The following is a 56,585-nucleotide window of genomic DNA, read 5'->3' on the forward strand; positions in this document are numbered from 1 at the left end:
GCCGGTCGCGCGTGCCGGGCGATTGCAGCGACACGCCGACGATCCCCCAGTCACCGCCCGAAGCCGCCATGGCTTGTTCGACATAGATGGCGCCATGCGCGCGAAAGAACGCGCCCAGGCCCAGATGAACGATGCCCGCGGGTTCGGCGGACGGGGTATAGTGCAACCTAGCGGCCAAGCCAGCCTCCATCGACGTTGAGGATCGCGCCGTTGACGTAATCGGACGCGGGCGCGGCCAGGAACACGGCGGTCTGGGCGATATCCTCGGGGCGACCCCACCGGCCTGCGGGGATGCGCTCCAGGATGGCGCGGCTGCGGTCGGGATCGGCGCGCAGTGCCTGCGTGTTGTTCGTCTCGATATAGCCCGGCGCGATGGCGTTGACGTTCAGCCCGCGCCCGGCCCATTCGTTGGCCATCAGCTTGGTCAGCCCCGCCACGCCATGTTTCGACGCGGTATAGGACGGCACCCGGATGCCGCCCTGAAAGGACAGCAGCGACGCGATGTTGATGATCTTGCCCCTTCCCCGTGGCAGGGCGGCGCGCGCAAAGGCCTGGCAGGTAAAGAACAGCGCCTTGGCGTTCACGTCCATCACCGCGTCCCAATCGGCCTCGGTGAAATCGACCGCATCGTCGCGGCGGATGATGCCCGCATTGTTCACCAGGATGTCGATCGGCTGGTCCGCGAACACGTCGCGCGCGGCCATCGGATCGGCGAAATCCAGGGTCAGCGAGCGCCCCGCCTTGTCAGACACCTGGCCCATCATCGCCACCGTCTCGGCGCAGTCGCGCCGGCCACTGGCGATCACGTCCGCCCCGGCCTGCGCCAAGGCCACGGCGATGGCTTGGCCGATGCCGGTATTCGCGCCGGTGACCAGGGCTGTGCGTCCCTCAAGGGAAAAGGGGGTCACCGCAGGTCCTCCGGCTGGATGAAGTCCATGTCGGTGTAATCGACATTGTCCCCCGCCATCGCCCAGATGAAGGTGTATTCGCCAATGCCCGCGCCGGAATGGATCGACCAGGTCGGCGACAGCACCGCCTGTTCGTTGGCCACGAACAGGTGGCGCGTCTCTTGCGGTTCGCCCATCAGGTGCAGGACCCGCGATTCCGGCGCCATGCCGTGATAGAGGTATGCCTCCATCCGGCGGTCATGGACGTGGGCGGGAATGGTGTTCCAGACCGACCCTTCCTGCAGCGAGGTATAGCCCAGCACCAGCTGGCAGCTTTCCATGACCAGCGGGTGGATGAACTGCTTGATGACGCGCTTGTTCGAGGTCGCGGTCGCGCCCATCTCGACCTTCTTGGCCTGATCGACGGTGATCAGCCGATGCGGCAGCGCGCGATGGGCAGGCGCCGAGGTGATGTAGAACCGCCCCCCGCCCGAAAACGTCACCGCCCCCGCACCCATGCCCAGATACAGCACGTCGCCATTGGCCATGTCCCAGCCCTGCCCCGCGGCCTCTACCCGGCCCGGCCCGCCGATATTGACGATGCCCATCTCGCGGCGGTCCAGAAAGCTGGGCGTGCGGGTCTCGTCGATGGCGTCCAGGGTCAGGGGCGCCCCGTCCGGGACCGCGCCGCCAACCACGAAGCGGTCGTAATGCGTATAGGTCAGGCGGACCTGACCGGCGGCGAACAGACCCTCGACCAGGAAATGCTGCCGCAGCTGGGCGGTGTCCATGCCGCGGGCGTGGTCCGGGTGGATCGCGTGGCGGGTTTCGACATGGGTCATCAGGGGTCCTTTCACAGAAAATCGTCGCGGCGGGGGGTGAAGCTGTCGATCAGCACACCCTCCTCCAGGCACAGGCAGCCGTGTTCGGCGCCCGAGGGGATGATGAAGGCGTCGCCGGGCCCGACCTCGGACGACTGGCCGTCGACGGTGAAGCGGTAGCGGCCCGACTTGACATAGGTCGACTGCACATGCGGATGGCTGTGCAGCGCGCCCCGGTCGCCCGCCGCAAAGGCAAAGCGGACGACCATCAGGTCCGGCGCATGGGCCAGGACGGTGCGGACGGGATCGGTCATTGCGACACCTTCATCAGCGGAACACGGAGGGCAGCCACAGCGACAGCGCCGGGACATAGGTGACCAGCATCAGCGTGGCGAAGGCCGCGCCGTAGAACGGCCAGATCGTGCGCATCGCCTGCCAGATGCTGATGCGGCCTACCGCGCAGCCCACGAACAGCACCGCGCCGACGGGCGGCGTGCACAGGCCGATCCCCAGGTTCAGGATCATGATGACCCCGAAATGCACCGGATCGACGCCGAAGGCGGTCGCGACCGGCAGAAAGATCGGCGTTGTGATGACGATCAGCGGCGACATGTCCATGAACGTCCCCAGGATCAGAAGGACGATGTTGATCATCAACAGGATCACGATGGGGTTGCTGGACACGCTCTGCAGGATCTCGACCAGCTGTGTCGGCACGCGCAGATAGGCCAGCAGCCAGCCGAAGCAGGCCGCGCAGCCGATCACCAGCAGCACCATGGCGGTGGTGCGCACAGCACCCTTGGTCGCCTCGACGAATTCGGACCAGGGCAGGCTGCGATAGACCAGGGCCGTCACCAGCAGCGCATAGACCACCGCCACGTTCGAGGATTCGGACGCCGTGAACCAGCCCGACCGCACGCCCCCGAAGATGATCGCGATCAGGATCAGGCCGGGCATGGCGGACACGAACAGCGCGCCCAGCATCCGCAGGCCCGGGAACGGCTCGGTCGGATAGCCCTTCCGGCGCGCGACCCACCAGGCGGTGACCATCAGCGATACCGCCAGCAGCAGGCCTGGAATGATGCCGGCGGTGAACAGGTCTGCGATGGACAGACGGCCCCCGGCGGCGATGGAGTAGATGATCATGTTGTGGCTGGGCGGGATCATCAGCGCGATGATGGAACTGACGACCGTGATGTTGACGGCATAGTCGACGTCGTATCCGCGCGCCTTCATCTGGGGGACCATCAGGCCGCCCACCGCGCTGGCGTCGGCCGCGGCCGACCCGGACACGCCGCCGAACATCAGCGAGGCCATGATGTTGACCTGGCCCAGCCCGCCGCGCATGTGCCCGACCATCGCACCGGCCAGCGCCACCAGGCGCCGGGCGATGTCGCCCCGCACCATCAGGTCGCCCGCGAAGATGAAGAACGGGATGGCGATCAGCGCAAAGACCGAGATGCCGCTGTTCAGGCGCTGGAACACCACCACCGGCGGCAGTCCCATATAGAGGACGGTCAGAAAGCTGGCCACGCCCAGGCAGAAGGCCACCGGCGTGCCGATCATCAGCAGCGTCACGAAGCTGCCGAACAGGATCCACAATTCCATGATCTCAGGTCCTTTCGCGGGGGCGCGCAGCCTTGCCGTCCAGAAGGTCATCGGCGCGCACCGCACCCGGCGCGCCGTCGACGACGCCGTCAGCGGCATCGTCCATGTCACCAAAGCGCATCGTCTTCAGCCCGGCCGCGCGGCGCAGGATGCGTTCGACCGAAAACAGCATCAGCAGGATGCCGCCCCCGATCAGCGGCGCGAAATCCCACAGGCGCGAAATGCCGATGCCCGGCACCACGCCGCTGGCCGCGCGCGCCGCCAGCTGCCAGCCGAACCACGCCATACCGAAACCGAAGGCCGTCACGACCACGTCGGACAGGCTGTGGAACCACGGCCGCCAGCTTTCCGGCACGACCATCAGGCCCACGTCGAACGACAGGTGATAGCCTTCCTTGACCCCCACGGCGGCGCCCAGGAAGATGAACCAGCCCATCAGCATGACGGCGGCCGGTTCGGCCCAGAACAGGCTGGACCCCATCACGTAACGGAAGAACACCTGCGCAAAGACAAAGGCGGTCATCAGGACCAGCCCGATCCCCGCCAGCCACAAGGCCGCCTGCGCGACCGCACCGGTCAGCGTGGCAAATCTGATCATCCCCTCGCGCATCGCGCATCCCCCGGAAAAGAAAAGGCCGCCCGCGAGGTCCGCGGGCGGCGTGATGTCACTGGGTCGCGCGGATGCGTTCGACCAGGTCCTTGTTCTCGGGGGTGGTCACGTACTTGTCGTAGACGGGCACCATCGCCTCGATGAACGGGGTCTTGTCGATCTCGGTGATGACCTCGGCACCGGCGGCGGTCACCTTGTCCAGCGATTCCTGTTCCTGCGCCGCCCACAGCTCGCGCTGCAGGGTCGAGGAATTCTGCGCCGCCTCGCGCAGGATCGCCTGATCCTCGGGGGTCAGCTTGTCCCAGCTGGTCTTGGACATCGCGACCAGTTCGGGAACGATCAGGTGCTCGTCCAGGGTGAAGTACTTGGCAACCTCGGCATGGCCCGAGCTGTCATAGCTGGGAAAGTTGTTCTCGGCCCCGTCGATCACGCCGGTCTGGATGCTGGAATAGACCTCTCCATAGGGCATCGGCGTGGCGTTGGCGCCAAGCGCGTCCATCATGTCGACGAACACGTCGTTCTGCATGACGCGGAACTTCATCCCCTCGAGGTCGGCGATCGACTGGATCGGCCGCTGCGAGTTGTAGAAGCTGCGCGCCCCGCCATCATACCAGGCCAGCGCCACCAGATCGCGCTCCTCGAACGCGGCGGCGATCTCCTCGCCGATGGGACCGTCCAGGACCGCGTGGCTGTGTTCGACGGACGTGAACAGATAGGGCAGCGACATGATCTGGGTGACCGGCACGATGTCGTTGAACGACCCGAAGCTGGCGCGGACCATGTCGATGACGCCGAACTGGGTCTGCTCGATCGTGTCCTTTTCCTCGCCCAGCTGGGACGACGGGAACACCTCGATGCAGATGCGGCCGTCGGTCTTCTCGCGGACCTCCTCGGCCATGGCCTTGACGCCCTCGACCGTCGGATAGCCGTCGGGATGGGTGTCGGACGACCGCAGCGTGATCTCGCAGGCGGTGGCGAAGCTGGCCGAGGCCAGCAGGCCCGCCAGGGTTGTCATCAGCAGTTTCATGTTATCCTCCCAGATACAGATGCTCAAAGCTTGTAGGCCCGCTTGGCCAGGCCATAGGTCAGGTCGCGCGCCACCTCGGGGGCCTCGTCCTCCTCCAGACGTCCCGATGCGACCAGGTCGGCCAGCCAGGCGCAATCGACCCTGCGCGCCACGTCGTGACGGGCCGGGATCGAACAGAAGGCGCGCGTGTCGTCGTTGAACCCCACGGTGTTGTAGAACCCCGCCGTTTCCGTGGTCATCTCGCGAAAGCGGCGCATCCCTTCGGGGCTGTCGTGGAACCACCAGGCCGGACCCAGCCGCAGGCAGGGCCAGACCCCGGCCATCGGTGCCAGTTCGCGGGCATAGGCGGTCTCGTCCAGCGTGAACAGGATCACCGTCAGGCGCGGGTCCATGCCCACCGCATTCAGCAGCGGCCGCAGCGCGGTCACGTAGTCGGTGCGGCCAGGGATGTCGAAGCCCTTGTCGCGGCCGAACATCGCCAGCACGTCGTCGGAATGGTTGCGGCGCGACCCGGGGTGGATCTGCAGGACCAGCCCGTCGTCAAGGCTCATGCGCGCCATCTCGGTCAGCATGTGGCCGCGGAACGCGTCGGCCTCCTCTGCGGTGCAGGTGCCGCGCAGGGCCTTGGCGAACAGCGCAGCGGCCTGGTCGCGGGGCAGATCCTCGGTCCGGGCCGACGCGTGGCCATGGTCGCTGGACGTCGCGCCATGGTCGATGAAGAACGCCCGACGCGCCCGATGCGCGTCCAGGTATCCATCCCAGGTCGCGGTGTCGAACCCGGTCTGCTGGCCCATCAGCGCGACATTGTCGACGAACCCGGCCATCTCGGGGTCGATCACGCCGTCCGGACGATAGGCGGTGATGACCCTGCCCCCCCAGTCGCTGTCGCGGATCATCCGGTGCCAGCGCAGATCGTCGGTCGCGGCCTCGGTCGTGGCGATCGCCTCGATGTTGAAACGGTCGAACAGCGCGCGGGGCCGGAATTCGGGCCGGGCCAGGCAATCGGCGATGTGATCGTAATACCAGTCAGCCGTGTCTTCGGACAGGCGGCGGTCGATGCCGAAGACGTGCTGGAAGCTGTGGTCCAGCCACAGGCGCGACGGCGTGCCGCGAAACAGCGGATAATGCCGCGCGAACAGCCGCCAGATGGTCCGGCCATCCGTTTCGGTCGGCCCGCCATCAGCGCGGGGCACCCCGAGGTCGGTCAGCGCCACCCCCTGCGAACACAGCATGCGGAACACGTAATGATCGGGCGTCACGAACAGCTGCGCGGGGTCGGGGAATGCCTCGTTTTCCGCAAACCAGCGCGGATCGGTATGGCCGTGCGGGCTGACGATCGGCAGGTCGCGCACCTGTTCGTACAGCGCGCGGGCCAGATCGCGGGCGCGGCCATGGGTCGGGAACAGGCGGTCGTCGTGCAGCAGTGTCATGTGATCCCCCTCCGACTCACTTGCCATTCCGCTAGTCGTCTAATATGCTAGTTTACAGGTTCGGTCAACGCGGGGATGATCATGTCGGTTCAGGAACTGGACAGCTTGCCACCGCTGCAGGATCTGCGCCCCCGCACCGTCACCGACCAGATCTTCGAGCATCTCTATGCACGGGTCGTCGGGCTGGACCTGCCCCCCGGCGCGAAGCTGTCCGAGGCCGAGGTCGCGGCCCGGATGGGCGTATCGCGCCAACCGGTTCGCGACGCCTTCTATCGGTTGTCGCAGCTGGGCTTCATCCAGATCCGCCCACAGCGGGCGACCACCGTCACCCCGATCTCGACCGAGGCGGTGATGCAGGCCTATTTCATCCGCAGCGCGCTGGAACAGGCGACCATGCGGGTCGCGGCGCTGACGTTGCAGCCGTCGGACTGGGATGGCCTGGAACGCCTGATCGATCTGCAGGAGGCCGCCAGCCGGGAGGACCGGCGCAGCGATTTCCATGCCTTGGACGACCAGTTCCACCGCGACATCTGCGCGGCGGCGGGCAAGGAATTCGTCTGGAACCTGGTGCGCGACAACAAGGGCCACATGGACCGCGCGCGTTTTCTGTCGCTGTCCTACGGCGCCTCGACCGCGTTCATCGAGCATCGGGAAATCCTGGCCGCCCTGCGCGCCCGCGATCCCGAGGCCGCCGCAGGCGCCCTGCGCGACCATCTGAGCCATATCGAACACATCCTGGAACGGCTGCGCATCGACCAGCCGGGCATCCTGGCCTAGCCGGCCGGGACCACCAGCACCGCCCGGAAATCGTTGACGTTGGTCAGCGTCGGCCCCGTGCAGATCAGGCTGTCCGTCGCGTCGAACAGGCTGTAGCTGTCATGCCCCGCCAAGGCCGCGCGCATGTCCAGGCCCAGCTCCGCGACCCGCTGCGGCAGATCGGGGCCGATGATGGCGCCTGCCGCGTCCTCGGTCCCATCGATGCCGTCGGTGTCCGCGGCAAGCGCGTGGATGCCCGGCTGCCCGCGCAGCGCCACGGCCAGGGACAGAAGAAACTCGGTGTTGCGCCCGCCGCGGCCGGGATCGCCCAGACCGATGGTCACGGTAGTCTCTCCGCCCGACAGCAGGACCGCGGGGGCCGTGGCGGGGGTGCCATGGGCGGCGGTGGCGCGGGCGATGCCGGCCATGGCGATGCCCAGCTGCGCGGCCTCTCCCTCCAGCGCGTCGCCCAAGAGGACGGGCGTCACCCCGGCCCGTTCCGCCACGCGGGCGGCCGCCAGCAACGACATCTGCGGCGTGGCGATCAGGCGGTAATCGGCGTCGAAGGCCGCGGCGGGCTGCGGCGGCGCCATCAGCAGATCACGCGCCGCCTGCGGCAGGTCGGGGCCTAGCCGGTCGACCAGCCAGGACAGGTCCTGTCCGGCGGTGGGGTCCGGCACCGTCGGACCGGACGCGATGGCCGCCGGATCGTCGCCCGGAACGTCGGAAATCGCCAGCGTCACCAGCCGTGCGGGCGCGGCCGCCTGCGCCAGCCGCCCGCCCTTGATCGCCGACAGGCGCCGGCGAACGCGGTTCATGTCCTCGATCGTCAGGCCCGACCGCAGCAGCAGGCGGTTGACCACGATCTTGTCTTCAAGCGTCAGCGGCGCGCGGGGTGCCGCCATCAGCGCCGACCCCCCGCCCGAGATCAGCGCCAGCACCAGGTCGTCCGGTCCCGCCGCCTTGGCCGCAGCCAGGATTCGTTCGGCGGCATCCTGCGACGCCGCGTCAGGCACCGGGTGGGACGCCTGGCACACGGTGATGCGCCGCGTCGGAACCTGGTGCCCATGCCGCGTGACCACAATGCCGGACAGGTCGACATCGGGCCAGGCGGCCTCCAGCGCGGCGGCCATGGCGGCGGCGGACTTGCCCGCGCCCACCACGATGCAGCGACCCTGCGGCTTGGGCGGCAGATGATCGGCTAGCACCTGCGCGGGATCGGCGGCGGCCACCGCCGCATCGAACATGTCGCGCAACAGCGCCCGTGCCTGGTCCTGGTTCATTCCGCCTCCGTCGGTGATCGCGTCGCCCGGGGGCGCGCCTGTGGCGCCATCATAGGGATGGTGCCGCGGTTTGCCAGCACCGCCGCCGCTGGCCCTTGCCCCGCCGATCTGCTAGGGCGCCCCGGATTGCGGTCCCGCGCCGCCCCAACCCGCCCGAGGCCCCGGTGACCCAGCATGTTCTGCGCAGCGTCCTTCGAGACGGCACCGGCGATCTGCACGCCACGCTGGACGCGCAGGTGGGCGCGCTGAACAGCCCGGCGGCCTATCTGGCCTATCTGCGCGGCAGCCACGCGTTTCGCAGCGCCATCGATCCGCTGCTGGAGGCCGGCTCGGCCCGGATCGGCTGGCGGCCGGTGATGCTGTCGGATGCGACGGCGCGCGATCTGGCGGACCTTGGCGCAGGGCGCCGGTCCCCGGTAACCCCGCCTGCCCTGCCCGACGCCGCGGCCGTCGCGGGCGCGCTGTATGTGGTCGAAGGATCGTCCATCGGTGCGACGCTGATCGCGCGCAGGGCGGCGGCCATGGGATACACCGCGGGCCACGGCGCATCGCACCTGGCGCTGCAGACGGGCGATCCGCGCCGGTGGCGGCGGTTTCTGGACTGGCTTCATGCCGCGGATCCGGACCCCGCGCGGGCGGTCAAGGCCGCACGGGCGGTGTTCCAGACCGCCATGACTGCATTTACGCAACGGTAAACGAAAAGCAATTGGACGGCTGACATGGTCCGCCTTAGAAATCCGTAATGTCCACAGCCCTGCCCAACCCTGCCGATGCCCGTGATCTGACTGCCTGCGACCGCGAACCGATCCATGTTCCCGGATCGATCCAGGCGCATGGCCACCTTCTGATCGTCGACCCGGGCGATGGCCGGATCGTCGGCGCCGCGGGACGTGCCGACGGCCTGACGCGCGACCTGATCGGCCAGACCCTGTCGCAGGCGCTTGACGGCGTGCTGCGCAATGCAATCGACGATCTGCCCGATATCGGTCCCGTTCCCCTGGCACCCGTGATGATCGAGGGGGCATCCTGGGACCTGCTGGCCTATCGCAGCGACGCGCATGTGGTGATCGAGATGCTGCCCGCGCTGGATCAACCGCCGCTGGATGCACGTTTCCTGGGCCGGATGCAGGCGCTGGACGCGGTGCTGGAACGGGCGTCGTCCCTGCCCGACCTGATGCGGAACGCGGCGGGCGTGTTCCGCCAGCTGACCGGCCACGCGCGGGTGATGATCTATCGCTTCATCGACGACGAGGCCGGGGCCGTGGTGGGCGAAAGCCGTGCCGAGGGCATGGGCACGTTCATGAACCACCATTTCCCGGCATCCGACATTCCCCGCCAGGCGCGCGCCCTCTACGTGCGCAACCGCGTGCGGGTCATTGCCGACGTGCATGCCCCGGTCCAGCCGATCACCGGCAGCGTTCCGGGGATCGAGGCCATCGACCTCAGCGATTCGATGCTGCGCAGCGTCTCTCCGGTGCACCTGCATTATCTGCGCAACATGGGGGTGGGTGCATCGGCGTCGATGTCGATCATCAAGGACGGGGCGCTGTGGGGTCTTGTCGCCTGCCACCACCCCGAACCGCGCGACCTGTCGCTGGCCACGCGCCTGGCCTGCCAGTCCCTGGCCGACAGCCTGGCCCGCCAGATTCGCCTGCGCGAGGAGACGGTGCTGTACCGTGAACGCATCCGGCTGCGCGCGCACGAGGATACCGTGCTGGCCCGTCTTGGTCCTGACGACCAGCTGGACCAGTTCTTCGCGCAATCCGCGGGACCGTTGGCCGAGCTGGTGGGCGCCGACGGCTTTGCCGCCGTTCAGGGCAGCGAACTGTTCTCGTCGGGCAGCTGCCCCGATCCGGCGGCGCTGCGCCATCTGGCCGACCATGTTCGCCAGTCGGCGGCGATCACCCCCTTTGTCAGTTCCGACTTGGAACGCGTGATCCCTGCGGCGGCGGCCTATCGCGACATTGCCAGCGGCATGCTGTCGGTCACCATGTCGACCGAGGTGCCGACGATCCTGATGTGGTTCCGCGCCGAAAAGCTGCAGGTCGTGACCTGGGCCGGCAACCCGCACAAGGACGTCCCCACGGTCCCCGGCGCCACGCTGGAGCCACGCGCATCCTTTGCGGCCTGGTCCGACGAGGTGCGCGGCAAGTCGCGCCCCTGGACCGCCGCCGAGGTCGAGGCCGCCAGCCGCCTGGTTCGCCTGATGCTGGAGGCGCGCAGCTCGCGGCGCATCCGCCGGCTGAACGCCGAGCTGTCCATCACGCTGCGCGAGAACGAGAGCCTGATCCAGCAAAAGGAATTCCTGCTGCGCGAGGTCAACCACCGCGTCCAGAACAGCCTGGCCCTGGTGGCATCCTTCCTGCGCATGCAGGGCCGCGGCGCCGACCCCCTGGTCCGCACCCAGCTGGACGAGGCGCAAAGCCGACTGTCGGCGGTCAGCCTGGTCCATCGCCGCCTTTATCAGGACGACAGCGCCCAGATCGTGGATCTGGCGATCTATCTGGACGATCTGCTGCGTGACATGAAATCGTCGCTGGACCCAGCATGGGCCGACGCGATCCAGACCGAATTCGCGCCCATCCTGGTATCGGCGGATCGTGCGGTCAGCATCGGCCTGCTGACCAACGAGATCGTCGCGAATGCGATCAAGTATGCCTATGATGGCCAGCCCGGCCCGGTATCGGTCGTGCTGTCGCAGACGCGCAACGGGATGCTGTTGTCCGTGACCGACAACGGCGTGGGGTCGGACGGGTCCATCAAGGGCACCGGCTTTGGCATGCGGATGGTCGCGTCGCTGGTCGAGCAGCTGGGCGGCAAGTTGCAGTCGGACACGAATGCGCCCGGTCTGCGGGTGGTGATCACCGCTCCCCTGGACTGACGCCCCATTGCGCGGCGAAGGCGGGCGAGGCCACGAAGCTGCCGGGTTCGGGCGACACGGGGGGCGGATCGCACACGCCCTCCTCCAGGTATTTCAGCGCGGCGACGAAGCCCGCCGATGAGAACGGCTTGGCGATGACGCCATGCGCGCCGTCGAAATCGTCGGGGATCTTCTTCGGGTTGGCCGTGACAAAGACCACGATGGTGTCGGGCCACTGCTTCTGGATGGCGCTGTTGACCTGCAGGCCGGTGCTGCCGCGTGCCAGCTGCATGTCGACCAGCGCGACGTCCGGGGCCTTGTCCGTGGGCAGGGCCATCACGTCCTGCAGCGAGGACGCCACGGCCAGCACCTGATGGCCGGCATCCTCGATCATCATCTCGATGTCCATCGCGATGATGAACTCATCCTCGACCACGAGGATCGACAGCGGCGCCTTGGGGCGGTTCATGGTATTTCCTTGTCGATGACGACGCTGACCTGAATCGACCTCTGATCGGTCCTGGACCAGGCCACGCGCGTTCGTGTCTGTGCGGCAAGCCGAGAGATGATCTGTTCGTTCACCCCGGACGGCGAATAGACCGGATCGGCCTCGTCGTCCCCGAGGCCCGGAGGTCCGAAGCCGATGGACAGCTCGACCCGCGCGGGCGTCGTCCGCGACGAGATGTCGAAGACCTGGCCCTCCGCAACGTTTTCGGGGCGGATCATGTGCGCCAGGATCTCGTTCACGATCAGCCCGATCGCCGCCGCCTGCCCCGCGGGCACCTCGGCCCGGCCCAGATCGGCGCGGATGCGGATGTCGCAATCGGCGCGGCTTTGCGTCAGGTCGGACGCAAGGTTGACGGCATAGGACCCGATGTCGAACCGCGTCACGTCTTCGGACTGGTACAGGTGGCGATGCACCGTGGCCAAGGCATCGATCCGGGTCATCATCGCACGCAGCATGTCGGCCGTGTCGCTGTCCGCCGCCTCGCGCAGCTGCAGGCGCAGGATCGACCCGATCATGGTCATGTTGTTCTTCACGCGGTGATCGACCTCGTGCAGCAGCAGGCGCTGTGCATCCAGCGAATCGCGCAGTTCGGCGACGCGGCGGGTCACCTCGGCCTCGACCCGCGATTTCTCGCGCGCCATGCGGGACTGCACGTCGATCCGGTCGGTGACGTCCAGCTGCGAGGCAAAGAAGAACCGGATACGGCCCGCATCGTCGCGCACCGGGCTGAGATACAGCGCGTTCCAGAACGACGTCCCGTCCTTGCGATAGTTTAGGATATCGACCGAGATGTCGGTCCCGCTCTCGACCGCCTCGCGCAGGCGGCGGATCGTGTCCTGGTCCGTCTGCGACCCCTGCAGGAACCGGCAGTTGCGGCCCATCAGCTCGTCGCGGTCGTACCCGGTCAGACGCTGGAACGCGTCGTTGGCAAAGACGATGGGATTGTCGGGCAGGCTGGGGTTGGTGATGATCATCGGCATGCGCGTCGCGCGCACCGCGGCCGCGAAGGGATCGCCGCGTCCGTGTTCATGATGCAGCGCCTCGGTCAGGTGCCAGTCGTCCCGTTCGTCCACGTCGCGTCCCTTGTAAGCCTGCACCAGACCCTGTCGTCTGCTTCAAGGCACTGCCGCCTTGAATGGTTCCGGAATATCGGAAAAGGATCGCGGTGACAGGCCCTCAAAGGTGACATGATGACCACGACGACAGATCTTCCTGACCTGAGAGAGCGCCTGCGGACCATGGCCCGCGGCCCCGGCCGGACCATGATCGCCTTGGCGGGCCCTCCGGGCGCGGGCAAGAGCCATGTCACCGATGCGCTTCTGGCCGATCTGCCGGGGGCGGCGCTGCTGCCGATGGACGGGTATCACCTGGACGACCGGCTGCTGTCGGCACGCGGCGATCTGCCGCGCAAAGGGGCGCCCTGGACGTTCGATCTGGACGGCTTTGCGGTCATGCTGGACCGGCTTGCCGCCGATGACGGCCGCGACGTGCTGGTCCCCGTCTTCGACCGCGACCTGGAGATCAGCCGCGCCGCCGCGCGTGAGATTCCCGCCAGCGCCCGGCTGATCCTGGTCGAGGGGAACTATCTGCTGCTGGACCGGCCCGGCTGGCGCGACCTGGGGCGTCATTTCGCGCTGACCGTGATGCTGGACGTGCCGCAGGCGGTGCTGCGGGCCCGCCTGACGGCCCGCTGGCGCGATCTGCCCCCCGATCAGGCCCGCGCCAAGCTGGAGGCCAACGACCTGCCCAACATGGAACTGGTGCTGACCGCCAGCCGTGCGCCCGACCTGATCCTGCCGAACGGCTAGGCCGCGCGCCTGCGCCGCGCGACCTCATAGGCGATGGCACCGATGACCGTAGCCACGATGATGATCAGCGCCAACGCGTTCACCGCGGGCGTCAGACCGGTGCGGACCTTGGTCGCGATGAACACGGTCAGGGGCGTCTCGAACCCGCGCACGAACAGCGTGGTGTTGTAGTTCTCGATCGATTGCAGCACCGCGAGGCCGGCCGACGCAATCAGCGCGGGACGCAGGAACGGCAGCGTCACGCGGCGGAACACCATCACGCGGCTGGCGCCGAGACCCAGGGCCGCCTCCTCCTGCGTGCGGTCGAACCGCTGCAGGCGGGCCATGACCATCAGCATGACATAGCAGATGATGAAGGTGGACTGCGCCAGCACGATCAGGAACACCCCGCCGCCCACGCCCATCTGCCGCCACAGGATCAGGGTCGAGATTCCGATCACCACCCCCGGCGTCAGCAGGGGAGACACCATCACCGCATAGGCAAAGCTGCGCGCCCGCGCATGCAGCGATGTCAGGACCAGCGCCGCCGCCGTGCCCACCGGCACCACGATCACCACCACGCAGAACGCGACCAGCACGGATGTCCACAGCGACTGCCACATGGCGGCGTCCGCCCACATGGCGGCGAACCATTCCGTCGTGGTCCCCTGCCACGGGATCACCGTGGGAAAGCGGCTTTCATTGAAGCTGGCCGCGCCCATGATGATCAGCGGTGCGAACAGATAGGCCGCGAAGACCATCAGATACAGCCAGAACATGGCGCCGAAGATGCGTTCCGCCCTCATTTCGCGACATCCGTCAGGTTGACGCGGAACAGCCGCAAGGTGATCAGGACGACCGCCAGGCACAGCACCAGCAGCACCAGCGCATAGGCCGCGCCGCGGTTCCAGTCGCCGCCCTCGAAGAACCAGTTGTAGATGATCTCGGTGAACCATCGGCTGCCGGGCGATCCCAGCAGCGCGGGCGCGACATAGCTGCCGGCGGCCAGCATGAAGGTGAACACGAAACCCGTCGCGATCCCGGCCTTGGCATGGGGGATCACCACGCGGGTATGGATGCGCCAGGGCGACGCGCCCAGGTCGCGGGCGGCCTCGATCTGGGCTTTGTCCAGCGATTCGATGGCGTTGTAGATCGGCAGCAGCATGAACAGGATATAGGCATAGACCATCGCCGCCAGCACGCCGCCGTCGCCCTGCCAGCGGATCGGTGCGTCGATCAGGCCGATATTCGTCAGCACCGCGTTCAGCGGCCCGCGATAGGCCAGGATGATGAACCAGGCCAGCGTCCGCAGCACCTCGTTGATGAAGAAGGGGATAATGATCAGCATCATCGCGATGGCCAACTGCCCCGTCGTAGCCCGCTGCGCCATCCAGAAGGCGATGGGATAACAGACGGCAAACGTCACCGCCGCCACCAGGCCGCTGGCCCAGATCGTCTTGAAGAAGATCGCGCGGTGCGTGGGCTCTCCGGCAAGATACAGGATGTTCGACAGCGTATAGGTGTCGTCCGGCCCCCCAAGCGCCGCGGGCGGCAGGTTCGGCCGCAGGGCATAGTCGATCATCATCAGGTTCGGGGCCAGGACCATCACGGCCAGCCAGAACAGGACCAGGATCAGGAAGATCGTCGAAAGCCCCGGCCCGAAACGGTTTTTCAGATCACCCATCGCCCAGCACCACCGCATGTCCCGCGTCGAACCCGAACCCCGCCCGGCTGCCTGGAACCGGCGCATCGGCCAGCCGCGTCGAGGGCACCGATGCCGTTAGCGCCGTCCCGCCGTCGAACCGGCCGTGGACCAGCGCAAAGGAGCCTTCGAAATCGACACGCTCTATCTGCGCCTGCAGGGGGTTTTGGCCGATACCGGGCACCAGCGCCTCGGGGCGGACATAGATCGTGCCCTGCACGCCCGGCGCGGCACCCTGTCCCGCGCGACCGGTCAGCGGCCCCAGGTCGGTCTCGATCCGGGCGGTGCCGGCCTGCACGTCGGTGATGCGGCCGGGAATGGCGTTCGTCTCGCCCACGAAGCGGGCCACGAAGGGCGTGGCGGGGTTGTCGTACAGCTCTCGCGGCGTGGCGACCTGTTGCAAGAGACCCGCCGACATCACGGCGACGCGGTCGGACATGGCCAGCGCCTCGGACTGGTCGTGGGTGATATAGATGAAGGTGACGCCCGTGCGCTTCTGCAGGGCGCGCAGTTCGGCCCGCATGTGCTGGCGCAGCTTCAGGTCCAGGGCGGAAAGCGGTTCGTCCAGCAGCAGGACGCCCGGTTCCACGGCCAGGGCGCGGGCGATGGCCACGCGCTGACGCTGGCCGCCGGACAGTTCGCCCGGCATGCGGTCGCCGTATCCCTCCAGCGCGATCAGGCGCAGCAGGTCGTCGGCCTTGGCCCGGCGTTCGGCGCGGCCGACCCCGCGGGCCTCCAGGCCGAAGGCGATGTTGTCGCGCACCGACATCAGCGGGAACAGGGCCAGCGACTGAAAGATCATCGCGGTCGGGCGCTGGTTGGGGCCCAGCCCCTTCATGTCCCGGTCGCCGATCAGCACGCGCCCCTCGGTCGGCTGTATGAAGCCCGCGATCATGCGCAGGATCGTGGTCTTGCCGCAGCCCGACGGCCCCAGGATGGAGAAGAACTCTCCGGCCTCGACCTTGAAGCTGACATCGCTGACGGCGCGGGTGGTGCCAAAAGTCATGCCGATGCCGGCAAGTTCGACCGAATGGGACATTGTGTCTCCTGCAGGAATTGGGGGGCAGCGAAAACCGCCCCCGGTTGGGTTCAGGCCGACAGGAAGCGGTCCTGATACTCGTTGCGCTTGGTGATGTACCAGCTTTCCTGGATCGGCCACCACCACAGCTTCTCCAGCGCGTCGCCCGGATAGGCGGCGGCGAAGAAGGCCTTGGCCTCGTCCGAGGTCAGCTGATCGGAGCCCACCGCGGTCGAGTTGATCTTGGTCGCGTTGGTGTACATCGCGCCGGCCTCGGGCGTCAGGAACCAGTTGATGAAGGCATAGGCACCGTCCAGGTTCGCCGCCCCCGTCGGGATCGACAGACCCTCCATCCAGGCCAGCGCGCCTTCCTTGGGCGCGATGAAGCCCACGGGCAGACCTTCGGACGCCAGGGCGGCCGCGGTCGAATCCCAGGTCTGGCCCACGGTGGCGCCGTTGACGCGGAACGCGCCCTGAGCCTCGTTCTCGTTGGTCCAGAACTGGATGATGTTGCCCTTGCGCGCGATGGCCTCGGCCAGGATCACGTCGAAGATCTCGATCTGCGCATCGGGATCGGTGAACGCATCCAGCAGCGGCCGCGGCAGCTTGCCCTCGGCCTCCAGCCACAGCCCCAGGCCGATCAGCGAGGAATGCCCGCGCACGGTCGCCTGCGCGCCGTCCTTCCACAGGTCGCCATAGGACGCGGTGCCGTATTCCAGCGGGTTCTGTTCGGTATCGAAGGCGATCGCCTCGGTGCCCCAGTCGGTCGGCACCTGATACCGCTTGCCGTCCACGACCGCGCCCAGGTTGACCGAGTTCTCCCAGGCACTGGGCAGGACCTTGGCGACCTCGATGCGCGATTCGTCCAGCGGCTGGATCAGGCCGAACTCGACATAGTTCGGGACGCGGTCGACGGTCGGCCAGATCAGGTCGAACCCGGCGCCGTTGTTGGCACGCAGCTGGTTCAGCAGTTCGTCGTTGGTGCCATAGGGCGTGAAATTCGGGGTGATGCCCGTGGCCTCCTGAAAGGCGCCCAGGATCTCGTCGTTCAGATAGCCGGCCCAGGCAAAGATGTTCACCTGCCCCCCACCCTGCGCCATGGCGCCGCGCGCCAGATAGGGAGAGGCCAGCGCCACGCCAGCCGTGGCCGCAGCCCCGCGCAAAAGGCCGCGTCGGTCGATCCGTGTCATAGAAAGATCCTCCATGTCATTGTCACTCAGCCGTTTCCCGTTATCGGGCATGCGTGTCGATAAAATGACACGACGCCAAGGGCTTTGGCTTGGCCCGCAGCCTAGACCGGGGCCGCGCCAAGGCAAAGTGTCTTCTTGGTCAGCCCGTCGCGGCATGGAAAAAGGGCCGCCCCGGACGGGACGGCCCTCGCGGCGCAGCCGGCGCCGCGATCAGCGGGCGGTTTCGCGCACCAGCTGGCCCTGCGGGTCCAGTTCCAGGGTGACGGTCTCCCCGTCGGGATTGGTCGCGTCCAGCAGGACGCGCGGCCCTTCCTGGCGCATCAGGCCGAACGCGCTGTAGCCCGCCTGCGTCAGGCGCTGGTTCGCCGCGACGGTGTCGAACTGCGGCGCGGGGGGCATGTCGCCGCGCGGACCATCACCCCGGGGGCCTTCGGCGCGCGGACCGTCGCCGCGGGGACCATCGCCGTGGGGGCCGTCACCCCGCGGGCCGTGTCCGCGCGGGCCGCGATCGTGGTCACGCCCGCCGCGGCGGTCGTCGTCGCGGCCGAACCGTAGGACGGCCCCCGCCTCGTCAAAGGCCGCGCGCATGTCCTGGCCGCCGGTATCCTCGCCCTTGACCTCGAAGCGGCCGTATTCGGCCTTGATCTCCTCGATCATGCCGAACTGGGCCATGACCTCGTTGCCGCGCACGGCCTGCGGCAGGATCGCGTCGATGATCGGCTGCGGCAGGGCGGTGTCGTCGGTCTCGATCTCGATCAGGCTGTTGTCGGGGGCGAACTTGACCTCGACCTCGGCGCCGTTCTCCTGCCAGCCCTTGACCTCCAGGTGGCGCGGGGTCTGCTTGATCTCCTCGAAGCGGGCGAACAGCGCCATCGCGGGCGTGCCGCGCACGGCACCGGGCAATGCGGCATCGATCAGCGGCGCGGGCAGGCTGCCGTCGTCGGCCTCGACCTTGATCAGGTTGCCGGCCATGTCGAACTCGGCCTCGATCTGGGTGCCGTCCGGCAGATAGCCCTCGTATTCGCGCTGGCCGTCGCGCTTGGTCTCGAAGCTGATGCGGTCCAGGTCCAGCCCCTGCAGCATGGAGGGCAGCTCGACGCCGGGGGTCTGGGCGATGGCGGGAACGGTCCCGGCCATGACGGCGATCAGGGCGGCAGTGGATGCAAGATGCTTGCGGGTCATGTGACACTCCTTTGGGTCGATGTCGGCCGGCGGGTCCGGCCTTCTGCGAATCGGTTCTAGCCCAACGCACCCGAACGGATCGCCAATGCGCCGTTTGGTTTCCATTTCCCCCGGACAGGGCATAGTGGCCCCATGACACGTGCCCCGAATCCTCTGATCCTGGTCTTGGCCCTGATGGCGCCGTTGGCGGCCCTGCCCCAGCCTGCGCCCCCGGCCGCCCCCCCGCCGGACCCCTGGGCCACCAGCTTTCAGCCGCAACCGTTCCACCGCATGGCCGAGGCGGTCACCGCGCGCTATGACGGCCGCCTGGTCGCGGCCGAGACGCGCCCGCCCCGCCCCGCCGAACGCGCCGCAGGGGTCGAGCTGGTCTATGAATTCCGCCTGCTGACCACGCAGCGCAACATCCTCAATATCCGCGTAGACGCCCGCACCGGGCGTTTTTTGGAAGTGGCCGGACGCGGCCAGCTGGAGGCGCGCCGCGCGCCCCGCACCCAAGACTGAAGGACCTGACATGCGCGCCCTGATCGTCGAGGACGACCCCCTGCTGGCCGACCAGCTGTCCCAGGCCATGATCCAGGCCGGCTTCGTGACCGACATCGCCCCCGACGGCACCCAGGGAGAGTTCCTGGGCGCCACCGAAAGCTATGACGTGGCCGTTCTGGACCTGGGCCTGCCCGGCCTGCCCGGCATCGAGGTCCTGACCCGCTGGCGCGACCAGGGCATCGCCATGCCGGTCCTGATCCTGACCGCACGCGGCGACTGGACCGACAAGGTGGCGGGCTTTCGCGCGGGCGCCGACGATTACGCCGTCAAGCCCTTCCGCCTGGAGGAGGTCGTGCTGCGCGCCCAGACCCTGATCCGCCGTGCCGCGGGTCATGCGCGCCCGCAGATCGCGGCCGGGCGGCTGCAGCTGGACGGCCAGCTGGGCGTGATCACGCTGGACGGGATGGCGCTGCGGCTGACGGCGTTTGAACAACGCATCATGACCTATCTGATCACCCATCAGGACCGCGTCATCAGCCGGACCGAACTGTCCGAACATCTTTACGAGGCCGAGACGGACCGCGACTTCAAGTCGATCGAGGTCGTCATCGGCCGCCTGCGCAAGAAGGTCGGCAACGGGATCATCGAGACCCGTCGCGGCGAGGGCTATGTCCTGAGGTCGGCGTGACGCGGTCGATCCGCAGCCGGCTGCTGCTGCTGGCGGCAGTCTGGCTGACGGCGGCGCTGCTGGGGGCGTTCCTGGTGATCGCGCAGCTGCTGGAGGATTTCGTCACCGACCGGTTCGACGCCGAGACGCTGGCCATCGCCGACAGCCTGATCGGCCAGCTGGAGGTCGACGACGACCGGGTCGAACTGGACGACACGCCGCTGGACGTGCGCTTCACCCTGCCGCTGTCGGGCTGGTACTGGCAGGTCATGGCGGGGGATGCGACGGTGGCGCGATCTCCGTCGCTGCTGGACGGGCAGCTGACCGGGCCCGCGGGCGATCTGACCGGCGCGACGGGCCGCGACGCCGATGCGGCGGGCCTGCGCGTCCTGCGCCGAGAGCTGACCATTCCCGACAGCGACGCCCTGATCGCGGTCACCGTGACCGCCCCCCTGGCCGAGATCGAGGGAAGCCTGGCGCAGATCGTGCGCCCGCTGGCGGTCGCGCTGGTGGTGCTGGGGCTGGGCCTGGCCGCCGCCAGCGTGATCCAGGTGACGCTCGGCCTGCGCAGCCTGGACCGCCTGCGGGCCGACCTGGCCCGCGTGCGCGCGGGCGACAGCGACCGGCTGGCCCGCCCCGACGTGTCCGAACTGCGTCCCCTGGCGTCAGAGATCAACGCCGCGCTGGACCAGAACGCGGCCCTTCTGACCCGCTCGCGCCAGCATCTGGGGAACCTGGCCCATTCGCTGAAGACGCCGCTGGCGGCCCTGTCGAACGAGCTGCCGCCCGATCATCAGGGCCAGGCCCTGATCACGCGGATGGATCGCCTGATCGGCTGGCACCTGCGCCGCGCGCGACAGGCCGGGCCGCGCCTGCTGGGGCAACGGACCCCAGTTGCGCCGGTCGTCGACGACATCCTGCTGGTGCTGCGCTGGCCCCTGGCCGACCGCGGCATGACCGCCGATGTCGATTGCCCCCCGGACGCGGCCTTTCCCGGCGAACGCCAGGACCTGGAGGAGATGATCGGCAACCTGTCCGAGAATGCCGCCAAATGGGGGCGCACGCGCCTGCGGATCACCGTGCGCACCCCGCCGGACCGCCTGGTCCTGCGGATCGAGGATGACGGTCCCGGCCTGCCGCCCGACCAGGCGCCCCTTGCCCTGATGCGCGGCGCGCGGCTGGACGAACTGGGCGCCCCCGGCGCGGGACTGGGCCTGGCCATCGTGGCCGATCTGGCGGCGCTGCATGGCGGCGAATTGCGGCTGGAACGGTCCGATCTGGGCGGTCTGGCCGCCGTCCTGGACCTGCCTGCCTGAAATTTCCGCAAAGCTTTGCGGCCCATATTTTACCATTTGATAAAAAAATGGACCTGTGTCAGCCTGATTTCACCAACAGGTGAGCCAGGAGACGAAAATGTCCCAAGCGAGATTAAGCCCCGGCGTGGTGCCGGGACGACTGACCCCCGACCAGCTGGCGGCGAACTTCGTCGATGTCGCCCCGCCGCTGGACCGCCACGAGGCGCATGTGGCCGCTGACCGGTGCTATTTCTGCCATGACGCGCCCTGCATCACGGCCTGTCCGACCAGCATCGATATCCCGCTGTTCATCCGCCAGATCGCGACCGACACGCCGGACGCGGCGGCGATGACGATCTTTCACGCCAACATCCTGGGCGGCATGTGCGCCCGTGTCTGTCCCACGGAACAGCTGTGCGAGGGCGCCTGCGTGCGCATGGAGGCCGAGGGCAAGCCGGTCGAGATTGGTGCGCTGCAGCGTTACGCGACCGATGGGCTGATGGCCCAAGGCACGCACCCTTTCAGGCGCGCCGCCCCCACGGGCAAGCGCGTGGCCGTGGTCGGCGCGGGCCCCGCGGGCCTGGCCTGCGCGCACCGCCTGGCCGCCAAGGGCCATGACGTGGTGATCTTCGAGGCGCGGCCCAAGCCGGGGGGCCTGAACGAATACGGCATCGCCAGCTACAAGGCCGTGGACGGTTTCGCGCAGGCCGAGGTGGATTGGCTGATGGGCATCGGCGGGATCGAGCTGCGCCACGATCAGGCGATCGGCCGCGACATCACCATGGCCTCGCTGCAGTCCGAATACGATGCGGTGTTCCTGGGCATGGGCTTGGGCGGCGTGAACGCGCTGCGCGCAGACGGCGACGACCGCACGCATGTGCTGGACGCCGTCAGCTTCATCCGCGACCTGCGCCAGGCCAGCGATCTGGGCACCCTGCCCGTCGGCCGCGACGTGGTGGTGATCGGCGGCGGCATGACCGCCGTGGATGCTGCCGTACAGGCCCGTCTGCTGGGCGCCGAGAACGTCAGCATCGTCTATCGCCGCGGTCAGGACCGCATGGGCGCCAGCCGCCATGAACAGGACCACGCGACCGCCAGCGGCGTGCGGATCATCTGCAACGCGGCGCCCCTGGCGGTCCATGGCAACGGCGCAGTGACCGAGGTCGAGTTCGCCTATACCCAGGACGGCCCCGACGGGCTGCACGTGAGCGAGGACCGGTTCCGCCTGCGGGCCGACCAGGTGTTCCGCGCCATCGGCCAGCGCCTGGACGGCGCGCCCGAGGGGCTGGAGCTGGCCGGGGGCAAGATCCTGGTGACCGGGCCGGGCCGCACGACGCTGGACGGGGTCTGGGCCGGGGGCGATTGCGCATCCGGCGGCGACGACCTGACCGTGACCGCGGTGGCCGAAGGCCGCGACGCGGCAGAAGACATCGACGCCCGGCTGACCGGACGTCCCGTCGAAATCCCCGGCTGAGGACGAACCCATGGCAGACCTGCGCAGCAATTTCATCGGGATCAAGTCCCCGAACCCCTTCTGGCTGGCCTCGGCCCCGCCGACCGACAAGGAATACAACGTCCGCCGCGCCTTTCAGGCCGGTTGGGGCGGCGTGGTGTGGAAGACGCTTGGGTCCGAAGGCCCGCCCGTCGTCAACGTGAACGGCCCGCGATACGGCGTGATCCATGGCGCCGACCGCCGCGTCCTGGGCATCAACAACATCGAGCTGATCACCGACCGACCCCTTGAGGTGAACCTGCGCGAGATCAAGTCGGTCAAGCGCGACTATCCCGACCGGGCGCTGATCATCAGCCTGATGGTGCCCTGCGACGAGGACAGCTGGCGCGACATCCTGGCCAAGATCGAGGATACCGGGGCCGACGGGGTCGAGCTGAACTTCGGCTGCCCGCACGGCATGGCCGAGCGCGGCATGGGATCGGCCGTGGGCCAGGTGCCGGAATACATCGAGATGGTGACCCGGTGGGTCAAGCAATATTCCCGCATGCCCTGCATCGTGAAGCTGACGCCCAACATCACCGATGTCACCAAGCCCGCCGAGGCCGCCAGGCGCGGCGGCGCCGATGCGGTCAGTCTGATCAACACGATCAACTCGATCACCTCGGTCGATCTGGACCTGTTCGCGCCCCAGCCCACCATTGACGGCAAAGGCAGCCATGGCGGCTATTGCGGCCCGGCGGTCAAGCCCATCGCGCTGAACATGGTCGCCGAGATCGCGCGCAACCCGGCAACCGCAGGCCTGCCCATCAGCGGCATCGGCGGCGTCACCACCTGGCGCGACGCGGCCGAGTTCATGGCGCTTGGCGCGGGCAATGTGCAGGTCTGCACGGCGGCGATGACCTATGGCTTCAAGGTGGTCCAGGAGATGATCACCGGCCTGCACGATTATCTGGACAGCCATGAGATGGGCCTGTCCGACCTGATCGGCCGCGCGGTGCCCAACGTGCGCGACTGGCAGCAGCTGAACCTGAACTATGTCACCAAGGCGGTGATCGATCAGGATGCCTGCATCAGCTGCGGCCGCTGCTATGCAGCCTGCGAGGATACCAGCCACCAGGCCATTGCCATGAAGCTGGGCCGCGTGTTCGAGGTGATTGAGGAGGAATGCGTCGCCTGCAACCTGTGTGTCGATGTCTGCCCGGTTGAGGACTGCATCACCATGCGTGAGCTGGAGATCGGCGAGATCGACAAGCGCACCGGCATTCCGCGCGGCGAATACGCGAACTGGACCAGCCATCCGAACAACCCCATGGCACGCGCCGCCGAGTGATCCGATGCGGCTGGGGGGTCTTGCGCCCCCCGGACCATCCGCAGCCTATTCGGCTAACGAAAAAGCCCTACGGCGATGGCCGCGGGGCTTTGTCATGCGGGACGATCAGAGACCGTAGATGCGACCGAACTTCTGTTCCAGATAGTCCAGAAGCGGGTCGGGTCCGATGGGCTGGCCCGCGGCGGTCTCGATCACCTCAGTCGGGGTCATCAACCCGCCATGGCGCTGAACGTTCTCGCGCAGCCATTCGGTGGCGGGGGTCGCGTCGCCCTGGGCCAGGGACGCGTCCAGATCGGGCACCGCGCCGCGCAGGGCCTGGTTCAGGCAGCCTGCATAGACGTTGCCCAGGGCATAGGTCGGGAAATAGCCGAAAAGGCCCACCGACCAATGGACGTCCTGCAGCACGCCGTTCGCGGGACGATCGACCGCGACGCCGAAATCCTTGAGGAAGCGCGCGTTCCACGCCGCCTCCAGGTCCTGCGTATCCAGCCGCCCCGAGATCAGGTCACGCTCCAGATCAAAGCGCAGCATGACGTGCAGGTTGTACTGCACCTCGTCCGATTCGGTGCGGATATAGCCGGGCGTCACGCGGTTGACCGTCGCGTAGAAGGCGTCGGGATCGGTGATGTTCAACCCGTCGAAGGCCTCGGACATGCGTTCGAACAGCCATCCGGTGAAGGCGCGACCGCGGCCCAGCTGGTTCTCATAGATGCGGCTCTGGCTTTCGTGGACGCCCATGGACACGCCGCGCCCCAGGGGGGTGAAGGCGTAATCGGGGTCTATACCCAGCTCATAGCTGGAATGGCCGACCTCGTGGATGGTGGAGTAGAGACAGTTGAACGGATCCGTCTCGACCACCCGGGTGGTGATGCGGCTGTCCTGCCAGCGCCCAGAGCTGAAGGGATGCACGGCCAGATCCATCCGCCCCCGCGTCCAGTCGTAACCGAAGGCCGTGGCGCAGGCGCGGGCCAGGCGCAGCTGGGTCTCCTGCGGGAAATGGCCCTTCAGCGCCTGCGGTTGATCGGCACCTAGGACGTCGTCGCGCAGCGCGACCAGGCGCGGGCGCATCGCGTCGAACAGCGTCGCCAGACGCGCCCCGCTCATGCCGGGTTCGTAATCCTCCAGCAGGGCGTCATAAAGATCGCCGCCATCGGCCAGGCAGGCGGCCTCCTCGCGCTTCAGCATCAGGACCTGATCCAGGGTCGGCAGGAAATCCGCGGGCGCGTCCTTGGCGCGGGCCTCGGCCCAGATGCCCTGGGCCAGCGAGGTCAGACGCGCCAACTCGGAGGCCAGCCGCGCGGGAATGCGGCTGCTGCGGGCATAGTCCCGCGCGATCAGGGCGACGGCGCGGCGGTCGGCGGGGCTTTGCGGATCGGCCGCGTCCAGCCATTCGCCGATGCGCGGATCGGTGCGGCGGTCATGCAGCACCTCCTCCATCGCGCCCATCTCCTCGGCGCGTTGTTCGGCGGCGCCGCGGGGCATCACGGTCTCCTGGTCCCAGCCCAACCGTTCGGCGACGGAGGACAGGGCTTCGGTCTGGCGCTGGAAGGCCAGCAGGTCGGTCAGCGCGGTCATCGGATCGCCCCCCGGATCGAGGTTTCAAAGGGATAGCGCGCATGGTGGCGCGCCCGCAGGATCATCGCGAACAGCACGACGGCGCCGAACTGGTGCGTCAGGGCCAGGTGCAGGGGCGATGCGTGCATCACGTTCAGGATGCCCAGCCCGATCTGCGCGGCCATCGCCACGATCATGACGCTGAAGGCGCCGCGCGTCACCGGATGGGGCGAGCGGCGCGCCCGCAGCCACACGACGACGGCGAAGATCGCCAGCAGATAGCCGGTCATGCGGTGAATGAACTGGACCAGGGCCGGGTTCTCGAAGAAGTTCCGCCAGCCCAGGGTGCCGTCCCAGATCGCAGCCGGGATCCATTCGCCGCCCATGGTGGGCCAGCCGGTATAGGTGCGGCCGGCATCGATGCCCGCGACCAGCGCGCCCAGCAGGATCTGCACGAAGGTCAGGTGCATCAGCCCCGTGGACATGCGGAACAGCTTGGCCTCTCCGGCGCGGCGCGCGCGCATCAGCTCGGCCTCGGACCGCGACAATTGCAGGACGTACCAGGTGATCAGGCCCAGGATCAGGAAGGCGATGCCCAGATGCGTGGCCAGGCGATAGGACGCGACACGCAGCATCCCCTCGTTCAGGCCCGAGCTGACCATCCACCAGCCGATCGCGCCCTGCAGGCCGCCAAGCGCCCCCAGGGACAGCAGGCGGGGCGTCCAGCCCGTGGGAATGCGCGATGTGGCCCAGAAGAAGACGAAGCCCAAAGCCCAGACCAGACCGACCACGCGGCCCAGCAGGCGGTGCCCCCATTCCCACCAGTAGATGTACTGGAACTCCGACAGCGACATGCCGCGGTTCAGCTCCTGGTACTGCGGGATCTGGCGATAAAGGTCGAATTCGCTCTGCCAGTCGGCGGCGTTCATGGGCGGGATGGCCCCGGTCACGGGTTTCCATTCGGTGATCGACAGGCCCGACCCGGTCAGGCGCGTGGCGCCACCCACGACGATCATCGCCAGGACCAGCACGAACAGCACGGCAAGCCAGGCGCGGATCGCGCGCCGCGCGCCGCGGGGGCGGGCGTCGATCATGCCGGTGGTCTGGACGGGTCGGGCTGCGGTCGGGTCCGAGACTTCCTGGAAGACAGGTCGCTTGGCCATCGCAAGGCTCCTTTCGGGCGGAGGTTAGGGGCGGGTCAGCGCCGGGTCAACTGACGCAGGACGCCGTGCAGGATCCGCACGTCGCCCTTGGTCAGGGTCAGACGCGACCACATGTTGCGCATGTTCAGACGCATCGACGCGGCCTTGGTTTCCGGGAAGAAGAACCCGGCCTGGGTCAGCTGGTCGTCGTAATGGTCGCCCAACCGCTCGATCTCGATGCGGTCGGCAGGGGCTTCGGCCTCGGACCGGCGCAGATGGGGCGCGGGTTCGGGCGGCAGGATGTCGCGGCCGAATTCGTATCCCATCAGCAGGACGGCCTGGGCCAGGTTCAGCGACGGGAAATCGGGGTTCACCGGCACCGTCACGATGGCGTTGGCCCGCGCGATGTCGTCATTCTCCAGCCCCGTGCGTTCGGGGCCGAAGATGATCGCCGAGCGGCCATCATGGGCGCGGGCCTGGGCCATCGCGGTGGCGGGCGTGAAGACGGGCTTGGTCAGTTCGCGCCCGCGCGCGGTGGTGGCATAGGCATAGTCGATGCCCTCCATCGCCAGGGCCAGCGTGGGATAGACGCGGGCCGTGTCCAGCACGCGGCCCGCTGCCCCCGAGGCCATGGCGACGGCCTTGGGGTTGGGCCAGCCGTCGCGCGGATCGACGATGCGCATGTCGGTCAGGCCGAAATTCAGCATGGCGCGGGCGGCCGCGCCGATGTTCTCGCCCATCTGCGGGCGCACGAGGATGATGACGGGTTGGCGTTCGATCTGCATGGTCCGGCAGATAGTCCGTCTGGCGGCGGCGGGCAAGCTGCGCTATCTGCGACACAAAGGAGATCGCCATGACCGACGCCCCTCAACTGTACCTGATGACCCCTGCCGGCGCCCAGGCATCCAGCCTGGCACCGATGCTGGCCGAGGTGATGGACCGCGTGGCCCCCGCCTGCCTGCGCATCCGCGGCGGCGCCGAGGAGGACGAGCTGGGCCGCCTGGCCGACATGGCACGCGAGATCGCCCATGCCCGCGACGTGGCCGTGGTGATCGACGATCACGTCAAGCTGGCGCTGCGCCACGGGCTGGACGGCGTGCACCTGAACGATGGGGCCAAGGCCGTGCGCTATGCCCGCAAGGAGTTGGGCGACGACGCGATCGTCGGCGCGTTCTGCGGCACGTCGCGCCACGAGGGCATGAACGCGGCCGAGGCGGGTGCGGATTACGTGGCCTTTGGTCCGGTCAGCGACAGCGCGCTCTATCGTGGCGATCCGGTCGAACTGGAGCTGTTCCAGTGGTGGTCCGAGATGATCGAGGTGCCGGTCGTGGCCGAAGGCGCCATCACGCGAGAGCTGATCACCCAGCTGACGCCGATCACCGACTTCATCGCCCTGGGCCCCGAGATCTGGACCCAGGAAGACCCGGCCGCGACACTGGCCCTGCTGTGGGGCTAAAGGACCAGGGGCGTCCGGTCGCCTGACGCGAACCGCCGCAGCACCGCCGGGTACAGGCGGTGTTCCTGCACCAGCACACGCGCGGCCAGGGTCGCGGCGTCATCGCCGGGCAGGATCGGCACGCGCGCCTGACCCAGGGCCGGCCCTGCGTCCAGTTCCGGCGTGACCAGGTGCACGGTGCAGCCGGCCTCGGCGTCACCGGCGGCGATGGCGCGGGCATGGGTGTCGAGACCGGGGTATTTGGGCAAAAGAGAAGGATGGATGTTCAGCATCCGCCCCTGAAACCGCTGCACGAATTCGGGCGTCAGGATGCGCATGAAGCCGGCCAGGCAGATGATGTCGGGCCGGGCCGCCAGCAGCGGCTGCAGCAGCGCCTGTTCGAACCCCGCCCGGTCGCGCGGAAAGTCGCGGTGATCGACGGACGCGGTCGGCACGCCCAGTTCGGCGGCACGGGCCAGTCCGCCCGCCTGCGGATCGTTCGACGCGACCAGTACGGGGCGCGCCGGGTGATCGCCGGTCATGTCCTGCAGCAGGCGGATCATGTTCGACCCACCCCCCGAGATCAGGATCGCGACCCGTTTCACGCAAGCGTGCCGGAATAGCGTACGCCCGCGCCCGCCGTGACGGTGCCAAGGCGGTGCACCGTCTCTTCCTGCTGGGACAGCAGGTCGGTCAGCGCATCGGCGCGGTCAGCGGCCACGACCAGGATCATGCCGATGCCGCTGTTGAAGGTCTTGAGCATTTCGGACGTCTCAATTCCGCCTGCCTGGGCCAGCCAGGCGAAGACGGGGGGCAGCGGCCAGCTGCCCAGGTCGATGTCCGCGCCCAAGTCCTTGGGCAGGACGCGGGGCAGGTTCTCGGTCAGGCCGCCGCCGGTGATATGGGCCAGCGCGTGCACGCCGCCAGCGCGGATCGCGGCCAGGGCGGGCTTGACGTAGAGCCGCGTGGGCGTCAGCAGCGCCTCTCCCAGGGTGGTGTCGGCAAAGGGGGCGGCGTCGGACCACGCCAGACCGGCGCGTTCCGCGACCTTGCGGACCAGCGAATAGCCGTTGGAATGCACGCCGTCCGAGGCCAGGCCCAGCAGCACGTCCCCCTGCCCCACGCCCGCGGGAAGCGCCGCGCCGCGGTTCATCGCGCCCACCGCAAAGCCCGCAAGGTCGAAATCGCCGTCGTGATACATGCCGGGCATCTCGGCGGTCTCTCCGCCGACCAAGGCGCAGCCGGCGGCCTTGCAGCCGCGGGCGATCCCCTCGACCACGCGGGCACCCTCGTCGACGGACAGCTTGCCGGTGGCGAAATAGTCCAGGAAGAACAGCGGCTCGGCGCCCTGGCAGACGAGGTCGTTCACGCACATCGCGACCAAGTCCTGGCCCAGACCATCCAGATGCCCGGTGTCGATACCGATGCGCAGCTTGGTGCCCACGCCATCGGTGGCGGCGACCAGGATCGGGTCGTCATAGCCCGCAGCCTTGAGGTCGAACAGCGCGCCGAACCCGCCAAGCGCATCCATGACGCCCGGCCGCTGCGTGGCGGCGGCGGCGGGCTTGATCCGTTCGACCAGCGCGTTCCCCGCGTCGATGTCGACGCCTGCGTCGCGATAGCTGATCCCGTTCTGTGTCATGTCGGCCCCCGGCTGATGTCGGCCCCCCGATAGCGGAACCGCACCCGTTGGGCAACGCCCAAGCTTGACCTGACCGCCATGCGGCACTAGGCAATGCGTGCTGCGGGGGCCTGTAGCTCAATTGGTTAGAGCAGGGCGCTCATAACGCCTTGGTTGCGGGTTCAAGTCCTGCCGGGCCTACCATCCCCATACCGCCGACCGATCCCACGCATGGACATCCTCCGCGCTGCGAGGTTGCGGAACCAGCGTCGTGCAAGGATCGGCGTGAATCGTCCCAAGCTGGAATTATCCTGCCAAATCCGAACCAATCCGCGTAGAGCGTGTTGATCGCGCGTTCGTGAGCGGTTGGGGGATGGATGAATTTGGTGACACGGGTGATGGTTCTGGGCGGGTCAGGGACGGGAAAGTCCTGGCTGGCGATGCGGCTGGCCGCGTTGGCCGGCCTGCCCGCGTACCACATGGATCAGCTGAGCTGGATGCCGGGCTTTGTCCATCGCAGCACCGGCGAGCTTGATGCCCTGACCCGCGAGATCCATGCGCAGGAGCACTGGATCATCGAGGGCGGTCATTACGAGACGATGCATGAGCGCGCCGCCCGTGCCCATCTTCTGATCTGGGTCGATCCGTCCAGGCCGGTGCAGGTCGCCCGCGTCGCATGGCGGTCGCTGCGTTATCACAACCGCACGCGGCCGGGCATGGGAGAGGGGTGCCGCGAGACATTCGGCTGGCACACGCTGGATGCCATCGCCTATGCCCGCACCTCGCGGCAGTTTCATCGCGACCGCGCGACCGAGGTCATCGCCGCCGCAGGACCCCGACTGGCGCTTGCGCATATCCGGTCAGGGTGGCAGGCGCGGCGGTTCCTGCGCCGCTGCGCGCCCGTGCCGCGCACGCGGGGTTTTCTGCTGCAACCGTAAAGGATGCAGGACGGCCTTCAGCGGGCCGGCCCCGCGCTTTCCGGGATGTCGATCAGCAGGCGGCGTGCCGCCCACCAGCTGGCAGCCGCCATCGCGCCGGCTGTGGCCAGACACAGCGGCAGCCCGCCGACCTGATAGGACAGGCCCGACAGCAGCGTCCCGATCAGGCGGCCCGCCGCGTTCGCCATGTAGTAGAAACCGACATCCCGCGTGATCCGCTGTGCCTGACCAAAGGCCAGGATCAGGTATGAATGAACGGACGAATTGACCGCAAAGACGAAGCCGAAGACCAGCAGGCCCAGAACCAGCAGCATCGTCAGCCAAGGCGCAGGATCGCCCGCGATCACGACCGCCGCCGCCATCACGAAGGGGATGGGTACCAGCCGACCTGCCCACCGGACCGCGTCCCGGGTGATCTGCGCCTCGGGTCGGCCGGAGCCGCCCAGGATGCGCGGGGCGGCGGCCTGAACCGCGCCATAAAGGATGATCCACAGCGCCATGAAACCGCCGACCAGAAAGAAGGCCTCGCGCCGCCCTTCGGCGGTGCCATCGGACAGGACGGCCTGAAAGTAGATCGGGATTCCCACCACGAACCACACGTCGCGCGCACCGAACAGGAACATGCGCGCCAGGGACAGCCGGTTCACGCGGCTGTCCCGCGACCGCCAGCCTGACCATCCTTCGGTCCCCTTCACCCGACCGGGCAGGCCCGCGGGCAGGAACAGGACCATCGCCACCAGGATCGCGACCAGCACCGCGGCCATGCCCCAGATCGCCGCCTGGAACCCCGCAAAGGCCAGCAGTGCGGCGCCAAGGAAAAAGCCCATGCCCTTGACGGCGTTCTTCGACCCGGTCAGCGCAGCCACCCATCGGAACAGCCCGCCATCGGCGGCAGGGGCAAGGACCTTAACCGCCGACTTCGACGACATCTTGGACAGATCCTTGGCGACACCCGACGCGCCCTGCACCGCCATCACGAACATCACCGATGCCGTGACGCTCCATGCCGGGTCCAGCTGCGCCAGCGTCGCCAAGGCCGCGATCTGGATGCCCAGGCCCGCGTACAGGGTCGCCGCCAGCCCGAACCGGGCCGCCAGCCAGCCCGCGGCCAGGTTCGTGACGATCCCCGCAGCCTCGTACAGCAGGAACAGCCATGCCAGCTGGACCGGGGAAAAGCCCAGTCCGTTGAAGTGCAGCAGCACCAGCATGCGCAACGCGCCATCCGACAGCATGAACGCCCAATAGGCCGCCGTCACCGCGGCATAGGCGCGGACCGGGTTCATGCCATCCGCCCCGCGACCATGCGCGCGACATCGACCAGCCGGCAGGCATAGCCCCATTCGTTGTCGTACCAGGCATAGATTTTGACCTGCGTCCCGTTCACGACCATCGTCGATCCCGCGTCGATGATCGCGCTGCGCGGATCGTTGACATAGTCGGTGGACACAAGCGGCCGCGTCTCATAGCCCAGGATGCCGTCCAGCGGTCCCGCCGCGGCGGCGGCGAACAGGGCGTTGACCTCCTCCACGCTTGTCGGACGCTCGACCTCGAACACGCAGTCGGTCAGCGAGGCGTTCAGCAGCGGCACCCGGACCGCGTGGCCGTTCAGCCGACCCTTCAGTTCGGGATAGATCAGCGTGATCGCCGTGGCGCTGCCGGTCGTCGTGGGAATGAGGTTCATCAACGCCGAGCGTGCGCGTCGCATGTCCTTGGCCGGTCGGTCGACGATGGTCTGCGTGTTGGTGACGTCATGGATCGTGGTGATCGACCCGTGGCGGATTCCCAAGGCCTCGTGGACGACCTTGACCACCGGGGCCAGGCAGTTCGTCGTGCAGCTGGCCGCCGTCACAATTTGTTGGCTGCCGTCATAGAGGTGATGGTTCACGCCATAGACCAGATTCAACGCCCCGCCATCCTTGACCGGTGCGCTGACCACGACACGCGCCACGCCCGCATTGAAATAGGGCGCGATCCGGTCCGCGGTCTTGAACACGCCCGTCGCGTCGATCACCAGGTCGACCCCCAGGTCACGCAGCGGCAGGGCGTCGATGGTCCGGTGATGCGTCAGCGGAATGCGGTGGCCATCCAGAACCAGCGCCGCGCCGTCTGCCGCGACGGGCTTGGACCAGCGGCCGTGAACGCTGTCGAATTCCATCAGCAGGGCGTGCTGATCGGCATCGCCCGCCGCGTCATTCAGCAGGACGATCCGGTCCCCCAGGCCCAGATCGATCATCCGGCGCAGGGCCAGTTTTCCGATGCGGCCCAGGCCATTCAGTGCGATTCGGGTCATGGGGTCAGTCCTTGGCAAGTTCACGGGCATCGATCTGATCGACCCGGTTCTGAAGCGAGATTCGGTCCAGGCTGGCCACCGGCAGGGCGGCAAAGGCTTCGATCCGGCGGCGCAGGGCGGCATAGGTCCGGGCAAAGACCAGCGCCCGTTCGGCGTCCGTCCCCTGCGCCTTGACCGGGTCGGGCAGTCCCCAATGCCCAGTGATCGGCTGGCCGGGCCAAGGGGGGCATTCCTCGGCCGCGGAGGTGTCGCAGACGGTGAAGACGAAATCCATCCTGGGGGCGTCTGGCGATTGGAACTCGGACAGATGCTTGGACCGCAGGGTGGTCGTGTCGTGGCCGTTGCGGTCCAGGACCTGCAGCGCAAGGGGGTTCGGATGCGTTCCCGCCCGGGTGCCTGCCGAATGGGCGATGAACCGATCGCCGCCCAGATCGCGCAGCAGCGCCTCGGCATAAAGCGATCGGGCGGAATTGCCTGAACAGATGAACAGGACATGGAAACCGGTATGCGTCACGGTCGGCTCCTTGGATTGTGGGATGCTGGTCAGAACGTCCGGGCGCGCGCGGCCAAGGTCCATTGCCAGATAGCCCAGCAGGCGGCCCGTCGCATCGACATCGATCGAATAGAGCAGCGACCGCCCCTGTCGCCGCACGGCGACAAGCCCGCATCCCGTCAGGTCGGACAGGTAGTGCGACAGGGTGTTCGGCTTCAGCCCCAGCGCCTGCGCGATCTCGGTCGGGCGGACGGCGCGGGGGGCAAAGCGCATCAGAAGCCGGGCGACGGCAAGGCGTCCGGGATGGCCAAGGGTGGCGAAGGCATGGGAGGCGCGGTCATGTTCCATGATTCCCGAATAATGGAACTATGATCACGGCGCCAGTGAAGCTTTCATGACAGGACCGCGTCACCGGGCCGACAGCAGATACCCGAAGCCGCGCTGGTTGTGGATCATCCGCTCGTCGCCGTCCTGGTCCAGCTTCTTGCGCAGATAGGCGATATAGACCTCGACGATGTTGGTCTGCGGGTCGAAGTTGTATCCCCAGACACCCTTCAGGATATCCACGCGCGACTGAACCTTGTCGGGACGCTCTGCCAGAAACCGCAGCAGCGAGAACTCGGTCGCGGTCAGGTCCAGGTCGCGGTCGCGTCGCGTCGCGGTCTTGGTGTCCAGGTCCAGGCACAGATCGCCGATGACGATGCGGGACGGGCGGTCCTCGCGCGCAGGCGCACGGCGCAGCAGGACCGCGATGCGGGCCAGCAGTTCCTCGAAGGCGAAGGGCTTGGTCATGTAGTCGTCGGCCCCCGCCCCCAGCCCCTCCAGCTTCTCGGCCAGCGCGTCCTTGGCGGTCAACATCAGGATCATCACGTCATGGCCCGCCGCGCGGATCTCCTGGCACAGGTCGGCGCCGTCGCCGTCGGGCAGCATCCGGTCCAGCACGACCAGGTCATAGCCCCCGTCCCGCAACCGCTGGTCCAGCCCCGCCGCGCAGTCGGCCAGATCGACGTGATAGCCCTCGGCCGTCAGGCCACCGGCCAGCAGGGCGGCGATCTCGGTATCGTCCTCGACCACCAAAACGCGATCGGGGCTCATGCGACGGCCCTGCGTGCCAACGGCATGGTGATCTCGACCACGGCGCCGCGGCCGGGCGCGCTGTCGATGCGGATGGCGCCGTCATGCTGGTCGACGATCCATTTCGCGATGGACAGCCCGAGGCCCAACCCGCGACCCGACCGCGGCCGCGACGGGCGCGCGCTGTAGAAGCGGGTGAAGGCGCTGCCCAGTTCATCGCCCGTGAAACCCGGTCCCTGGTCGCGCACGCGGATATGGGCGTGATCCTGTGACTGCGCCAGCTCCAGGCTGACGGTGGTGTCGGCGGGCGCCAGGCGGATCGCGTTGTCCAGCGCGATCAGCACGGCCTGACGCAGGCGGTCGGGATCACCGCGCACCTCGACCGGTTCGCTGGGCTGGCTGGGACGGATGCGCACGCCGGGGCGCATCGCCATGTTCTGGCCGTCCAGCAGCACGTCGCCCACGATGTCCTGCAGCACGACGCGCGTGCGGTTGACCATGATCGAGCCCGATTCCGACCGCGCCAGGAACAGCAGGTCATCGATCAGCCGCCCGATCTGGTCGGTCTTGCGGACGATCTCGGACAGCACCTGCTGCAGGGTGGCGGCATCGGCGTCGGGGGTGCGGATCGCCATCTCGGCCTGGCCGCGCAGGATCGTCAGCGGCGTGCGCAGCTCGTGGCTGATATCGGCGAAGAAGTTCGCGCGGCTGGCATCGACCGACCGCAGCCGATCGTTGCTGGCCACCAGCGCCTCCGACCGTTCGCGCAGTTCGCGGGTGCGCTCCTCGACCTGCTGGGACAGCGTGGACTGCGCCTGCAGCAGGCTGTCGCGCTGGTCGCGGATCTGTCCGGTCATCTGGTTGAAGCGGCGCGACAGGTTGCCCAACTCGTCGGGCGACGGATTGTCGATCACGTGCGTCAGATCGCCCCGCCCGACCGCCTCGGCCCCCGCGTAGAGCGCCGAGACGGGGCGAAGGATCGCGCGGTTCATCATCACGATGTTCGCGACACCCAAGACCGCCACGACCACGATCAGCCCGATGGCCAGATCCACGGCGCGTTCCGACAGGCGGGACGAACTGGCCAGCGCCTCGGCAACCTCGGCACGTTCACGCACGGTCGCCTCCTCGACCAGCTCCAGCAGCACCTGCCCCAGCTGGTGATAGATGCGCGTGTTGAACACCTCCAGCGCCTCCGCGCGCCGGCCCGCCTGCAGGTGATCCTGGATCAGCAGGCGCGACTGGTCGATCTCCTGCACCTTGATCTCCATCTGGGCGACGCGGTCCAGTCCGCCCCAGGTCGCATCGGGCTCTCCGGCCAGCGCATGCTCCTCGCGGATCAGGTCGCGCTGGCGCTGCAGCCCGGACAGCAGCGAATCGCGCGCCTCGCGGATCTCGGCGTCCTGGTCCCCGGCGACGAACAGTTCGGCGATCTGGGCGGACAGCTTGTTGGCGTCGACCGCCACCAGGTTGATGTTGCGCAGCTGCGCATAGGACGTCTGAAGCTGCCGCCGGTCCTCGCGCGTCAGGCCCAGCCCGATGATGATCGCCAGACATACAAGCGTGACCGTGACCAGGCCGGTCAAGTGACTGAGCATGATTTTCGTGCGGATTCTCATGGCGTTACGTTCCCGGCCGGTGGCGGCACGGTGCCGCCTGAGACGGCAGACTAGCGCAACTTCGCGGCCGTAAAAACGCCGATGCGCGGCTCTAATGATCTTCTAATTTGCAGCTTTGGATCGCACGCCAATATTTTGGAAGCACGAAGACGCCGCCGTCCAAGCACCTCCGCACCCCCAGATCCCGAGGGCCCGATGACCAAGATGAACCCCGCCGATCCGCTCCAATACGCCGCCGCGCTGCGCCGTCAGCGGACCCGCGCGCCGCGGGTGGTCCTGTATTCGCACGACACTCTGGGCTTTGGTCATCTGCGGCGCAACATGCTGCTGGCGCAGGCGATCCGCGAATGCGGTCACGACCCCGAGGTGCTGCTGGTGGCCGGCATGCGCGAGGCCGGGGCATTCGCCCTGCCCGCGGGCGTCGACTGCCTGACGCTGCCGGCCTATGCCAAGGCCTCGGACGGCACCTATCATGCCCGCGACCTGGGGATCGGGGTCGACGCGCTGTGCGACATCCGCGCGGCGACGATCCGAGCCGCGGTCAAGAACTTTCAGCCCGACCTGATGATCGTCGACAACGTTCCCCGCGGTGCCCAGTACGAACTGGGCCCGACCCTGCGCGCACTGAAGCGGTCGGGCCGCACGCGGATCGTGCTGGGGCTGCGCGACATCATCGACCGGCCGTCTGTCATGCGCCAGCAATGGCTGCGCCAGCGCAATTTCGAGGCGCTGCAGGATCACTACGACGACATCTGGGTCTATGGCGACCCGGCGTTCTTTCCCACGGCTGACGAATACGGGCTGGGCCCCGAACTGTCCGCCCGCGTGACCTATACCGGCTATCTGGACCAGCGGGCGCGCCTGTCGCCCGATGCGCAGGGGGCCGACCCGCTGCAGGTGACGGGGGGCGATGCGCGCCCGTTCGTTTTGTGCCAGGTGGGCGGCGGGCGCGACGGGGTGGCCCTGTGCACGGCCTTCGCCGCGGCGCCCATGCCCGCGGGCCATCAGGGCATCCTGATCACCGGCACGCAGATGCCGCCCGAGGCACGGGCCCGCGTGGCGGCGCTGGCGCAGGGCCGGACTGACCTGACCGTGGTCGATTTCGTGGCCGAACCGGTAGGGCTGGCCGCGCGCGCGGCGGCGCTTGTGGCGATGTGCGGCTACAATACCGCCTGCGAGATGATGTCGTTCGGCCTGCCGTCGCTGGTGGTCCCGCGGGTCCGGCCGCGCACCGAACAGCTGATCCGCGCGCAGCGCATGCAGGATCGCGGCATCGCCGACATGATTCATCCCGATGTGCTGTCGCCCGCCGCCATCGGCAACTGGCTGGGCCGCGCGGTGACCCGGCAGGCCGGACCACGCGGCGTGGACCTGGACGGGCTGTCGCGCGTCACCGCGATGGCCACGCGGATGCTGGCCCCCCGCAAATCCCTGCGCCGCCTGGCCTGAAGACCCGACACAAGGAACCGTCCTCCCATGTCCGCACCCAAGATCGGCTATGTCCTGAAGCGCTATCCCCGCTATTCCGAGACGTTCATCGTCAACGAGATCCTGGCGCATGAGGCCGCGGGCCAGCCGATCGAGATCTTCTCGCTGCGCCCGGTCGAGGAGACGCATTTCCAGGACAACCTGGGCAAGGTCCGCGCGCCCGTCACCCGACTGACCGAACGGCTGAAGAACCCCGACGCGTTCTGGCGGCTGATGATGCGCGCCCGGGCCGGGCTGCCCGCGGCGTCATGGACCCTGCTGGGCCAGATGAAGAACAGCAGCGGCCAGGATGTTGCGCAGGCGCTGGAGCTGGCGCTGGCCTGCCGCGAACGCGGGGTGGCGCATCTGCACGCGCATTTCGGCACCGTGTCCACGACGGTGGCGCGGCTGGCGGCACAGCTGGCGGGGATCGGCTATACCTTCACGGCGCATGCCAAGGACATCTATTTTGACTACGAGGAGAACATCCGCCTGGACGAGAAGCTGCGCGACGCGGCCCATGTCGTCACCGTGTCGGATTACAATGTCGGCTATCTGGAACAGCGCTTCGGCCAGGACGCGACCAATGTCAGCCGCATCTACAACGGCCTGGACCTGGACCGTTTCGCCCATCAGAACCCCGCACCCGATGCGACCGACATCCTGGCGGTCGGACGCCTGGTCGAGAAGAAGGGGTTCCACATCCTGATCGAGGCCGTGCGCCTGATGCGCGACCAGGGCCGAAGCGTGCGCTGCACCATCGTGGGCGGCGGGGACGAGGCGTCCTATCTGGCGGCCCAGATCGCCGCCGCCGACCTGGCCGATGCGGTCACCCTGGCCGGCCCGCGTCCGCAATCCGAGGTGATCGCGATGATGCGCCAGGCTGCCGTCTTCGCCTGCCCCTGCGTGGTGGGCCACGACGGCAACCGCGACGGCCTGCCCACCGTCCTGCTGGAGGCGATGGCCCTGGGAACGCCCTGCGTCTCGACCGCGGTCACCGGCATCCCGGAACTGGTCCGCGACGGGCAGACCGGGTTCTGCGTCCCCGAAGGCGACCCCCAGGCGCTGGCCACGGCGCTTGCGCGGATGCTGGACGATGCGGACCTGCGGCAGCGGTTCTCGACCGCAGGACGCGCGTTGATCGCGCAGGAATTCGACCAGCACGTCAACGCCGCGCGGCTTCGCGCCATCTGGCACGACGCCATCGCGGGCACCGACCTTCCCCAGCAGAGGTCCGCGTGATGCACGTCGCCTATGTCACCACCGATCCTGGCATTCCGCCCTTCGGCACCAAGGGCGCATCGATCCATGTGCAATCCGTGCTGCGAGTGCTGCTGGCGATGGGCCACCGGGTGACGCTGTTCTCTCCGTGCCTGGCGGTGGCGCCCGCGGCGGAGTTCGCGACGGTGGCGCTGCACCCCCTGCCCGGCGCGCCGCGTGGCGACGACGCGGAAGCGCGTGCCGCTTGGGCGTTGGCGCTGAACGAGACGGTCGCCGCGGCGCTGACGCAGGCGGGGCCGTTCGACCTGGTCTATGAACGCCACGCGCTGTTCGCGCATGGGGCGATGGAATGGGCCAGTCGCGGCGGTGTGCCGTCGGCCCTGGAACTGAACGCCCCCCTGATCGCCGAGCAGACCCGTTACCGCCACATGGTCCGCCAGTCGGACGCCCAAGCCAGCGCCCGCCGGGCATTCGGTGCCGCCCGTCTGGTCGCGGCCGTGTCGGCGGCGGCGGCGGATTACGCCCGCGACCTGGGGGCCCTGCCCGACCGGGTGGCGGTCATCCCCAACGGCGTCGATGCGGCACGCTTCGACGGCAGCCCGGCGCCGGATGGGCCGTTCACCGTGGGCTTCGTCGGCACGCTGAAGCCTTGGCACGACACCGCGACCCTGGTCGAGGCCTTTGCCCTGCTGCGACGGGGCCCCGTTCCCGATGCGCGCCTGCTGATCGTGGGTGACGGGCCGCAACGGGCGGCGATCCTGGACCGGTTGGACCAGCTTTCCCTGTCTGACGCGGCCCACCTGACGGGGGCGGTCCAACCCGATCAGATCCCCGGCTGGCTGGCACGGATGCATGTCGCCACGGCCCCCTATCGGGCCGATCAGCCGTTCTATTTCTCTCCGCTGAAGCTCTACGAATACATGGCTGCGGGGCTGCCCGTGGTGGCCAGCGACGTGGGCGATCTGGCGCAGGTGCTGGACCGTGGCCGGCTTGGCGCCACCGTGGTACCGGATGATCCAGACGCCCTGACCGCGGCCCTTGCGGATCTGGCCCGCGATCCCGCGGCGGCCACCGCGATGGGCGCACGCGCCCGCGCCGAGGTTCTGGCCCATCACGGGTGGGACCGCATCGTGTCCCGCATCATCGCCCGTGCCGGCGCCGCAGGGCAGGAGGCCGCGTGATGTCACGATCGCGTCCCGAGACGCTGACGGAATCGCTGCCCGGCCTGCGCCGCGTGCTGCGTCGGTTTGCCCCCTATCTGCGCCCGCATCGGGCGGTGCTGGCGGGGGCGACCACCGCGCTGGTCAGCGCGACGCTGATGCGGCTGCTGGAACCTTGGCCGCTGAAATTCGTCATCGACCGCGTGGTGCCGTCCGGCACGGCGGGGACAGGCGGATCGGGGGTCGCGGCGGTGGATACGCTGGATCCCATGACGCTTCTGGCGCTGTGCGCGGTTGGCTTGGTGGGCATCATCGGGCTGCGCGCGCTGTTCCAGTACCTGGCGACCATCGGCTTTGCGATCGTCGGCAACCGGGTGCTGACCCAGGTCCGCGGCGACCTGTTCCGGCACCTGCAGGGACTGTCGCTTGGCTTTCACACCCGGTCCAAGGCGGGCGATTTGACCATGCGCCTGATCGGTGACGTGGCCATGCTCAAGGAGACCGCCGTCACTGCCGCCCTGCCGCTGGCCGCGAACGTGCTGGTCCTGCTGGGCATGGTCGCCGTGATGATGGTGCTGGACTGGCAGCTGGCGTTGATCGCGCTGATTCCGCTGCCGGTTCTGTGGTTCGCATCCATCCGCGCGGGAAAGAAGATCCAGGCCGCCAGCCGCAAGCAGCGCAAGGTCGAGGGCCAGATGGCCGCCACCGCGGCCGAGGCGATGTCCTCCATGCGCACGGTTCAGGCCCTGTCGATCGAGGATCGCGCGGCCGACACCTTCTCCGGTGCGAACGGCACCAGCATGGCGGGCGACGTGCGGGCCAAGCGCATCGCGGCCGGGCTGGAACGGCTGGTCGACCTGCTGGTCGCCTGCGCCATCGCGCTGGTTCTTTATTTCGGCACGTTGCAGGTGCTGCGCGGGCGGCTGACGCCGGGCGACCTGCTGGTCTTCATCACCTATCTCAAGGCGACGTTCCGGCCCATTCGGGGCTATGCCAAATACGCGTCCCGTCTGGCCAAGGCCAGCGCCGCGGGCGAGCGGGTCGTCCAGCTGCTGGACGAGGTGCCCGAGATCCGCGACCGCGCCGGTGCCGTGGCCGCCCCCGCCTATGCCGGCCGGATCACATTCGACGGCCTGACCTTCGGCTATGGCGGGGGTCGGCCCACACTGGACGGGCTGACGCTGGACATTCCGGCGGGCACGAATGTTGCGCTGACAGGGCCGTCCGGGGCGGGCAAGTCGACGTTGGCCGGACTGCTTCTGCGCCTTTACGATCCGTCGGGCGGGCGCATCCTGATCGACGGGCAGGACATCCGCGACGTGACGATGACCAGCCTGCGCCGCCAGATCGGCTTTGTCCCACAGGAGACGGTCCTGTTCAGCGGCACGTTGGCCGACAACATCGCCTTGGGCGCGGGCCGCGACGTCACCCGGGACGAGATCGAGGCAGCCGCCCGCCTGGCCAACGCGCATGACTTCATCGCGGCCCTGCCCGACGGCTATGACGCCCAGGTCGCGGAACGCGGCGCCACGCTGTCGGCAGGTCAGCGCCAGCGCATCGCCATTGCCCGCGCCGCCCTGCGCCGCTGTCCGGTGCTGGTCCTGGACGAGCCCACGACCGGCTTGGACAGCAGCAACGAGGCCACCGTGTCCGAGGCGATCTGGCGCCTGGCCAAGGGCCGCACCAGCCTGCTGATCACCCATGACCTGTCGCAGGCCGCCCGCGCGGACCGCATCGTGTTCCTGGAGGCGGGCCGGGTGGCCGAACAGGGCAGCCATGCCGACCTGCTGGCGCGCGGGGGACGCTATGCCCGTCTGTGGGCGCTGCAGGGTCGTGGTCAGGATGGGGGGGCGCTGCGTGCTGTCTCCGGCTGATCGCGCGATCTGCGACCGTGATCCGGCGCTGGTCGGTCTGCCGCTGATGCTGGACGCGCAGGCGATGGCGGCGGCCCTGGGGCGTGACGCCTTGCAGCCGGCCTATCTGCGCTACAAACCCGGGGTCAGCTGCGTCGCGTCGTTCCTGTCCACGGACGGAGAGGCGCTGGCCGCCTATGCCTATGCCCCCGACCGGTATGCCGAGGAAAGCCGCCGGTCCCGTTGGCGCGACAACCCCGATGTCGTGATGCTGCCCGACCGCGGCGTGATCGTCATCCCGGCGCGGCTGGACCGTCATCTGCGCAGCCTTGCGCGGTTCCTGGACCCTGCACGGCGACAGGACGCCCTGCGGCGCGTGACCGGCGTGCAGCCGCATCTGGCCGCAGGCGACCTGATCCTGCTGCGCTACAAGCCGGGGCGACGGCTGGTGGCCCGCCTCGACCTTGACGGCCAGCCGCGAGGGGTTCTGAAGATCATGGCCGGGGCGGGCTTCGACCAGGCGCTAGTCGGCGCGACAGCGGCCATGGCGCATGGGCAGGCCGCCCTGCTGGGGGCCGACAGCGGCTTGCGCGCGATGATGACCGCTTGGGTGCCGGGCCGCCCGGTCTGCCCGCAGATGACCGGTCACGCGCCCGACGCGGACACCTGCACGCGGATCGGCGCGGCCTTGGCCGCGCTGCATGCCGATCCGTTCCGACCCGCAGCCGCATGGACCGCCCCGGCCGATGCAAGGTCGGTCCTGACCGCCGCCGCCGATCTTGCGCCGCTGGATGCCGAGCTGAGCGTCCTGGCCCATGAGATCGCGACCGATCTGGCCAACCGGCTGGCCCAGGCCACGTTCGATCCGGTGATGGTGCACGGCGATTTCAGCGCGGATCAGGTGGTGATGGGGGCCGATGGTCCGGTCATCCTGGACTGGGACAACGCCGGCTGCGGCGATCCGGCCCGCGATCTGGGCAGCTTCCTGGCCCGGATCGATGCGCAGGTGGTGGACGGCATCCTGTCGCGCGTCGAGGCCGATGCCATAGCGGGCGCGGTCCTGCGCGGCTATGGCGGCGGGCCCGTCACGCTGCCCCTCCACCATGCCCGCGCCCTGATGTTGCTGGTGACCGAGGGGTTTCGTGCCCGCCATCCCGACTGGCCTGCGCGCGCGCGGACCCTCTTGGACCGTGCGGCCCAGGTCATGCGCGGCGCATCCGCGGACCCCGCCATGCCACAGCTGGACGCCGCCCTGGACCCAGACCAAGCGCGGCCCGCGCTGCAGGCGGCGACGGGGCTTGATCTCACGGGCCGGCCCCAACTCCTCCGCCACAAGCCAGGCCGCAGGGCACTGGTCCGCTATCCGACTGGCGGGGCGACCACGGCCATCCTGGGCAAGCTGCGTGCCAAGGGGACGGACGGCCGCATGCCTGCCATCCACGATGCCCTGCGCGGTGCCGGTCTGGACGGTCAGGCACCGCACGGGGCGGGTGTCCCGCGCGCCCGCGGCATTGTCGACACGATGCGAATGTGGTTGCAGGACGAGGTGTCCGGCCGCCCCCTGACCCCGACGGATGTCGCGGCGATGGCGCAGACCGGCGTGGCGCTGGCCCACCTGCATGGGGTTCCCCCTGTCACCGACCGCCGCTGGACCCACGCGGACGAGCTGTCGGTCCTGGATCGCGCCCTGACCCAGGCGGCAGAGCAGTTGCCCGCGCGAAAGGCGGAACTGCGGCGCATCCTGCACGCCGCCAGGGATCGGATGGGCCGGCTTTGCGACGACCAGCATTGCGGCATCCACCGCGATTTCTATTTCGACCAGGTGCTGATCGCCGATGCGCAGGTCTGGCTGGTCGATCTGGACCTGTATGCGGTGGGCGACCCGGCGGTGGACCTGGGCAATTTCCTGGCGCATCTGGACGAATACGCCCTGCGGACCACGGGCGACGTCGGCGCGCTGAGCGCATCGGCCCGGGCCTTCCTGGACGGCTATGCCGGCATCCGCCCCCTGCCCTGCCCCCAGCGCATCGCAACCATGCGCACGCTGTCGCTGGCCCGCCACATCCGCATCAGCCTTCGTTTCGATGATCGCAGGCACACGACGGACGCGCTGATCGAGCAGTCCCTCAGAGCCTGCGCCACCTGCCACCAGCCAACCTGATTCCCAAGAGAGAACCTGCGCATGGACCGTATCGGCCCCCTGCTGATTGCCGCGACCCTATCCCTTCCCGTCCCGGCCCTGGCCGACCCGCCCGCGATCGAGTTCCGTCGGTCGCTGCAGCTGGACCTGGCCTATGAACGGCAGACGGATGATGGCGACCGGGACCGTGAGGGGGCCGTCAGCCCGCTGTTCCGCCTGATCGGCGAGGTCGCGTTGGAGGAAACCTGGTCCGGCTTCTTCGAATTCGACGTCTTCTCCGAACGGGTCTGGGAACGCGGAGAGCCGCGCAGCACGACCAACACCGCGCGCGTCAATCAGGCCTATCTGCAGTATGACGACGGCTTTCGCATTCGCGCCGGGCGGTGGTTGTACCGCGATGAACGCGAATGGCTGATCGACGAGAACATCGACGGTGTCATGGCCCGCTTTGACGCGGGCCCGGTACGCATCGACGCGCTGGCAGGCCGCGTGGGCTGGCTGCCCCGCACCCTGTTCGAGCCGGGGTCGCGCGGCGACCGCATCGCCTATTACGGCCTGCTTGCGCAGATGGAACCTGTTGATGACCGCTTTGTCGAGGCCTTCGCCATCCTTGGCGACGACCGCGAGAGGGGCGCCGGAGAGCAGCTGTCCCTAGGCCTGCGGTCCTGGGGAGAGTTGGGCGACGGCCTGACCTATTGGGCGGATGCGGGGCTGTCGCGCGGATCGGACGACGACCGCCGTTTGGAGGGATACGGGTTCGACATCGGCGCGACCCGCCTGTGGGAGGATCACGACCTGCAGCCGCGCGTGACGGTGGCCTTTGCCCAAGGCAGCGGCGACGGCGACCCCGACGACGGCACCGACCGCGCCTATCGCCAGACCGGGCTGCAGTCGAACGAGGCGCGTCTGGGCGGGTTCGCCAAGCTGAAATACTATGGCGAGGCGCTTGATCCCGATCTGAGCGATATCCGCATCGCGACCGCGGGCGTCGGCCTGACGGCAAACGACGCGGTATCGGTCGATCTGCTGTACCACCACTATCGCCGCGTGTCGGTGACACAGGGACAGGACAGCCACCTGGGCGACGCGCTGGACCTGGTCCTGGGCCTTCGTCCGACCGATGCACTGGAAATCGACGCGGCGATCGGCTGGTTCGCCGGGGGGTCCGACGCGGCCGACCCCGACCGCGGCATGGCTGCCCGGATCAAGATGGAATACGCGTTCTGATGCGCCTGCCAGCGGGCATGCAGCGCCAGGAAAGTTTTCACGGAACGGAGCGAGCGGGCCGGCCGTTGATGCGGGAGCTGTGAAAACAGGCAATCGCGCGGACCGGACGACCCGTGACCGTGCGCCTGCCCAAGCAAGGACAAAGCGAATGACCAAGATCGTGTACGAGATCGTCGAGCATGACGGTGGCTGGGCCTACAAGCTGGACGACGTGTTCTCGGAAACCTATCCCACAAAGGAACAGGCGACCGCCGCCGCCAACGACGTCGCCGCGCGACAGCAGTTGAGCGGCGAGTCGGAGGTCGTCCAGTACCAGGACGAAAATGGCACCTGGCGCGAGGAGGACGTGTCGGGCGACGACCGCCCCGAGGTCGACGTCCGCGACGGCGCGACACAAGCAGGATAAGCGTTACAGTTGACAGCGTCGACGCAACCCCCTGTGCCGACGCTGATATTTCCGTCGCCGCAACACCCCCACCCTGCGACGCCATCGTTGAGGGGTCCTAAAGTTGACTATTTTCGTTGCCGACCTGATCCGGCGGTGCTATCGGCCCGGCAACGTCATACACGATTAGGCAGCAGACCATGCACCAGCCCCCCCGATTCATCCTCGTGGCCTTGGCCTGTCTTGCAGCGCCCGCGGCGCTGTGGGCCGAACCGACGCAGTATCCGCTGACGCTGGAGAACTGCGGCGTTGAGATCACCGTCGAGCAGGCACCCCAGAATGCCGTGGCCTTGGGCCAGAACAGCGCCGAGATCCTGCTGATGCTGGGGCTGCAGGACAGGTTGGCCGCGTCGGCCTTCTGGCCCACCAAGGTGCTGCCAGAGCTGGAAGAGGCGAATGCCGCCGTCGAGATCCTGACCGTCGAACAGCCCACCTTGGAAGGGATCCTGACCAAGGAGCCGGACTTCGTGGCGGCACAGCTGCCGCTGCTGCTGGGCGATGACAGCAAGGTCGCCAAACGACAGGACTTTGCCGATCTGGGCATTCCCAGCTATCTGTCGCCCGGCATCTGCAACACCCGCGACGATGCCGGCGACATCTATGGCAGCCGCGATCAACTGTGGAACATGGTCCTTCTGTACCAGGAGATCGACGAGCTATCGCGCATCTTCGACGTGGCCGATCGCGGGCAGGCGCTGATCGCAGACTTCCGCAAGCGCGAGGCCGACCTGCGTGCGCGGTTCGACCGCGACGACGACATGACCTTCCTGTTCTGGTTCTCCAGCCCCTCGGCCGGAGAGGACGCCTATCTGGGCGGCAAGAACGGCGCGTCGGGCTTCATCGCCGACCTGCTGGGCGGCCGCAACGCGATCACGACCGAGGCGGAATGGCCGACTGTCGGGTGGGAGGGCATCATCGCCGCCGATCCGACCTATATCGTCGCTGCATCGCTGGACCGCGACCGGTGGGACCTGGACCGCGCCGACAACAAGATCGCGTTCCTGGAAAGCGACCCCTCGGTCAGCCAGATGCCCGCGGTTCAGCAGGGCCACATCCTGACCATGAACGGCGCGGCGATGAACCCGACGATCCGCACCATCTATGGCGCCGAGGAGCTGGCCCGTCAGCTGGACGCGCTGCAGGGGAAATGAGCGTTTCGGCCCATCGCGGCAGGGGAGGTTTCGCCGCCCTGCTGATGATCGCGACCGCGGCCCTGACGGTCGCGGTGGCCTTGGCCGTCAGCATTGGAGAGATGCGGATCCCGCTGGCGACCGTCGGCCTGTCGGCCACCAACCACCTGGGCTGGACCGATGCCCAGATCAGCCGCATCCAGGACAGCGTGATCTGGGACCTGCGTCTCAGCCGGGCGCTGGTCGCGGCGCTGTGCGGGGCGGGATTGGCGATCTGCGGTGCGATCCTGCAATCGCTGCTGCGCAATACCTTGGCCGAACCCTATGTGCTGGGCGTGTCCGCGGGCGCGTCGACGGGGGCCGTGGCGGTGATCATCCTGGGCGTCGGCGCGGGCACCGTGTCGCTGTCGGCCGGCGCCTTTGCGGGGGCGTTGGCGGCCTTTGCCTTCGTGGCGCTGCTGTCGGATGGCGGACGCGGCGGGCCGGATCGCACGATCCTGGCCGGGGTCGCTGCCGCACAGCTGTTCAACGCGCTGACCGCCTATGTCGTCACCACCTCGGGCAACGCGCAGCAGGCGCGTGACGTGATGTTCTGGCTGCTGGGCAGCTTTGGAGGCGTGCGCTGGCCGGAATTCCAGCTGCTGGCCGTGGTGATGCTGATCGGGCTTGTCGTCTGCATCTGGTATGCACACGCGCTGGATGCCTTCACCTTCGGCGACGACGCGGCCGCATCCATGGGGATCGCGGTGGGCCGGGTGCGGATCGTCCTGTTCGCGACGACGGCATTGATCACCGCGACCATCGTCAGCATGGTCGGATCCATCGGCTTTGTCGGGCTGGTCGTCCCCCACGCGGTGCGGTTCCTGATCGGGCCGGGACACATGCGTCTGCTGCCCGCCTGCGCGGTGGTCGGCGCGGTGTTCATGGTCCTGGCCGACATCGTCTCGCGCAGCGTGATGACCCAGCAGACCCTGCCCATCGGCATCGTCACCGCGCTGGTGGGCGTCCCGTGCTTTTCACTGATCCTGTACCGCGCGAGGGCCACGGCATGAGCATCGCAGCCACCAACCTGTCCTGGGGCGTCGGGCGCAAGGCGATCCTGCATGACGTGTCGCTGCGCGTCCAGCCGGGCACGATCCTGGGGCTGTTGGGGCCGAACGGGTCGGGCAAGTCCTCTCTGCTGCGGCTGTTGGCGGGGCTGCGGCGGCCGGACCGGGGCCAGGTCACGCTGGATGGACAGGACATCGCGGGAATGCGCCGGCGCGACCTCGCACGGCGCGTGGCTCTGGTCCAGCAGCACGCGCAGACCGAGATGAACGTGACCGTCCAGGAGGTCGTGATGCTGGGACGGACACCCCACCGCGCGCCTCTGGCGGGATGTTCGACGGCCGACATGATCGCGGTCGAACGGGCGCTGGAACAGGTCGACATGACCGCGTTCCGCCATGAAAGCTGGCAGGGCCTGTCGGGCGGCGAGCGTCAGCGCGTCCAGATCGCCCGTGCCCTGGCCCAGCAGCCCCGGGAGCTGTTCCTGGACGAGCCGACCAATCATCTGGACATCCAGCATCAGCTGGACCTGCTGCGGCTGGTTTCCAGACTTGGGCTGACCAGCATCGTGGCGCTGCACGATCTGAACCACGCGGCCATGTTCTGCGACCGCCTGCTGGTGCTTGACCAGGGCCGCGTCGTGGCGGATGGTCCCCCGGCCGAGGTGTTGACGCAGGACCTGTTGGCCGACGTGTTCCGGGTGACATGCGATTTTCATCACGCGCGCGACGGACGGCGTCACATCCTGTTCCAATAGGACCAGCGGTCGCACCAACAACCTGGACGGAAAGACATGGCGCCTTCCGCAATTAAGCGTTGAAATTAAGCGATTTTTTGCCGTTCAGCGGGGATAACCGGAACTTGACGTGACACGCGGGCGGGGTCCGTTATGCATCCCACAACGCGTGCAACGCCCCGGTGGCTGATCAAGGTGCCGGGACGCACGCATCACAGCAAAGGCCCGTGACATGACCCAACGCCGCAGCCAGCTGACAGCCCGCCTTGGGGCGCTGACCATGACCGCCTGCCTGATCGCCGCGCAGGCGGGGGCGCAGGGCAATGCGGGGGGCATTCCCACGGCGCAGGACATCTGGCGGCACCTGCCGCCCCTGCCCGGCCAGACTGCCGCGCCCGAACCGCAGCCGACGCCCGAAGCCCCCCCGGCGCCCCGACCCGAGCGGGCGGCTCCGGCGGAACCCGCTCCCCGCACGCCGGTCGCCGTCGCGCCACCCAGCCCGCCTGTCGCGGCGCCGGTACCCGTGCCCGTCGCGCCATCACCGGCGCCCGTGCCGGTTCCTGTGCCTGTGCCCGTTGCGCCATCGCCGGTGCCCGTCTCACCTCCCGGTGCACCCGTGTTCACGCAACCCCCCGCCACGACGGCCCCCGTTCCGTGGAATGGCATCCCCGCGGCGACACCGTCCTTCGGATCGCGGACATTGGCGCAGGCGCGGGTCGTGATCCACTATCCCGAACGCGGCGGGTTCGAGCGTTCGCAGGAAATCAGCCGCCTTCTGCGCGCCCTTGGCACGGCCGAGGTCGAGACCCGTCCCGTCCGCTACGCAGTCGACCGCCAGAGCATCCGTTATTTTCAGGACGCCGACCGCGAGGTTTCCGGGACCATCGCCGACTTGATCGGCGGGGGTGGCCGGGAGACGGTGGCAGACTTCACCTTCTTCCGCCCCACCCCGCGGGACGGCACGATCGAAATTTGGCTGCCGTGATTGGGGGCGTCTGTATTGGCGCCTCCGGAGAGCGGAGTACTCTGGCGTGAAGCCAAGGCGATCGTGACTTGCCTTTCCGGGTAGGCTGGCCTTTCCCCTATAAAACAGGCCATGAAAACGCCAGCGCATAGTACTAGGCGTCTCGATTGCGCTGGCCTGCCGATCATTTAAAAGCTCAGTATACTTGCAGTTTTTCTGAACGCTCCGGTGGTGCCAAAAGCGAAAAACTTTTCTCCAATATTCGCTACATGGTTGATAGATTATTTTCGTATCAACCTTTTGGAGAATAAGGCTCAATCATCCATGTCGGTAAAAGAAGTGGAATATGCTGTTCTATACTTAAAAGTCCGGGCAGGACTTTCTATTATGCGCATGCGCCACGGAATCAACAGATGCAAAGCCGTCTGCGCCAATAACGCCCAGAAGGACATTTTAAGATACCAAAAGGATTAACGTGGAGACGTACACTATTTAGTAGATGTTGCTCGCTAAACCCCAAGGCTATTATCTTACATGAATTTGATTTATAATGAAAATTCTAGAAAAAATCCTTGCGGATATTCTAGCCTAACCCTAAACGCATCTGTCGGTCATGCCATAAAAACTAGCCCATACTGGTATCATTTAAAAATTTCGGCATCTTAGGCGAACATACTAAAGACCCCTAAATAATATATATGCCACATATTTTCTCGGAGCGTCTGTAAAGGTTTCAACAGAGGCGTTCATCATGGCACCGTCATACCGCCGGACAATACCAACAATTGACATGCACTTTTCAGGGACCTGAGCAGGTGGCCGATGGACCCTCGCGCCATTCTTGTTTACCTTGGTTAACAGAGCATTTCGATTGTGTGGCATCCGTTGCGGTATGCTTGGACCTCGTGCCTTGGTGGAGAGAGCAGTGGACAACGCCTTTGATACACTGTCCTGCCCCTGCTTCGCGTCGGCACCGGGCCGGCATCAACTGTATCTGACCGAAGCGCATCGCGATCATCTGGCGATGATCAAGGCCTGGACCAAGTTCGATCGTGGGCTGCTGGTCCTGTCGGGGCCGGCCCGGATCGGGAAGACCGTCCTGACGTCGGAGTTCATCGCGCAATCCTCCGGTGACATGAAGATCGGACGGGTCACGCTGGATCGTCCGGGCATGGATCTGTCGCAGGAAGCGCCCAAGGCGTTCGGCATCAGTTCCCCAGACCCGCTGACGGAACTGACACGGCTTCTGGAGAAAGGTCGCTCGACCTACCGGAAATGTGTCCTGATCGTCGACAATGCGCATCTGTTGTCCGAACCCTCCAAGGAATTCCTGGAGGAGATCACGGCCGCCTCGGGCTTGCCGCAGCCGCTGTATGTCCTGCTGGTCGGACGCGGAGAGGCCGCCGCCCTGCTCGACCCCCCAATTCATGACGAGTTGCGGCGCAGGATCGGGGGGCATCTGCGGATGCAGCCCCTGACGCAGGCAGAGACCGCCGACTATATCGCGCATCGCTTCCGCGTCCGGAAATGCCCCTGTCACGGGGGACGCCAGCCCTTTGATGCCGGCGGGCTTTGGCTGATCCATGAGGCCTCCGGCGGCAATCCCGGCCAGATCGACCGTCTGGTGCGGCACTGCTTGTCCCGGGAGCGGATGGCTCCAGGCGGCCGGATGGACGAGGTTTACGTTCATGTCTGTCTGTCCGACTTGGCGCAGGCCGGGACCCTGCCCCACCCGTTGCCCGACCTGCCTGCAGGCGGGTACCGCGATGAAGCGGCATCCATCGAAGAACCCGCTGCACCGCCGTCTTTCCCGGAACCCTATGTTGGGACAGCGCCCGCGGGGCATGTGCCCTTGCTGCTGGAGGAGCCGCCCGCGCGTCGGTGGCAGACGCCCGCCCTGGCCGGCGCGGCCGTGATCGGTCTTGTCGCAATCGGCGGCTATGTGCTGACCCCGGACCGGGCGCCCGTCGATCAGGCCGCGGAAACTCCGGCGGTGACTGTCCAAGCACCAGAAGCGGCGTCCCCTGCACCCGCGCCCATCGCACCGGAACCCGTGGCCGAACCCGCCCCGCGGCAGGCCGCGATCGTAACGGAGGTCGAGGAGAACGCTCCGGACGCGCAGATTCTCCTGACGCAGGCGCTTGAGGCGGATATCGTCGATCAGGCGGCGGCGCTGGCGCTGTACAAGCGTGCTGCGCTGTGGGGCAACGAACGGGCCGCGTACTATCTGGGTCAGCTGTATGAGACCGGCATCGGGGTCGAGGCCGATCCGAACAGCGCCCGCGCATGGTATCGCAAGGCACCCGATATCTCGGGCGCCGTTGCACGGCTGCGCGAGCTTGATGTCGCCGATGCGTCCCCCGCAGAGGTTCCCGGCATGCCCACCCCGAACCGCCAGACCATCCTGACGGCAGGTCAGTCCGAACTGTACTGGTCCGCACCCGATGGGCCGGACCCGGTGCAGTATCGCGTGGAATTCAACGTCGAAGGATCGGAGCAGATCGAACAGATCGACACCGACCTGACAGCAGCCCTGATTGAACAGCCCGTTGCACGGTGGCGGGTCGCGGCCCTGCGCGCCGACGGTACGCCCGGCCCGGCATCGGACTGGGCGGTGCCGACGGCGCCCTGATCAGCAGCCCAGAACGGCGCAGATGTTGCGGCGATAGGCCGCGTTGGCCTCGCTGTCGGTCGGCGTCTCGGCCTCTGGCGCGACGGGGGTGCAGCTGGGCACGTATTCCGGGTCGATCCCCCGGTTCACGCAGGTCGAGATGTCCCAGCCCAGCGGAATGTCGGTCAGGTTGACCGACTGCCATTTTGCATGACCGTCGGAGCGCAGGGTGTCGATGTTGGACAGGATCAGCGACGACAGGTCCGACACGCCGCGGCAGCTGGCCTGATGATAGCGGTTGCCACGTGGATCGTATTCATAGGTCATCAGCACCGCCTTGACGGCGACCAAGTCCACCGGGTCCGGCTGAAAGGCATAGGTCCCGCCCGCCAGCGTCGCCGGGGTATAGACCGCCTGCAGCGTGTCATCCTGGATTGGCAGCAGGTGGAACTGCTCTCCGTCGATCTCGTTTTCGGCATACAGTGCGGCGGGCGCCCCCGCGACATAGAAGAAGGCATCGATGTCGCCCGCTTCCAGCTGCGGCAGCGCATCGCCGGGTGCGATGGGCAGCACCTCGGCCGGTTCGATGCCGGCCAGAGAGATCATCAGCGATGCGGTCAGATAGGTGCCGCTGTCTTCGACCCCGATGGCGACCCGCTTGCCATTCAGCCCGCCGAAGTCGGCGATGTCGCGGCGCGCCAGGATGTGGACTTCCTCCTCGTACAGGGGAAAGGCGATCCGAACGCCGGCGATGGCCCGCGCCACGGCAGGATCATCGCTTGCGAATGTCTGCATGTACTCCAGCACGTCGTTCTGGACGATGCCGAACTGAGTGTTGGGGCGCTGACGCACGGCCAGGAAATTCTCCAGCGAGCCGGCCGATTCGACGACCTCCAGGTTCTGGCCGCATTGCTGCATCAGGCCGCTCAGGTCGCGACCGATCTGGATATAAGTGCCGGTCGGCGATCCGGTCATGATCGTCATGTCGGCGTTCTGGGCATGGCCTGCGACGGACATGCCGGACGCCACGCAGATCCCGAAGGCAAGGCGTTGCAGAAGCTTGGAAATTGGCATCGTCGTCTCTTTCCGCTTGAGGAATGTCAGCATCCGTCCAGCCCGGCCAGAAGGACAAGCAACGCTTGGCGGTTGATGGGGTTCTGGACCTCGCGCAGCGCGTCGATGGTGCACTGGCCTTCGACCAGCAGGTCGCGCAGCCGGTCGCGCGACGCCTGTGATTGCGGAAGACCGGGCGTGGTGGCCAGGATGGCGCTGACCTGATCCGCGTCCCGCGGTTGCAGAGCCGAGCCGTCGTCGCCGGTGACCGCCAGTTGCGCGTCTGCCGCAGGTTCCTGCGTTGCCACGGGGCCCGGTTCGGCGGGCGCATCCGTCGGCGGCTCGGGGGCGGCTGCCTGCTCCGGCTCAGCCTGCTGTGCGGCCAAGTCGGTGCTCAGCGTCTCGATTTGCGTCTGCAACGCTGCGGCACGCTCCTCCTGCTCCGCGATCTGTGCGGCAAGGCTCTCGGACCGGTCCAGCTCGGCCTGCATCGCGTCACGACGCGTGGTCAGTTCCGCCAGTTCCGACTGCACTGCATTCAACTCGGCCTCGGCCGCGGCCGCCTGTTCCTCCTGCTCCGCGATTTGCGCGGAGAGGTTTTCAGACTGCTCCAACTCAGCCTGCATCGCATCGCGACGCGTGATCAGCTCTGCCAGTTCCGCCTGGAGGGCATTCAGCTGCGACTCCGCAGCGGCAGCCTGCTCCTCTCGCTCCGCAACCTGCGTGGAGAGGCCTTCCGCCTGTTCAAGCTCCGTCTGCATCGCATCGCGACGCGCGGTCAACTCCGTCAGTTCCGTCTGAACTTCGTCCAACTGGGCCTGAGCGGCGGCCATCTGATCCTCCCGCTCTGCAACCTGTGCAGAGAGGCCTTCGGATTGCTCCAGTTCCGCTCGCACCGCGTCGCGACGTGTGGTCAGCTCAGCCAGTTCAGCCTGCGCGGCAGCCAATTGCGCCTCGACGGCAGCCGCCTGTTCCTGTCTCTCTGCAACCTCTGCAGAAAGGCTTTCGGACCGCTCCAATTCCGCCTGCATCGCATCGCGACGCGTTGTCAGATCCGCCAGCTCCGCACGCATCGCGTCAAGCTGCGGTTCAATCTCCTGCCGCGCAGAGGTCATCTCGTCACGGCTGGCGGTGGCGGCTGCTATCTCCTCCTCCAGCACGGCAAGTCTCTGTGCCTGCTCCTGCTCGGTCGTGCGAAGATCTTCCGTCCGTTGAGCCAGTTCCTCCGCCTCGGCGCGCCGCGCTTCGAGGGTGGTGTTCAAGTCCTCAAGTTCCGCCTCAGCCGCCGCGATCCGGGTTCTCAGATCAGCTTCCTGCGCCTCTGCACTCTCGGTGCCGCTTTGAACCGTGCCCTGGTTCTCTTGCGCGCCCGCAAGGCTTTCCTGCTCCTGCGCAAGCTGGCTGGTCGCCGCCTCGATCCTGGCCGTCAGCTCGCTCAGCTCCGTACGCGCCGCCTCGACCTGAGGCTCCAGCTCGGCAGCCTCAAGCTCCATTTGCGCGATGATCTGACGCAAGGCCTGCGCCTGCGCGGCCAGGTCATCCGGCGTCGCCTGCGCCGATGCCAAGGGAGCTGTCCCCAGAAAGCCGACCGCTGCCAGAGCGGCTATCGGAACACGAGAAAACACGAACACAATTAAAATCCTCCGTAGTTTCATAATGAAGCCACATGACGGATTGTCAAGTTTGGCCAGCCCAGACGCGGGGATTCATCTGTAGAGAAATCCCCGCAAACGCTCCTGATAGCGCGTAGCGCATCTGAACCACCACCGTGCAAATCCGGCGCGCTATCGCCTGATCGGAACGCCAAATTTGCGGACGTACATGTCGCCGCAACACGAGAAAACCTACGCTGTCAAGGACGGGCAGCACGCGAGCTTCTGCATGCATTGAAACTTCAGCTCTGCGAGATGCCTATTTCGGGATAGAGAGATCTGTCCGCGAACTTGGCGGCAGAGTCGCAGGTTCTATTGAGCCTAGGTACCATGCTACAGACGCACAGACAGTCATGTCCCTCCTCGGTATTTGTACATTCAATCGCGGAGCAACAAGGTAATTAGGGCCGGCTGTGATGTTACGAACGTGTCCTGTTCCCTGCGCGATGAAATGATAGCAACGAGCGTCAGTTCTGAGACTGATCCAGTCGCTACCTGACATAAGGATTTACCAACAAGCCGGCACGCCGTGGCCATGCCGACCAGACCAGAACCGATCCCAATCACAGGAACCGCGTCCGATTCGGACGGGTCCTTTTCGTTACTCGACCAATATCAAGTCGATCCGATTATGCCCTCGCTCGGTTCCACCGTGGGCATCATATCGATTGGATACGGCACAGTATGACTGGTCTCGGCGGCAGCCGAAACCCGAATGGACTACAACAGCCCCTGCTCCCGGAATGACGCCTCCGCATCCTTGCCGATGATGACGTGGTCGTGGACCGAGACATCGATCGCCTCACAGGCCGCAGCGACGCGGGCGGTCATGGTGATGTCCTCGTCACTGGGCGTCGGGTCGCCGGAAGGATGGTTGTGGACCAGGATCACGGCGCTTGCATTCAGTTCCAGAGCCCGCTTGGCCACCTCGCGGGGATAGACCGGCACGTGCCCGACGGTACCGCTGCCCAAGGCTTCATCGGCGATGATCGTGTTCTTGCGATCCAGGAACAGCACCCGAAACTGCTCGGTCTCGCGATAGGCCATGCAGGTGCGGCAATAAGAGATCAGCGCCTGCCAGGACGACAGCACCTCGCGCTGCAGAACCTTGGCCTGGGCCATCCGCTGCGCGAACGCGTCCACCAGCCGCAGTTGCAGATAGACCCAACGGTCCGCGCCCTCGACCTGCCTGATGCGATGTTCGGATGCCGCGACGACGCCGTTCAGGTCCCCGAATGTGGCAAGCAGGCGCTTGGCCAAGGGCTTGACGTCGATCTTGGGTACGGCATTGAACAGCAGAAGCTCCAGCATCTCGTAATCGGGCATCGGCGCATGACCACCCTCAAGAAAGCGGGTCCGCAGCCGTTCACGATGACCCCAGTAATGCGGCTGGGCGGTCCCGTCCGTCCCTGTCACCAGCCCGCCGCCCGCCGCGGCATCGGGCTTCAGCCGGTCCGTCATGCGGAAGGACCTGGTGAACGCGGGCTCGGTCACCGCCTCGGGGGGCGGCATGCGGGCCTCGAGGTCGGCCAGACCCTTGAGCGCCTCTTCGGAGAACCCGCCCGGTGATCGGACCGAAAGCTCGACCGTATCCCGCGCCTCCTCCGTTTGCGACGCCTGCACCTTGCCGCTTCGACCCCAGATCATGATGCGCCCCCGTCATATCGAAATACGATGCCGGGCAATCGTCTTGCGCATTCCCGGCCCTCAGCGGGACACATTGCGCAAATAAGGTAAATCAATCCTTAACGGGCAACACGGCAGGCACTGGAAATGCGGGCTTGATGCCGGAAACTCATTGCCGGTTGCCCAAGCC

General features: G+C 67.5%; 52 protein-coding genes and 1 tRNA gene (1 of these 53 cut by a window edge). 24 read left to right on the forward strand and 29 right to left on the reverse strand.

Annotated elements, in window-relative coordinates:
* The 8 genes from FHD67_RS10955 to uxaC form a co-directional block, all read right to left on the reverse strand.
* Positions 1-190, reverse strand: the start of a protein-coding gene (locus tag FHD67_RS10955) for a mannitol dehydrogenase family protein (RefSeq protein ID WP_139598717.1). 1,235 nt of this gene lie to the left of the window's left edge; only the first 190 of its 1,425 coding nucleotides appear in the window; the start codon lies at positions 188-190; its stop codon lies beyond the left edge, outside the window.
* The gene (gene kduD / locus FHD67_RS10960) at positions 168-908 is read right to left on the reverse strand and encodes a 2-dehydro-3-deoxy-D-gluconate 5-dehydrogenase KduD (protein WP_139598718.1); all 741 of its coding nucleotides are present in this window, start codon (positions 906-908) and stop codon (positions 168-170) included. The genes FHD67_RS10955 and kduD overlap by 23 nt, the downstream gene beginning before the upstream one ends.
* The gene (kduI, locus tag FHD67_RS10965) at positions 905-1,729 is read right to left on the reverse strand and encodes a 5-dehydro-4-deoxy-D-glucuronate isomerase (protein WP_045998953.1); all 825 of its coding nucleotides are present in this window, start codon (positions 1,727-1,729) and stop codon (positions 905-907) included. The genes kduD and kduI overlap by 4 nt, the downstream gene beginning before the upstream one ends.
* A gap of 11 nt (positions 1,730-1,740) precedes the next feature.
* Positions 1,741-2,022: a cupin domain-containing protein gene (locus tag FHD67_RS10970; RefSeq protein WP_045998952.1), complete on the reverse strand. Its 282-nt coding sequence runs from the start codon at positions 2,020-2,022 to the stop codon at positions 1,741-1,743.
* A gap of 13 nt (positions 2,023-2,035) precedes the next feature.
* Entirely contained in the window at positions 2,036-3,316 is a 1,281-nt protein-coding gene (locus FHD67_RS10975; protein WP_045998951.1) for a TRAP transporter large permease, read from the reverse strand.
* 4 nt (positions 3,317-3,320) lie between these two features.
* Positions 3,321-3,914 carry a TRAP transporter small permease gene (locus tag FHD67_RS10980; RefSeq protein ID WP_232303234.1) on the reverse strand — a complete coding sequence of 198 codons (594 nt, stop codon included), beginning with the start codon at positions 3,912-3,914 and terminating at the stop codon, positions 3,321-3,323.
* 67 nt (positions 3,915-3,981) lie between these two features.
* On the reverse strand, positions 3,982-4,953 hold the full coding sequence (locus FHD67_RS10985) for a TRAP transporter substrate-binding protein (protein WP_045981674.1): 972 nt from the start codon (positions 4,951-4,953) through the stop codon (positions 3,982-3,984).
* A gap of 23 nt (positions 4,954-4,976) precedes the next feature.
* Positions 4,977-6,383 carry a glucuronate isomerase gene (gene uxaC / locus FHD67_RS10990; protein ID WP_045998949.1) on the reverse strand — a complete coding sequence of 469 codons (1,407 nt, stop codon included), beginning with the start codon at positions 6,381-6,383 and terminating at the stop codon, positions 4,977-4,979.
* A gap of 81 nt (positions 6,384-6,464) precedes the next feature.
* On the opposite strand from uxaC, the gene FHD67_RS10995 reads away from it, so the two are divergent.
* Positions 6,465-7,160, forward strand: a complete 696-nt coding sequence (locus FHD67_RS10995; RefSeq protein WP_127898749.1) for a GntR family transcriptional regulator — start codon at positions 6,465-6,467, stop codon at positions 7,158-7,160.
* Here FHD67_RS10995 and FHD67_RS11000 read toward each other — a convergent pair.
* Positions 7,157-8,422, reverse strand: a complete 1,266-nt coding sequence (locus FHD67_RS11000) for a glycerate kinase type-2 family protein (protein ID WP_139598719.1) — start codon at positions 8,420-8,422, stop codon at positions 7,157-7,159. The two genes, FHD67_RS10995 and FHD67_RS11000, sit on opposite strands and share 4 nt — an antisense overlap.
* Positions 8,423-8,586: 164 nt before the next feature.
* Here FHD67_RS11000 and FHD67_RS11005 point away from each other — a divergent pair, with 164 nt between their 5' ends.
* Together FHD67_RS11005 and FHD67_RS11010 are read left to right on the forward strand one after the other, a co-directional pair.
* On the forward strand, positions 8,587-9,117 hold the full coding sequence (locus FHD67_RS11005; protein WP_139598720.1) for a biliverdin-producing heme oxygenase: 531 nt from the start codon (positions 8,587-8,589) through the stop codon (positions 9,115-9,117).
* Between the two features lie 47 nt (positions 9,118-9,164).
* Positions 9,165-11,303: a histidine kinase dimerization/phosphoacceptor domain -containing protein gene (locus tag FHD67_RS11010; protein ID WP_139598721.1), complete on the forward strand. Its 2,139-nt coding sequence runs from the start codon at positions 9,165-9,167 to the stop codon at positions 11,301-11,303.
* On the opposite strand, the gene FHD67_RS11015 is transcribed toward FHD67_RS11010, so the two are convergent.
* Positions 11,284-11,751: a response regulator gene (locus FHD67_RS11015; RefSeq protein ID WP_127898753.1), complete on the reverse strand. Its 468-nt coding sequence runs from the start codon at positions 11,749-11,751 to the stop codon at positions 11,284-11,286. The genes FHD67_RS11010 and FHD67_RS11015 overlap by 20 nt on opposite strands.
* The gene (locus FHD67_RS11020) at positions 11,748-12,863 is read right to left on the reverse strand and encodes a PAS domain-containing protein (RefSeq protein ID WP_139598722.1); all 1,116 of its coding nucleotides are present in this window, start codon (positions 12,861-12,863) and stop codon (positions 11,748-11,750) included. The genes FHD67_RS11015 and FHD67_RS11020 overlap by 4 nt, the downstream gene beginning before the upstream one ends.
* 117 nt (positions 12,864-12,980) lie before the next feature.
* Here FHD67_RS11020 and FHD67_RS11025 point away from each other — a divergent pair, with 117 nt between their 5' ends.
* Positions 12,981-13,598, forward strand: a complete 618-nt coding sequence (locus tag FHD67_RS11025; protein ID WP_139598723.1) for a nucleoside/nucleotide kinase family protein — start codon at positions 12,981-12,983, stop codon at positions 13,596-13,598.
* Here the strand turns inward: FHD67_RS11025 and FHD67_RS11030 are convergent.
* The 5 genes from FHD67_RS11030 to FHD67_RS11050 form a co-directional block, all read right to left on the reverse strand.
* Complete coding sequence (locus tag FHD67_RS11030) at positions 13,595-14,383, reverse strand: ABC transporter permease (RefSeq protein ID WP_139598724.1); 789 nt, start codon at positions 14,381-14,383, stop codon at positions 13,595-13,597. The two genes, FHD67_RS11025 and FHD67_RS11030, sit on opposite strands and share 4 nt — an antisense overlap.
* Positions 14,380-15,261, reverse strand: a complete 882-nt coding sequence (locus tag FHD67_RS11035; protein WP_045998942.1) for an ABC transporter permease — start codon at positions 15,259-15,261, stop codon at positions 14,380-14,382. The genes FHD67_RS11030 and FHD67_RS11035 overlap by 4 nt, the downstream gene beginning before the upstream one ends.
* Positions 15,254-16,318, reverse strand: a complete 1,065-nt coding sequence (locus FHD67_RS11040) for an ABC transporter ATP-binding protein (RefSeq protein WP_045998941.1) — start codon at positions 16,316-16,318, stop codon at positions 15,254-15,256. Before FHD67_RS11040 ends, FHD67_RS11035 begins: the two co-directional genes overlap by 8 nt.
* A 50-nt stretch (positions 16,319-16,368) precedes the next feature.
* Positions 16,369-17,487, reverse strand: coding sequence for an extracellular solute-binding protein (locus FHD67_RS11045; RefSeq protein WP_045998940.1), 1,119 nt, complete (start codon positions 17,485-17,487; stop codon positions 16,369-16,371).
* Between the two features lie 210 nt (positions 17,488-17,697).
* Entirely contained in the window at positions 17,698-18,669 is a 972-nt protein-coding gene (locus FHD67_RS11050) for a PepSY-like domain-containing protein (protein WP_139598725.1), read from the reverse strand.
* Positions 18,670-18,801: 132 nt separating this feature from the next.
* On the opposite strand from FHD67_RS11050, the gene FHD67_RS11055 reads away from it, so the two are divergent.
* From FHD67_RS11055 to preA, 5 genes are all read left to right on the forward strand, one after another.
* Positions 18,802-19,170: a PepSY domain-containing protein gene (locus FHD67_RS11055; RefSeq protein WP_127898760.1), complete on the forward strand. Its 369-nt coding sequence runs from the start codon at positions 18,802-18,804 to the stop codon at positions 19,168-19,170.
* A 10-nt stretch (positions 19,171-19,180) separates the two neighbouring features.
* Positions 19,181-19,840, forward strand: a complete 660-nt coding sequence (locus tag FHD67_RS11060; protein WP_139598726.1) for a response regulator transcription factor — start codon at positions 19,181-19,183, stop codon at positions 19,838-19,840.
* The gene (locus FHD67_RS11065; protein WP_139598727.1) at positions 19,837-21,135 is read left to right on the forward strand and encodes a sensor histidine kinase; all 1,299 of its coding nucleotides are present in this window, start codon (positions 19,837-19,839) and stop codon (positions 21,133-21,135) included. Before FHD67_RS11060 ends, FHD67_RS11065 begins: the two co-directional genes overlap by 4 nt.
* A gap of 97 nt (positions 21,136-21,232) precedes the next feature.
* On the forward strand, positions 21,233-22,588 hold the full coding sequence (locus tag FHD67_RS11070) for an NAD(P)-dependent oxidoreductase (RefSeq protein WP_139598728.1): 1,356 nt from the start codon (positions 21,233-21,235) through the stop codon (positions 22,586-22,588).
* 10 nt (positions 22,589-22,598) lie between these two features.
* The gene (preA, locus tag FHD67_RS11075; RefSeq protein ID WP_139598729.1) at positions 22,599-23,897 is read left to right on the forward strand and encodes an NAD-dependent dihydropyrimidine dehydrogenase subunit PreA; all 1,299 of its coding nucleotides are present in this window, start codon (positions 22,599-22,601) and stop codon (positions 23,895-23,897) included.
* Positions 23,898-24,002: 105 nt separating this feature from the next.
* Here the strand turns inward: preA and FHD67_RS11080 are convergent, their stop codons facing one another.
* The 3 genes from FHD67_RS11080 to FHD67_RS11090 are packed head-to-tail and all read right to left on the reverse strand — an operon-like array spanning position 24,003 to position 27,378.
* The gene (locus FHD67_RS11080; protein ID WP_139598730.1) at positions 24,003-25,472 is read right to left on the reverse strand and encodes a carboxypeptidase M32; all 1,470 of its coding nucleotides are present in this window, start codon (positions 25,470-25,472) and stop codon (positions 24,003-24,005) included.
* A complete protein-coding gene (gene ctaA, locus FHD67_RS11085) occupies positions 25,469-26,614 on the reverse strand; it encodes a heme A synthase (protein ID WP_139598731.1) in 1,146 nt (381 codons plus the stop codon). The genes FHD67_RS11080 and ctaA overlap by 4 nt, the downstream gene beginning before the upstream one ends.
* A gap of 35 nt (positions 26,615-26,649) precedes the next feature.
* The gene (locus FHD67_RS11090; protein WP_045998933.1) at positions 26,650-27,378 is read right to left on the reverse strand and encodes an RNA methyltransferase; all 729 of its coding nucleotides are present in this window, start codon (positions 27,376-27,378) and stop codon (positions 26,650-26,652) included.
* A gap of 68 nt (positions 27,379-27,446) precedes the next feature.
* On the opposite strand from FHD67_RS11090, the gene FHD67_RS11095 reads away from it, so the two are divergent.
* A complete protein-coding gene (locus FHD67_RS11095; RefSeq protein ID WP_127898765.1) occupies positions 27,447-28,049 on the forward strand; it encodes a thiamine phosphate synthase in 603 nt (200 codons plus the stop codon).
* Here FHD67_RS11095 and purN read toward each other — a convergent pair.
* Both purN and purM read right to left on the reverse strand, forming a co-directional pair.
* The gene (purN, locus tag FHD67_RS11100) at positions 28,046-28,633 is read right to left on the reverse strand and encodes a phosphoribosylglycinamide formyltransferase (protein WP_045982907.1); all 588 of its coding nucleotides are present in this window, start codon (positions 28,631-28,633) and stop codon (positions 28,046-28,048) included. The genes FHD67_RS11095 and purN overlap by 4 nt on opposite strands.
* On the reverse strand, positions 28,630-29,670 hold the full coding sequence (purM, locus tag FHD67_RS11105) for a phosphoribosylformylglycinamidine cyclo-ligase (protein WP_139598732.1): 1,041 nt from the start codon (positions 29,668-29,670) through the stop codon (positions 28,630-28,632). Before purM ends, purN begins: the two co-directional genes overlap by 4 nt.
* 106 nt (positions 29,671-29,776) lie before the next feature.
* Here purM and FHD67_RS11110 point away from each other — a divergent pair.
* Positions 29,777-29,853 (forward strand) — tRNA-Ile (locus tag FHD67_RS11110).
* Between the two features lie 182 nt (positions 29,854-30,035).
* Entirely contained in the window at positions 30,036-30,587 is a 552-nt protein-coding gene (locus FHD67_RS11115) for a P-loop NTPase family protein (protein ID WP_139598733.1), read from the forward strand.
* A gap of 17 nt (positions 30,588-30,604) precedes the next feature.
* Here the strand turns inward: FHD67_RS11115 and arsJ are convergent, their stop codons facing one another.
* The 5 genes from arsJ to FHD67_RS11140 are packed head-to-tail and all read right to left on the reverse strand — an operon-like array spanning position 30,605 to position 36,042.
* Positions 30,605-31,870, reverse strand: a complete 1,266-nt coding sequence (arsJ, locus tag FHD67_RS11120; RefSeq protein WP_139598734.1) for an organoarsenical effux MFS transporter ArsJ — start codon at positions 31,868-31,870, stop codon at positions 30,605-30,607.
* A complete protein-coding gene (locus tag FHD67_RS11125) occupies positions 31,867-32,877 on the reverse strand; it encodes an ArsJ-associated glyceraldehyde-3-phosphate dehydrogenase (protein ID WP_139598735.1) in 1,011 nt (336 codons plus the stop codon). Before FHD67_RS11125 ends, arsJ begins: the two co-directional genes overlap by 4 nt.
* 4 nt (positions 32,878-32,881) lie before the next feature.
* The gene (locus FHD67_RS11130) at positions 32,882-33,718 is read right to left on the reverse strand and encodes an arsenate reductase/protein-tyrosine-phosphatase family protein (RefSeq protein WP_139598736.1); all 837 of its coding nucleotides are present in this window, start codon (positions 33,716-33,718) and stop codon (positions 32,882-32,884) included.
* A 60-nt stretch (positions 33,719-33,778) separates the two neighbouring features.
* On the reverse strand, positions 33,779-34,465 hold the full coding sequence (locus FHD67_RS11135) for a response regulator transcription factor (RefSeq protein WP_127898772.1): 687 nt from the start codon (positions 34,463-34,465) through the stop codon (positions 33,779-33,781).
* Complete coding sequence (locus FHD67_RS11140) at positions 34,462-36,042, reverse strand: sensor histidine kinase (RefSeq protein WP_176695105.1); 1,581 nt, start codon at positions 36,040-36,042, stop codon at positions 34,462-34,464. The genes FHD67_RS11135 and FHD67_RS11140 overlap by 4 nt, the downstream gene beginning before the upstream one ends.
* Positions 36,043-36,258: 216 nt before the next feature.
* Between FHD67_RS11140 and FHD67_RS11145 the strand changes: the two genes are divergently transcribed.
* The 12 genes from FHD67_RS11145 (at position 36,259) to FHD67_RS11205 (ending at position 52,085) form a co-directional block, all read left to right on the forward strand.
* Positions 36,259-37,512, forward strand: a complete 1,254-nt coding sequence (locus FHD67_RS11145; protein ID WP_139598738.1) for a glycosyltransferase family protein — start codon at positions 36,259-36,261, stop codon at positions 37,510-37,512.
* Positions 37,513-37,539: 27 nt separating this feature from the next.
* Positions 37,540-38,772: a glycosyltransferase family 4 protein gene (locus FHD67_RS11150; RefSeq protein ID WP_139598739.1), complete on the forward strand. Its 1,233-nt coding sequence runs from the start codon at positions 37,540-37,542 to the stop codon at positions 38,770-38,772.
* Positions 38,772-39,932, forward strand: coding sequence for a glycosyltransferase family 4 protein (locus FHD67_RS11155; RefSeq protein ID WP_139598740.1), 1,161 nt, complete (start codon positions 38,772-38,774; stop codon positions 39,930-39,932). The genes FHD67_RS11150 and FHD67_RS11155 overlap by 1 nt, the downstream gene beginning before the upstream one ends.
* A complete protein-coding gene (locus tag FHD67_RS11160) occupies positions 39,932-41,785 on the forward strand; it encodes an ABC transporter ATP-binding protein (protein WP_139598741.1) in 1,854 nt (617 codons plus the stop codon). Before FHD67_RS11155 ends, FHD67_RS11160 begins: the two co-directional genes overlap by 1 nt.
* Positions 41,769-43,925: an aminoglycoside phosphotransferase family protein gene (locus tag FHD67_RS11165; protein WP_139598742.1), complete on the forward strand. Its 2,157-nt coding sequence runs from the start codon at positions 41,769-41,771 to the stop codon at positions 43,923-43,925. The genes FHD67_RS11160 and FHD67_RS11165 overlap by 17 nt, the downstream gene beginning before the upstream one ends.
* Before the next feature lie 21 nt (positions 43,926-43,946).
* Complete coding sequence (locus tag FHD67_RS11170) at positions 43,947-45,131, forward strand: alginate export family protein (protein ID WP_139598743.1); 1,185 nt, start codon at positions 43,947-43,949, stop codon at positions 45,129-45,131.
* Positions 45,132-45,279: 148 nt separating this feature from the next.
* Positions 45,280-45,537 (forward strand): DUF2188 domain-containing protein, encoded by a 258-nt coding sequence (locus FHD67_RS11175; RefSeq protein ID WP_139598744.1) that lies wholly within the window; start codon positions 45,280-45,282, stop codon positions 45,535-45,537.
* Between the two features lie 179 nt (positions 45,538-45,716).
* A complete protein-coding gene (locus tag FHD67_RS20705) occupies positions 45,717-46,727 on the forward strand; it encodes an ABC transporter substrate-binding protein (protein ID WP_139598745.1) in 1,011 nt (336 codons plus the stop codon).
* Positions 46,724-47,758 carry a FecCD family ABC transporter permease gene (locus tag FHD67_RS11185; RefSeq protein WP_045998917.1) on the forward strand — a complete coding sequence of 345 codons (1,035 nt, stop codon included), beginning with the start codon at positions 46,724-46,726 and terminating at the stop codon, positions 47,756-47,758. The genes FHD67_RS20705 and FHD67_RS11185 overlap by 4 nt, the downstream gene beginning before the upstream one ends.
* Positions 47,755-48,510: an ABC transporter ATP-binding protein gene (locus FHD67_RS11190; protein ID WP_127898783.1), complete on the forward strand. Its 756-nt coding sequence runs from the start codon at positions 47,755-47,757 to the stop codon at positions 48,508-48,510. The genes FHD67_RS11185 and FHD67_RS11190 overlap by 4 nt, the downstream gene beginning before the upstream one ends.
* 211 nt (positions 48,511-48,721) lie before the next feature.
* Positions 48,722-49,474: a hypothetical protein gene (locus tag FHD67_RS20430; protein WP_052715068.1), complete on the forward strand. Its 753-nt coding sequence runs from the start codon at positions 48,722-48,724 to the stop codon at positions 49,472-49,474.
* 904 nt (positions 49,475-50,378) lie between these two features.
* On the forward strand, positions 50,379-52,085 hold the full coding sequence (locus tag FHD67_RS11205; protein WP_045998915.1) for an AAA family ATPase: 1,707 nt from the start codon (positions 50,379-50,381) through the stop codon (positions 52,083-52,085).
* Here the strand turns inward: FHD67_RS11205 and FHD67_RS11210 are convergent, their stop codons facing one another.
* The 3 genes from FHD67_RS11210 to radC all read right to left on the reverse strand — a co-directional run bounded on the left by FHD67_RS11210 (position 52,086) and on the right by radC (position 56,281).
* Positions 52,086-53,138, reverse strand: coding sequence for a TAXI family TRAP transporter solute-binding subunit (locus FHD67_RS11210; protein ID WP_045998914.1), 1,053 nt, complete (start codon positions 53,136-53,138; stop codon positions 52,086-52,088).
* Positions 53,139-53,164: 26 nt separating this feature from the next.
* Complete coding sequence (locus tag FHD67_RS11215; RefSeq protein WP_139598748.1) at positions 53,165-54,682, reverse strand: coiled-coil domain-containing protein; 1,518 nt, start codon at positions 54,680-54,682, stop codon at positions 53,165-53,167.
* A gap of 807 nt (positions 54,683-55,489) precedes the next feature.
* On the reverse strand, positions 55,490-56,281 hold the full coding sequence (gene radC, locus FHD67_RS11220; RefSeq protein ID WP_139598755.1) for a RadC family protein: 792 nt from the start codon (positions 56,279-56,281) through the stop codon (positions 55,490-55,492).
* Positions 56,282-56,585 lie beyond the last annotated feature (304 nt).

The organism is Paracoccus haeundaensis (assembly GCF_006239215.1).
In the GTDB taxonomy this organism is placed as follows: Bacteria; Pseudomonadota; Alphaproteobacteria; order Rhodobacterales; family Rhodobacteraceae; genus Paracoccus; species Paracoccus marcusii.

Coding starts and splice junctions, on each gene's coding strand:
- kduI (WP_045998953.1), bottom strand. CDS start 1,729: ATGACCCATGTCGAAACCCGCCACGCGATCCACCCGGACCACGCCCGC.
- FHD67_RS10970 (WP_045998952.1), bottom strand. CDS start 2,022: ATGACCGATCCCGTCCGCACCGTCCTGGCCCATGCGCCGGACCTGATG.
- FHD67_RS10975 (WP_045998951.1), bottom strand. CDS start 3,316: ATGGAATTGTGGATCCTGTTCGGCAGCTTCGTGACGCTGCTGATGATC.
- FHD67_RS10980 (WP_232303234.1), bottom strand. CDS start 3,914: ATGATCAGATTTGCCACGCTGACCGGTGCGGTCGCGCAGGCGGCCTTG.
- FHD67_RS10985 (WP_045981674.1), bottom strand. CDS start 4,953: ATGAAACTGCTGATGACAACCCTGGCGGGCCTGCTGGCCTCGGCCAGC.
- uxaC (WP_045998949.1), bottom strand. CDS start 6,383: ATGACACTGCTGCACGACGACCGCCTGTTCCCGACCCATGGCCGCGCC.
- FHD67_RS10995 (WP_127898749.1), top strand. CDS start 6,465: ATGTCGGTTCAGGAACTGGACAGCTTGCCACCGCTGCAGGATCTGCGC.
- FHD67_RS11000 (WP_139598719.1), bottom strand. CDS start 8,422: ATGAACCAGGACCAGGCACGGGCGCTGTTGCGCGACATGTTCGATGCG.
- FHD67_RS11010 (WP_139598721.1), top strand. CDS start 9,165: ATGTCCACAGCCCTGCCCAACCCTGCCGATGCCCGTGATCTGACTGCC.
- FHD67_RS11015 (WP_127898753.1), bottom strand. CDS start 11,751: ATGAACCGCCCCAAGGCGCCGCTGTCGATCCTCGTGGTCGAGGATGAG.
- FHD67_RS11025 (WP_139598723.1), top strand. CDS start 12,981: ATGACCACGACGACAGATCTTCCTGACCTGAGAGAGCGCCTGCGGACC.
- FHD67_RS11030 (WP_139598724.1), bottom strand. CDS start 14,383: ATGAGGGCGGAACGCATCTTCGGCGCCATGTTCTGGCTGTATCTGATG.
- FHD67_RS11035 (WP_045998942.1), bottom strand. CDS start 15,261: ATGGGTGATCTGAAAAACCGTTTCGGGCCGGGGCTTTCGACGATCTTC.
- FHD67_RS11040 (WP_045998941.1), bottom strand. CDS start 16,318: ATGTCCCATTCGGTCGAACTTGCCGGCATCGGCATGACTTTTGGCACC.
- FHD67_RS11045 (WP_045998940.1), bottom strand. CDS start 17,487: ATGACACGGATCGACCGACGCGGCCTTTTGCGCGGGGCTGCGGCCACG.
- FHD67_RS11050 (WP_139598725.1), bottom strand. CDS start 18,669: ATGACCCGCAAGCATCTTGCATCCACTGCCGCCCTGATCGCCGTCATG.
- FHD67_RS11055 (WP_127898760.1), top strand. CDS start 18,802: ATGACACGTGCCCCGAATCCTCTGATCCTGGTCTTGGCCCTGATGGCG.
- FHD67_RS11060 (WP_139598726.1), top strand. CDS start 19,181: ATGCGCGCCCTGATCGTCGAGGACGACCCCCTGCTGGCCGACCAGCTG.
- FHD67_RS11070 (WP_139598728.1), top strand. CDS start 21,233: ATGTCCCAAGCGAGATTAAGCCCCGGCGTGGTGCCGGGACGACTGACC.
- preA (WP_139598729.1), top strand. CDS start 22,599: ATGGCAGACCTGCGCAGCAATTTCATCGGGATCAAGTCCCCGAACCCC.
- FHD67_RS11080 (WP_139598730.1), bottom strand. CDS start 25,472: ATGACCGCGCTGACCGACCTGCTGGCCTTCCAGCGCCAGACCGAAGCC.
- ctaA (WP_139598731.1), bottom strand. CDS start 26,614: ATGGCCAAGCGACCTGTCTTCCAGGAAGTCTCGGACCCGACCGCAGCC.
- FHD67_RS11090 (WP_045998933.1), bottom strand. CDS start 27,378: ATGCAGATCGAACGCCAACCCGTCATCATCCTCGTGCGCCCGCAGATG.
- FHD67_RS11095 (WP_127898765.1), top strand. CDS start 27,447: ATGACCGACGCCCCTCAACTGTACCTGATGACCCCTGCCGGCGCCCAG.
- purM (WP_139598732.1), bottom strand. CDS start 29,670: ATGACACAGAACGGGATCAGCTATCGCGACGCAGGCGTCGACATCGAC.
- arsJ (WP_139598734.1), bottom strand. CDS start 31,870: ATGAACCCGGTCCGCGCCTATGCCGCGGTGACGGCGGCCTATTGGGCG.
- FHD67_RS11125 (WP_139598735.1), bottom strand. CDS start 32,877: ATGACCCGAATCGCACTGAATGGCCTGGGCCGCATCGGAAAACTGGCC.
- FHD67_RS11130 (WP_139598736.1), bottom strand. CDS start 33,718: ATGGAACATGACCGCGCCTCCCATGCCTTCGCCACCCTTGGCCATCCC.
- FHD67_RS11135 (WP_127898772.1), bottom strand. CDS start 34,465: ATGAGCCCCGATCGCGTTTTGGTGGTCGAGGACGATACCGAGATCGCC.
- FHD67_RS11140 (WP_176695105.1), bottom strand. CDS start 36,042: ATGCTCAGTCACTTGACCGGCCTGGTCACGGTCACGCTTGTATGTCTG.
- FHD67_RS11145 (WP_139598738.1), top strand. CDS start 36,259: ATGACCAAGATGAACCCCGCCGATCCGCTCCAATACGCCGCCGCGCTG.
- FHD67_RS11150 (WP_139598739.1), top strand. CDS start 37,540: ATGTCCGCACCCAAGATCGGCTATGTCCTGAAGCGCTATCCCCGCTAT.
- FHD67_RS11155 (WP_139598740.1), top strand. CDS start 38,772: ATGCACGTCGCCTATGTCACCACCGATCCTGGCATTCCGCCCTTCGGC.
- FHD67_RS11160 (WP_139598741.1), top strand. CDS start 39,932: ATGTCACGATCGCGTCCCGAGACGCTGACGGAATCGCTGCCCGGCCTG.
- FHD67_RS11170 (WP_139598743.1), top strand. CDS start 43,947: ATGGACCGTATCGGCCCCCTGCTGATTGCCGCGACCCTATCCCTTCCC.
- FHD67_RS11175 (WP_139598744.1), top strand. CDS start 45,280: ATGACCAAGATCGTGTACGAGATCGTCGAGCATGACGGTGGCTGGGCC.
- FHD67_RS20705 (WP_139598745.1), top strand. CDS start 45,717: ATGCACCAGCCCCCCCGATTCATCCTCGTGGCCTTGGCCTGTCTTGCA.
- FHD67_RS11185 (WP_045998917.1), top strand. CDS start 46,724: ATGAGCGTTTCGGCCCATCGCGGCAGGGGAGGTTTCGCCGCCCTGCTG.
- FHD67_RS11190 (WP_127898783.1), top strand. CDS start 47,755: ATGAGCATCGCAGCCACCAACCTGTCCTGGGGCGTCGGGCGCAAGGCG.
- FHD67_RS20430 (WP_052715068.1), top strand. CDS start 48,722: ATGACCCAACGCCGCAGCCAGCTGACAGCCCGCCTTGGGGCGCTGACC.
- FHD67_RS11210 (WP_045998914.1), bottom strand. CDS start 53,138: ATGCCAATTTCCAAGCTTCTGCAACGCCTTGCCTTCGGGATCTGCGTG.
- radC (WP_139598755.1), bottom strand. CDS start 56,281: ATGCCGCCCCCCGAGGCGGTGACCGAGCCCGCGTTCACCAGGTCCTTC.